Origin of the sequence: Maribacter algae (assembly GCF_047345745.1) — a bacterium.
In the GTDB taxonomy this organism is placed as follows: Bacteria; Bacteroidota; Bacteroidia; order Flavobacteriales; family Flavobacteriaceae; genus Maribacter.
In genome coordinates, this window is the sequence record NZ_JBLFES010000002.1 from 690934 (window position 1) to 747902 (window position 56969).

Annotated in this window: 59 protein-coding genes and 1 other RNA gene (1 of these 60 running past the window's edge); 19 read left to right on the forward strand and 41 right to left on the reverse strand. The window is 38.3% G+C overall.

Annotated elements, in window-relative coordinates; genetic code table 11:
* The 3 genes in view from ACKWBX_RS10185 to ACKWBX_RS10195 are tightly spaced (at most 13 nt apart) and all read right to left on the reverse strand, a layout consistent with a single transcriptional unit that may run on beyond the window.
* Window positions 1-635, reverse strand: partial view of a YggS family pyridoxal phosphate-dependent enzyme gene (locus tag ACKWBX_RS10185; protein ID WP_413968571.1) — the 5' portion only. It extends 25 nt beyond the left edge of the window; 635 of the gene's 660 nt are visible here — the first part of the coding sequence; it begins with the start codon at window positions 633-635; its stop codon lies beyond the left edge, outside the window.
* A 13-nt stretch (window positions 636-648) separates the two neighbouring features.
* Window positions 649-1539, reverse strand: a complete 891-nt coding sequence (locus ACKWBX_RS10190; RefSeq protein ID WP_413968572.1) for a 3-hydroxybutyryl-CoA dehydrogenase — start codon at window positions 1537-1539, stop codon at window positions 649-651.
* Window positions 1536-2510: a Gfo/Idh/MocA family protein gene (locus tag ACKWBX_RS10195; protein WP_413968573.1), complete on the reverse strand. Its 975-nt coding sequence runs from the start codon at window positions 2508-2510 to the stop codon at window positions 1536-1538. Before ACKWBX_RS10195 ends, ACKWBX_RS10190 begins: the two co-directional genes overlap by 4 nt.
* 142 nt (window positions 2511-2652) lie before the next feature.
* On the opposite strand from ACKWBX_RS10195, the gene ACKWBX_RS10200 reads away from it, so the two are divergent.
* Entirely contained in the window at window positions 2653-3294 is a 642-nt protein-coding gene (locus tag ACKWBX_RS10200; protein WP_413968574.1) for a protein-L-isoaspartate(D-aspartate) O-methyltransferase, read from the forward strand.
* A gap of 3 nt (window positions 3295-3297) precedes the next feature.
* On the opposite strand, the gene smpB is transcribed toward ACKWBX_RS10200, so the two are convergent.
* Window positions 3298-3759, reverse strand: a complete 462-nt coding sequence (smpB, locus tag ACKWBX_RS10205; protein WP_413968575.1) for an SsrA-binding protein SmpB — start codon at window positions 3757-3759, stop codon at window positions 3298-3300.
* Between the two features lie 111 nt (window positions 3760-3870).
* Between smpB and ACKWBX_RS10210 the strand changes: the two genes are divergently transcribed.
* Window positions 3871-4620, forward strand: a complete 750-nt coding sequence (locus ACKWBX_RS10210) for a DUF6503 family protein (RefSeq protein ID WP_413968576.1) — start codon at window positions 3871-3873, stop codon at window positions 4618-4620.
* On the opposite strand, the gene ACKWBX_RS10215 is transcribed toward ACKWBX_RS10210, so the two are convergent.
* Window positions 4601-5140 carry a SixA phosphatase family protein gene (locus ACKWBX_RS10215; RefSeq protein WP_413968577.1) on the reverse strand — a complete coding sequence of 180 codons (540 nt, stop codon included), beginning with the start codon at window positions 5138-5140 and terminating at the stop codon, window positions 4601-4603. The genes ACKWBX_RS10210 and ACKWBX_RS10215 overlap by 20 nt on opposite strands.
* An 81-nt stretch (window positions 5141-5221) precedes the next feature.
* Between ACKWBX_RS10215 and ACKWBX_RS10220 the strand changes: the two genes are divergently transcribed.
* A complete protein-coding gene (locus ACKWBX_RS10220) occupies window positions 5222-6868 on the forward strand; it encodes a PorP/SprF family type IX secretion system membrane protein (protein ID WP_413968578.1) in 1647 nt (548 codons plus the stop codon).
* A gap of 31 nt (window positions 6869-6899) precedes the next feature.
* Here ACKWBX_RS10220 and ACKWBX_RS10225 read toward each other — a convergent pair whose 3' ends face one another.
* Together ACKWBX_RS10225 and clpB are read right to left on the reverse strand one after the other, a co-directional pair.
* Window positions 6900-7496, reverse strand: coding sequence for a TetR family transcriptional regulator (locus tag ACKWBX_RS10225; RefSeq protein WP_413968579.1), 597 nt, complete (start codon window positions 7494-7496; stop codon window positions 6900-6902).
* A gap of 110 nt (window positions 7497-7606) precedes the next feature.
* Window positions 7607-10207, reverse strand: a complete 2601-nt coding sequence (gene clpB, locus ACKWBX_RS10230; RefSeq protein ID WP_413968580.1) for an ATP-dependent chaperone ClpB — start codon at window positions 10205-10207, stop codon at window positions 7607-7609.
* Window positions 10208-10371: 164 nt separating this feature from the next.
* Between clpB and ytxJ the strand changes: the two genes are divergently transcribed.
* Window positions 10372-10767, forward strand: a complete 396-nt coding sequence (gene ytxJ, locus ACKWBX_RS10235) for a bacillithiol system redox-active protein YtxJ (RefSeq protein WP_413968581.1) — start codon at window positions 10372-10374, stop codon at window positions 10765-10767.
* Window positions 10768-10793: 26 nt separating this feature from the next.
* Here ytxJ and ACKWBX_RS10240 read toward each other — a convergent pair whose 3' ends face one another.
* Entirely contained in the window at window positions 10794-11978 is a 1185-nt protein-coding gene (locus ACKWBX_RS10240) for a hypothetical protein (protein ID WP_413968582.1), read from the reverse strand.
* A gap of 260 nt (window positions 11979-12238) precedes the next feature.
* Here ACKWBX_RS10240 and glyA point away from each other — a divergent pair, with 260 nt between their 5' ends.
* Window positions 12239-13528, forward strand: a complete 1290-nt coding sequence (gene glyA / locus ACKWBX_RS10245) for a serine hydroxymethyltransferase (RefSeq protein ID WP_413968583.1) — start codon at window positions 12239-12241, stop codon at window positions 13526-13528.
* Here the strand turns inward: glyA and ACKWBX_RS10250 are convergent.
* From ACKWBX_RS10250 to ACKWBX_RS10285, 8 genes are all read right to left on the reverse strand, one after another.
* The gene (locus tag ACKWBX_RS10250; RefSeq protein WP_413968584.1) at window positions 13525-14190 is read right to left on the reverse strand and encodes a hypothetical protein; all 666 of its coding nucleotides are present in this window, start codon (window positions 14188-14190) and stop codon (window positions 13525-13527) included. The genes glyA and ACKWBX_RS10250 overlap by 4 nt on opposite strands.
* 169 nt (window positions 14191-14359) lie before the next feature.
* Window positions 14360-15028 carry a response regulator gene (locus ACKWBX_RS10255; protein WP_413968585.1) on the reverse strand — a complete coding sequence of 223 codons (669 nt, stop codon included), beginning with the start codon at window positions 15026-15028 and terminating at the stop codon, window positions 14360-14362.
* A gap of 25 nt (window positions 15029-15053) precedes the next feature.
* Window positions 15054-17162, reverse strand: a complete 2109-nt coding sequence (locus ACKWBX_RS10260) for a tetratricopeptide repeat-containing sensor histidine kinase (RefSeq protein ID WP_413968586.1) — start codon at window positions 17160-17162, stop codon at window positions 15054-15056.
* 66 nt (window positions 17163-17228) lie between these two features.
* Window positions 17229-17399: a hypothetical protein gene (locus ACKWBX_RS10265; protein WP_413968587.1), complete on the reverse strand. Its 171-nt coding sequence runs from the start codon at window positions 17397-17399 to the stop codon at window positions 17229-17231.
* Between the two features lie 136 nt (window positions 17400-17535).
* Window positions 17536-18267, reverse strand: coding sequence for a LytR/AlgR family response regulator transcription factor (locus ACKWBX_RS10270; RefSeq protein ID WP_413968588.1), 732 nt, complete (start codon window positions 18265-18267; stop codon window positions 17536-17538).
* A gap of 147 nt (window positions 18268-18414) precedes the next feature.
* The gene (locus ACKWBX_RS10275; protein WP_413968589.1) at window positions 18415-19962 is read right to left on the reverse strand and encodes a hypothetical protein; all 1548 of its coding nucleotides are present in this window, start codon (window positions 19960-19962) and stop codon (window positions 18415-18417) included.
* A 23-nt stretch (window positions 19963-19985) separates the two neighbouring features.
* Entirely contained in the window at window positions 19986-20375 is a 390-nt protein-coding gene (locus ACKWBX_RS10280) for an acyl-CoA thioesterase (RefSeq protein WP_413968590.1), read from the reverse strand.
* Window position 20376: 1 nt separating this feature from the next.
* The gene (locus tag ACKWBX_RS10285) at window positions 20377-21426 is read right to left on the reverse strand and encodes a glutaminyl-peptide cyclotransferase (RefSeq protein ID WP_413968591.1); all 1050 of its coding nucleotides are present in this window, start codon (window positions 21424-21426) and stop codon (window positions 20377-20379) included.
* A 122-nt stretch (window positions 21427-21548) separates the two neighbouring features.
* Between ACKWBX_RS10285 and ffs the strand changes: the two genes are divergently transcribed.
* Window positions 21549-21647: signal recognition particle sRNA small type (ffs, locus tag ACKWBX_RS10290), an RNA gene on the forward strand.
* Between the two features lie 92 nt (window positions 21648-21739).
* On the forward strand, window positions 21740-22546 hold the full coding sequence (locus ACKWBX_RS10295; protein WP_413968592.1) for an SDR family oxidoreductase: 807 nt from the start codon (window positions 21740-21742) through the stop codon (window positions 22544-22546).
* Between the two features lie 5 nt (window positions 22547-22551).
* On the opposite strand, the gene ACKWBX_RS10300 is transcribed toward ACKWBX_RS10295, so the two are convergent.
* Window positions 22552-23937: a transaldolase gene (locus ACKWBX_RS10300; protein ID WP_413968593.1), complete on the reverse strand. Its 1386-nt coding sequence runs from the start codon at window positions 23935-23937 to the stop codon at window positions 22552-22554.
* Between the two features lie 180 nt (window positions 23938-24117).
* Between ACKWBX_RS10300 and ACKWBX_RS10305 the strand changes: the two genes are divergently transcribed.
* Window positions 24118-25746 (forward strand): ABC-F family ATP-binding cassette domain-containing protein, encoded by a 1629-nt coding sequence (locus ACKWBX_RS10305; RefSeq protein ID WP_413968594.1) that lies wholly within the window; start codon window positions 24118-24120, stop codon window positions 25744-25746.
* A 73-nt stretch (window positions 25747-25819) separates the two neighbouring features.
* Here ACKWBX_RS10305 and ACKWBX_RS10310 read toward each other — a convergent pair whose 3' ends face one another.
* The gene (locus tag ACKWBX_RS10310) at window positions 25820-26542 is read right to left on the reverse strand and encodes a hypothetical protein (protein ID WP_413968595.1); all 723 of its coding nucleotides are present in this window, start codon (window positions 26540-26542) and stop codon (window positions 25820-25822) included.
* A 207-nt stretch (window positions 26543-26749) separates the two neighbouring features.
* Between ACKWBX_RS10310 and ACKWBX_RS10315 the strand changes: the two genes are divergently transcribed.
* Window positions 26750-27322 carry a fasciclin domain-containing protein gene (locus tag ACKWBX_RS10315; RefSeq protein ID WP_413968596.1) on the forward strand — a complete coding sequence of 191 codons (573 nt, stop codon included), beginning with the start codon at window positions 26750-26752 and terminating at the stop codon, window positions 27320-27322.
* A gap of 3 nt (window positions 27323-27325) precedes the next feature.
* On the opposite strand, the gene pheT is transcribed toward ACKWBX_RS10315, so the two are convergent.
* Entirely contained in the window at window positions 27326-29755 is a 2430-nt protein-coding gene (pheT, locus tag ACKWBX_RS10320) for a phenylalanine--tRNA ligase subunit beta (RefSeq protein WP_413968597.1), read from the reverse strand.
* A gap of 128 nt (window positions 29756-29883) precedes the next feature.
* Between pheT and ACKWBX_RS10325 the strand changes: the two genes are divergently transcribed.
* On the forward strand, window positions 29884-31110 hold the full coding sequence (locus tag ACKWBX_RS10325; protein ID WP_413968598.1) for a peroxiredoxin family protein: 1227 nt from the start codon (window positions 29884-29886) through the stop codon (window positions 31108-31110).
* A 9-nt stretch (window positions 31111-31119) separates the two neighbouring features.
* On the opposite strand, the gene leuB is transcribed toward ACKWBX_RS10325, so the two are convergent.
* Both leuB and ACKWBX_RS10335 read right to left on the reverse strand, forming a co-directional pair.
* Complete coding sequence (gene leuB / locus ACKWBX_RS10330; protein ID WP_413968599.1) at window positions 31120-32238, reverse strand: 3-isopropylmalate dehydrogenase; 1119 nt, start codon at window positions 32236-32238, stop codon at window positions 31120-31122.
* A gap of 3 nt (window positions 32239-32241) precedes the next feature.
* Window positions 32242-33414 carry a 2-isopropylmalate synthase gene (locus ACKWBX_RS10335; RefSeq protein WP_413968600.1) on the reverse strand — a complete coding sequence of 391 codons (1173 nt, stop codon included), beginning with the start codon at window positions 33412-33414 and terminating at the stop codon, window positions 32242-32244.
* A gap of 145 nt (window positions 33415-33559) precedes the next feature.
* Here ACKWBX_RS10335 and ACKWBX_RS10340 point away from each other — a divergent pair, with 145 nt between their 5' ends.
* Window positions 33560-35104, forward strand: coding sequence for a hypothetical protein (locus ACKWBX_RS10340; protein ID WP_413968601.1), 1545 nt, complete (start codon window positions 33560-33562; stop codon window positions 35102-35104).
* 64 nt (window positions 35105-35168) lie between these two features.
* On the forward strand, window positions 35169-35993 hold the full coding sequence (locus ACKWBX_RS10345; protein ID WP_413968602.1) for a DMT family transporter: 825 nt from the start codon (window positions 35169-35171) through the stop codon (window positions 35991-35993).
* Here the strand turns inward: ACKWBX_RS10345 and ACKWBX_RS10350 are convergent, their stop codons facing one another.
* From ACKWBX_RS10350 to panB, 5 genes are all read right to left on the reverse strand, one after another.
* Window positions 35994-36512, reverse strand: coding sequence for a DUF4252 domain-containing protein (locus ACKWBX_RS10350; RefSeq protein WP_413968603.1), 519 nt, complete (start codon window positions 36510-36512; stop codon window positions 35994-35996). It abuts the gene before it with no gap.
* A 33-nt stretch (window positions 36513-36545) separates the two neighbouring features.
* The gene (locus ACKWBX_RS10355; protein WP_413968604.1) at window positions 36546-37244 is read right to left on the reverse strand and encodes an RluA family pseudouridine synthase; all 699 of its coding nucleotides are present in this window, start codon (window positions 37242-37244) and stop codon (window positions 36546-36548) included.
* Between the two features lie 91 nt (window positions 37245-37335).
* The gene (locus ACKWBX_RS10360; protein ID WP_413968605.1) at window positions 37336-37659 is read right to left on the reverse strand and encodes a four helix bundle protein; all 324 of its coding nucleotides are present in this window, start codon (window positions 37657-37659) and stop codon (window positions 37336-37338) included.
* A 53-nt stretch (window positions 37660-37712) separates the two neighbouring features.
* Entirely contained in the window at window positions 37713-38210 is a 498-nt protein-coding gene (lspA, locus tag ACKWBX_RS10365; RefSeq protein ID WP_413968606.1) for a signal peptidase II, read from the reverse strand.
* Complete coding sequence (panB, locus tag ACKWBX_RS10370) at window positions 38211-39029, reverse strand: 3-methyl-2-oxobutanoate hydroxymethyltransferase (protein ID WP_413968607.1); 819 nt, start codon at window positions 39027-39029, stop codon at window positions 38211-38213.
* A gap of 123 nt (window positions 39030-39152) precedes the next feature.
* Between panB and ACKWBX_RS10375 the strand changes: the two genes are divergently transcribed.
* Window positions 39153-39620 (forward strand): nuclear transport factor 2 family protein, encoded by a 468-nt coding sequence (locus ACKWBX_RS10375; RefSeq protein ID WP_413968608.1) that lies wholly within the window; start codon window positions 39153-39155, stop codon window positions 39618-39620.
* Window positions 39621-39766: 146 nt separating this feature from the next.
* On the opposite strand, the gene ACKWBX_RS10380 is transcribed toward ACKWBX_RS10375, so the two are convergent.
* Window positions 39767-40810, reverse strand: a complete 1044-nt coding sequence (locus ACKWBX_RS10380) for a ThuA domain-containing protein (RefSeq protein WP_413968609.1) — start codon at window positions 40808-40810, stop codon at window positions 39767-39769.
* A gap of 133 nt (window positions 40811-40943) precedes the next feature.
* Between ACKWBX_RS10380 and ACKWBX_RS10385 the strand changes: the two genes are divergently transcribed.
* Entirely contained in the window at window positions 40944-41468 is a 525-nt protein-coding gene (locus tag ACKWBX_RS10385; RefSeq protein ID WP_413968610.1) for a hypothetical protein, read from the forward strand.
* 89 nt (window positions 41469-41557) lie between these two features.
* Here ACKWBX_RS10385 and ACKWBX_RS10390 read toward each other — a convergent pair whose 3' ends face one another.
* The 3 genes from ACKWBX_RS10390 to ACKWBX_RS10400 are packed head-to-tail and all read right to left on the reverse strand — an operon-like array spanning window position 41558 to window position 43138.
* On the reverse strand, window positions 41558-41902 hold the full coding sequence (locus ACKWBX_RS10390; RefSeq protein ID WP_413968611.1) for a DUF1801 domain-containing protein: 345 nt from the start codon (window positions 41900-41902) through the stop codon (window positions 41558-41560).
* 5 nt (window positions 41903-41907) lie between these two features.
* A complete protein-coding gene (locus ACKWBX_RS10395; protein ID WP_413968612.1) occupies window positions 41908-42366 on the reverse strand; it encodes a GyrI-like domain-containing protein in 459 nt (152 codons plus the stop codon).
* Window positions 42367-42409: 43 nt separating this feature from the next.
* Window positions 42410-43138: a helix-turn-helix transcriptional regulator gene (locus ACKWBX_RS10400; protein WP_413968613.1), complete on the reverse strand. Its 729-nt coding sequence runs from the start codon at window positions 43136-43138 to the stop codon at window positions 42410-42412.
* Window positions 43139-43196: 58 nt separating this feature from the next.
* On the opposite strand from ACKWBX_RS10400, the gene ACKWBX_RS10405 reads away from it, so the two are divergent.
* The gene (locus ACKWBX_RS10405) at window positions 43197-43526 is read left to right on the forward strand and encodes a hypothetical protein (RefSeq protein ID WP_413968614.1); all 330 of its coding nucleotides are present in this window, start codon (window positions 43197-43199) and stop codon (window positions 43524-43526) included.
* A 230-nt stretch (window positions 43527-43756) separates the two neighbouring features.
* Here ACKWBX_RS10405 and ACKWBX_RS10410 read toward each other — a convergent pair whose 3' ends face one another.
* The 3 genes from ACKWBX_RS10410 to ACKWBX_RS10420 all read right to left on the reverse strand — a co-directional run bounded on the left by ACKWBX_RS10410 (window position 43757) and on the right by ACKWBX_RS10420 (window position 46690).
* Window positions 43757-44227 (reverse strand): DinB family protein, encoded by a 471-nt coding sequence (locus ACKWBX_RS10410; protein ID WP_413968615.1) that lies wholly within the window; start codon window positions 44225-44227, stop codon window positions 43757-43759.
* Between the two features lie 229 nt (window positions 44228-44456).
* Complete coding sequence (locus tag ACKWBX_RS10415; RefSeq protein ID WP_413968616.1) at window positions 44457-45233, reverse strand: TIGR03915 family putative DNA repair protein; 777 nt, start codon at window positions 45231-45233, stop codon at window positions 44457-44459.
* 194 nt (window positions 45234-45427) lie between these two features.
* Window positions 45428-46690 carry a putative DNA modification/repair radical SAM protein gene (locus ACKWBX_RS10420; protein ID WP_413968617.1) on the reverse strand — a complete coding sequence of 421 codons (1263 nt, stop codon included), beginning with the start codon at window positions 46688-46690 and terminating at the stop codon, window positions 45428-45430.
* Window positions 46691-46886: 196 nt separating this feature from the next.
* Between ACKWBX_RS10420 and ACKWBX_RS10425 the strand changes: the two genes are divergently transcribed.
* Window positions 46887-47651, forward strand: coding sequence for an XRE family transcriptional regulator (locus ACKWBX_RS10425; RefSeq protein ID WP_413968618.1), 765 nt, complete (start codon window positions 46887-46889; stop codon window positions 47649-47651).
* 111 nt (window positions 47652-47762) lie between these two features.
* Here the strand turns inward: ACKWBX_RS10425 and ACKWBX_RS10430 are convergent, their stop codons facing one another.
* Window positions 47763-48191: a GNAT family N-acetyltransferase gene (locus tag ACKWBX_RS10430; RefSeq protein WP_413968619.1), complete on the reverse strand. Its 429-nt coding sequence runs from the start codon at window positions 48189-48191 to the stop codon at window positions 47763-47765.
* Between the two features lie 94 nt (window positions 48192-48285).
* On the opposite strand from ACKWBX_RS10430, the gene ACKWBX_RS10435 reads away from it, so the two are divergent.
* Complete coding sequence (locus ACKWBX_RS10435) at window positions 48286-49356, forward strand: transporter substrate-binding domain-containing protein (RefSeq protein ID WP_413968620.1); 1071 nt, start codon at window positions 48286-48288, stop codon at window positions 49354-49356.
* Here the strand turns inward: ACKWBX_RS10435 and ACKWBX_RS10440 are convergent.
* The 4 genes from ACKWBX_RS10440 to ACKWBX_RS10455 all read right to left on the reverse strand — a co-directional run bounded on the left by ACKWBX_RS10440 (window position 49353) and on the right by ACKWBX_RS10455 (window position 52888).
* Entirely contained in the window at window positions 49353-50057 is a 705-nt protein-coding gene (locus ACKWBX_RS10440) for a hypothetical protein (RefSeq protein ID WP_413968621.1), read from the reverse strand. The genes ACKWBX_RS10435 and ACKWBX_RS10440 overlap by 4 nt on opposite strands.
* Window positions 50058-50160: 103 nt before the next feature.
* Entirely contained in the window at window positions 50161-51846 is a 1686-nt protein-coding gene (gene ggt, locus ACKWBX_RS10445; protein ID WP_413968622.1) for a gamma-glutamyltransferase, read from the reverse strand.
* A gap of 35 nt (window positions 51847-51881) precedes the next feature.
* Complete coding sequence (locus ACKWBX_RS10450; protein WP_413968623.1) at window positions 51882-52466, reverse strand: acyl carrier protein phosphodiesterase; 585 nt, start codon at window positions 52464-52466, stop codon at window positions 51882-51884.
* Complete coding sequence (locus ACKWBX_RS10455; protein ID WP_413968624.1) at window positions 52463-52888, reverse strand: VOC family protein; 426 nt, start codon at window positions 52886-52888, stop codon at window positions 52463-52465. Before ACKWBX_RS10455 ends, ACKWBX_RS10450 begins: the two co-directional genes overlap by 4 nt.
* 127 nt (window positions 52889-53015) lie before the next feature.
* Between ACKWBX_RS10455 and glmM the strand changes: the two genes are divergently transcribed.
* Complete coding sequence (gene glmM / locus ACKWBX_RS10460; RefSeq protein WP_413968625.1) at window positions 53016-54404, forward strand: phosphoglucosamine mutase; 1389 nt, start codon at window positions 53016-53018, stop codon at window positions 54402-54404.
* Between the two features lie 279 nt (window positions 54405-54683).
* On the opposite strand, the gene ACKWBX_RS10465 is transcribed toward glmM, so the two are convergent.
* The 3 genes from ACKWBX_RS10465 to ACKWBX_RS10475 form a co-directional block, all read right to left on the reverse strand.
* Window positions 54684-54986, reverse strand: a complete 303-nt coding sequence (locus ACKWBX_RS10465; RefSeq protein ID WP_413968626.1) for a type II toxin-antitoxin system RelE/ParE family toxin — start codon at window positions 54984-54986, stop codon at window positions 54684-54686.
* Window positions 54973-55224 (reverse strand): type II toxin-antitoxin system ParD family antitoxin, encoded by a 252-nt coding sequence (locus tag ACKWBX_RS10470; protein WP_413968627.1) that lies wholly within the window; start codon window positions 55222-55224, stop codon window positions 54973-54975. Before ACKWBX_RS10470 ends, ACKWBX_RS10465 begins: the two co-directional genes overlap by 14 nt.
* A 95-nt stretch (window positions 55225-55319) precedes the next feature.
* Entirely contained in the window at window positions 55320-56228 is a 909-nt protein-coding gene (locus ACKWBX_RS10475) for a lysophospholipid acyltransferase family protein (RefSeq protein ID WP_413968628.1), read from the reverse strand.
* Between the two features lie 57 nt (window positions 56229-56285).
* Between ACKWBX_RS10475 and ACKWBX_RS10480 the strand changes: the two genes are divergently transcribed.
* Window positions 56286-56936 carry a rhomboid family intramembrane serine protease gene (locus ACKWBX_RS10480; RefSeq protein WP_413968629.1) on the forward strand — a complete coding sequence of 217 codons (651 nt, stop codon included), beginning with the start codon at window positions 56286-56288 and terminating at the stop codon, window positions 56934-56936.
* Window positions 56937-56969: the final 33 nt, after the last annotated feature.

The window sequence follows — 56969 nt, forward strand, 5'->3', positions numbered from 1 at the left end:
ATACTACTTCCAATGCGGACCATGGTACTGCCTTCCTCAATGGCTATTTTGTAATCCCCGCTCATTCCCATGGAAAGGATTTCTATCCCTTCCAACACTGTTTTTAGGCGGTCATACTGCTTTTTTAGGCTGATGAACTCTTTTCGTACTTGATTCATATCCTTTGTGAAAGTAGCCATGCCCATTAGTCCCTTTATTTGCACATTTTCCAATTGAAGAAACTCCGGATTTTTAATTAAATCGAAAAGCTCCGTCTCATCAAAACCGAACTTGCTTTCCTCTTCCGCAATGTGCACTTGTAATAAACAAGAAATGATGCGTTTCTTTTTTTTGGCTTGTTTGTTTATTTCTTTGAGCAGTTTAAGACTGTCGACCCCATGAATTAAGGAAACATATGCTGCCATATATTTCACCTTGTTTCTTTGTACGTGACCAATCATGTGCCATTGTATGTCCTTTGGCATTTCTTCCCATTTTTGGGTCATTTCCTGAATTTTATTCTCCCCAAAAACACGCTGCCCAGCATAGTAGGCCTCTTCTAGATCGCTAATCGGTTTTGTTTTTGAGACAGCGACCAAAGTTACATTTTCCGGAATGGTAGTTTGAATCGATTTGAGATTTGCCGTAATGGACATAGAAAAAAACTATTTATTTTTTGAATTGGAACGATATTTTTTCCGCTTTTCTGCTTTCTGAATAATCATAGAATCCTTCTCCAGATTTGACCCCAAATTTACCTGCGGTTACCATATTCACCAATAGAGGGGAAGGCGCATACTTTGGATTTTTGAATCCGTCGTACATCACGTTCAAAATTGAAAGGCAAACGTCCAACCCAATAAAATCGGCTAACTGCAAAGGTCCCATAGGATGGGCCATTCCCAATTTCATGACGGTATCTATTTCCATAACACCCGCTACGCCATGGTGAAGGGTTTCAATGGCTTCATTGATCATTGGCATTAAAATACGATTGGCGACAAAACCTGGGTAGTCGTTGACCTCGGTAGGTGTTTTTCCCAATTTTTCGGATAGGTCCATAATGGCTTCCGTTGTTTCATCGGAAGTGCTATAACCCCTAATGATTTCAACTAATTTCATGATCGGAACCGGATTCATAAAGTGCATTCCTATTACTTTTTCCGGCCTTTTGGTAACGGCAGCAATTTGTGTAATGGATATGGAGGAAGTATTGGTCGCTAAAATGGTTCTGGTATCGGAAAGGGTATCTAAATCCTTAAAAATTTTCAATTTTAAATCGATGTTCTCCGTAGCAGCTTCAACCACCAAATCCGAATTTTCAACTCCGGATTTTAAGTTGGTCAACGAAGTAATATTCCCAAGCGTTTCAGACTTTTCGGATTCCGTTATACGCTCTTTGGCAATCATCCGGTCCAAGTTTTTAGTGATGGTCGCTAACCCTTTTTCCAAAGCAGCCTCGGATACATCCACTAAGTCTACTTTAAAACCATTTTGGGCAAATACGTGCGCAATACCGTTTCCCATGGTGCCGGCACCAATTACTGTTATGTTTTTCATAGTGTTTTGTTTTTAAACGATGCAATGATTTGAAGCGCCACTTCCAATGCCTGTGTACCCTGTTTTAAACTTACAACGGGAACGGTATCATTATAAATGGCATCCGCAAAAGATTCCAGTTCATCCAATATAGCATTGTTCGCATTGATTGTAGGATTTTCAAAATAAATCTGTTTTTTCTCTCCCTCTGCATTCTGGAGCACCATATCAAATTCTCCGGGAGTCTTTGGAGCGTCCTTCATTTTGACCACTTCTACCTTTTTCTCCAAAAAATCGACCGAGATATAAGCATCTTTTTGAAAAAAACGGGATTTCCGCATATTCTTTAAAGAAATTCTACTGGCCGTAAGATTGGCTACACAACCGTTTTCAAATTCCAAACGTGCGTTTGCAATATCCGGTGATTGGCTGATTACGGAAACACCGCTCGCATTTATCTGTTTCACTTCAGAGTTCACCACGCTCAAGATAGCATCAATATCGTGTATCATTAAATCCAATACTACGGGAACATCCGTTCCACGCGGGTTGAATTCGGCCAATCGGTGTGTTTCAATGAACATGGGACTTTCAATTTTATCCTTTACAGCGGTAAATGCGGGATTAAAACGTTCCACATGACCCACCTGCCCCTTTACATTGTGTTTTTCTTCGAGTTCCAATAGGCTTTTGGCCTCTTCCAAGGTATTGGTTATGGGCTTTTCGATAAAAATATGCTTTCCTTTTTCTATTGCTTTTTTAGCACAATCAAAATGGGATAGGGTAGGTGTCACAATATCCACAACATCTACAGCCTCGATTAGATCATTGATATTTTCAAAATAGCGATACCCAAATTCTGCGGAGACCTTTTTACCGTTTATGGCATCGGCATCGTAAAAACCCACCAGTTCATATTTCTCGGATTCATTGAGTAGACGTAGGTGTATTTTCCCTAAATGGCCAGCACCTAAAACCCCAGCTTTGAGCATATTTTATGTTTTCCACAAAAATAAGCATACTTCGCAAGTTAAATGAACAGCATTTTGAATTTGAGATGTTCTTAACTTTTAAGATCCGGCTTCAAATAGTAATCAGAACTTCCCTAAATTTGAATATCAAAACCGACTACCATTGAAAGATACCTTTAAACATAGGGGAATGCGCAATAAATTGGCGCAAGTATTAATTGATAAAGGCATAGGGAACAAGACTGTTTTAGATGCCATTAGGGACATTCCACGCCATTTGTTCATGGACAGTAGTTTTGAGGGGCATGCCTATCAGGACAAAGCTTTTCCCATTGCTGCCAATCAAACAATTTCCCAACCTTACACGGTAGCTTTCCAAACCGAACTTTTAGCTTTGGAAGGAGGTATGAAGGTTCTTGAAATTGGTACTGGAAGTGGTTACCAGACGGCGGTACTGTTAAAATGCAAGGCAAAGGTGTACACCATAGAAAGGCAATTGGAGCTATTTAAAAAGACCAACCTATTTTTTAAGAAAATGGGATACAGACCCAAAAAAGCCATTTTTGGAGATGGTTATAAAGGGCTGCCCGACGAAGCCCCTTTTGATCGTATTATCGTTACTGCAGGCGCTCCAGAAGTCCCAAAAGCATTGCTTTCACAATTAAAAGTTGGTGGAAGGTTAGTTATTCCGGTAGGTTTTGAAGAACAGATAATGACCTTGTACGTTCGTACCTCCGAGAAAGAATTCGAGAAAACCGAGTATGGTTCCTTTAAATTCGTTCCCTTATTGGAAGACAAAAATTAAGGTCTAATTATTGAAATTCTTTTTGATACGGTCTAGGTTTCTCTTATTGTCCCTGTCCTTTATGGTCTCGCGCTTATCATAAAGTTTTTTTCCTTTTGCGAGGGAAATATTAAGCTTGGCGAGTCCTCTTTCATTTATGAACAAATTTAAGGGAACAATGGTGAGGCCGGAAGTCTTCACCTCTTTATGTAGTTTTTTCAATTCCCTTTTGTTCAAAAGAAGCTTTCGCTGCGCTTTGGGTTTATGATTGTAGTGGGATGCATGGGAGTACTCATCAATTTGCATATTAATTACAAAGAGTTCCCCTTGCTCATTGAACTCGCAGAAGCTTTCCGAAATGGAGGCACGCCCATTTCTAAGGGACTTTATTTCCGTTCCACCTAAAACGATGCCAGCCATGTATTTATCGAGCAATTCATACTCGAACTTGGCTTTTTTATTTTTTATGTTGATGTTATTCTGCATTCACTGCAAAAATAAGTACTATTACAGAATAAGAATTGTTTTATAAAAAGAATTAAAACGATTCCTTTGTAATGAAAGGTAATTACAACCGAATAATACAAAAAATATAAGATGCCCAAGTACCTCATTTTTGCAATTATCCTATTTTGTTTGTCTTGTAAACAGAAGCAAACCGTTCCAAGTGCCCAAGAAATAGTAGATAAGAGTATAGCGGTCTCAGGAGGTGAGCTTTATACCCAAAAAAACATTGCTTTCCGTTTTAGGGGGAAACAATATAGGGCCGAAATAAAAGGAAAAGGTAAAATCCTAAAGCGTAGTACTCAAAGCGACAGTTTGAATGTTCTTGATGTAAAATCACCTAACGGTTTTCAACGTTTCATCAACGACAGTCTCGTAGTATTGGCAGATACCACGGCGAATAAATACGCTAACGCTGTTAATTCGGTTCATTATTTTGCGCAACTCCCCTTTGGATTGAACGATCAAGCCGTGAACAAAAGATTTTTGGGAAAGACGACCATTGGGGCCAATGATTACTATAAAGTAGAAATCACTTTTGACCAAAATGGAGGTGGCGATGATTTTGATGATGTGTACGTATATTGGTTTAATACAACGACCTGGAAACCGGACTATCTGGCCTATGAATTTCATGTAAACGGTGGCGGTCAACGCTTTCGCGAGGCATATAACGAAAGACAAGTTGGCGGAATACGTTTCGTGGATTACAAGAACTATAAGTCCAACAACTTGGATAGTCCTATCTATGAAATAGACCGTTTGTTCGAACAGGGCAAGTTGGACCTGCTATCCGAGATTAAACTGGAGGATGTTCAAGTTACTACGGGCAATTACAATTAAAAATGAGTTTGTTGGACGTAGCTACACCGTTCACTATTTGAACAATAAATAAAGTTCCATTTTCACTTTCGTCAATTTGACCATACTTTTCTTGTCCTAACAATTTATTTACAAAATCTGGAGTACTATTGCTATGGCCTACAATGAGTACGTTCTTGTTTAGATTCGTAGCTTTAAATTCTTCAATATTTACAATTCTGGGGTCATAATATTGCACATCGATGTTTTTCTTGACAGAAGCCGGGGCGGCAGTCATTGAAGTTCTATTGTAATCCGTGGAATAAATAGCATCCAATTCTACCTCATCCAATATTTCTGCCCAGTGCATGGCTCTTCCCAATCCTTTTTGGGTAAGTTCCGGATCGGGATTTTCGGCATCGCTTTTATCTTTTTCCGCATGCCTGATCAAATAAAATGTAGAAATATCAACCGATTCTTCTTTGTTCTCGGCAGGTTTATCTTCCTTACAGGATAAGGAAATGAATAAAACGGAAAGGATTACATATTTAAAGTATTTCATAATGAAATGATATTAAATTTACATGAACTAAAAATAACTGAAAATAGAACGATAAATTACCTATTTTTCGTTTTTTTGCATATGAGAAAATTTTGTGGGACACTTCTTATTTTTTTTGCAGTTTTTAGGGCGAATGCTCAAGATGCGCCTTTACCAAATGATTTTAGGCAGCAAAATCTTACGGAATACAACTCAAATTTACTGAATCCGGCCTATGCGCTGGATAGGAACAATCCTTCCTCCATCGCTTTTTGGTCCAGATGGCAATGGCAAGTGTATGATGCCGATCCCACTTCCCTGTTTTTGAATTATACGTTGCGACTTAATGAATCATCGGCTGCCGGTGTAGGTTTTTTTCAGCATAATACCGGGATTTTCTTAAATACCGGAGGAGCTTTAAATTATGCTTATGATATTAAGTTCAACGATAAGACTTCATTGGGTATTGGATTAAATCTGTTTGGATATCAACAAAAATTAGCGGACGATCGTTTTTTCATCCCCAATCCTATACAAACTTCAATTACAAACGATTTTATAGTACAACTTGCCCCAGGTATAAATTTCAGGGTTGATAAATTCAGTCTGGGCATCACTTCGGAGAATTTATTCGATTATAATTTTAGTACGAGCCAGCGTAATACAGACCCCGGGGATATTATTGTCTTTGGGTTGGCCAGTTATGATATTCCGCTACAAGTGGGTTCTGATGGGAATTCGATGATACGGCCTGCACTTTATATAAAGTCTATCCCCGGTTTTGACACACAGTTCGGTTTCACAGGATTGTTTTCTACCAGTAAATTTTGGGTACAAGGTGGATATAACAGTTTTTATGGAGTTTCCGGAGGTGTTGGAGGACGATTTTTTAAGCGTTTCTCCATCGGTGCTTTGGTGGAATTGGGAATAGATTCCCAATTGGAGGGCAAAGACCCTTCTTTTGAACTGGTAACATCGTACAAGCTCGGAAATCTAGAGAAGCCAAGTGACACCATTGAAGAACAACTCATTGCGGAGGAAACGGAAAAGGAAGAAAAACTCAAAGCGGCATTGGAGAAAGAAGAGCGCTTAGCACTCAAAGAAGAGTCGAAAGAACAGGAAAAACTCGCGAAAGAAAATGCAAAACGTGTTAAAGATTCCATACAGGAATCAAACAAAGGCAAAGTTTTGGCCCAAAAAGAATCTCGGAGAGATTTGAAACGTAGAACAGATTCCATTAATAAGGCGAAAGCTGAAGCTGCACTCGCCGAAGCCCGATCCATGGCCCGGAAACGTAGAACCGATTCTATTAACGCAGTTCAAAACGCAAAAGAAGAAGCCCTTGCCTTGGCAATACAAAGAAAGAAAGATTCCGTTGCGGCAGCTACATTGGCAGCAGCCGAAGCAGCAGAGAAAAAAGCGGAACTGGAACGTTTAGCGCGACAAAAAGAAGTTGTAACCGTCCAAAAAGGGGAGAAGTATGAGGAAGTTACCAAAGAAGGTAAATTAAGACCTGGTTACTACCTCATTGCCAATGTGTTTGGCACTAAACGTTATTTTGAAGCTTTCTTGGCCGATTTGAAGAAAAAAGGATTGAATCCCGGTTCCTTTTATCGCGATTTGAACAAATACAACTACGTATATTTAGCGCGGTATGATTCCATTGACGAGGCTCGTAAAGCTAGGGATTCCAAATTTGGCGGAAAATATCCTGATAAAACATGGATATTCAGGGTAGTAGGGGAATAGTAAAATATTGGAATCTAAGTGTTTTCAAGTATTATTTACCAAGCTCTTTTTTAATAAGGACTTCCAAATAAGCCACCGTGTTCAGTAAATATTTCCGGTCTTGAGTGATGGTCGCCAAGGTAATGGCTCCCTGCAACATAGTAAACATTTGCTTTGCAAACTGGAGTGGCGTAACGGGTAATTTTATTTCTTCCTTATTCACACCGGTCTCAAAAACCAATGCTATTTTTCCTTCAATTTCCTTGATGGTCTCTTTTGCCGCTGCTGCCAACAAATTATTATTGTGCTGAGCATCTACACCTACGTTAAGCACGGGGCATCCGCCCATATCCAGCGTGAAAGCATCATAATTTTTGTAAAACTTGGTGAGGCTGAAAATTTTATCAAGAGACGTTCCTTCAACATCCAACTGTTCATCTATGGCTTTTAGATATAGTTTACTGTTAAATTCAAATGCGGAGAGTGCCAACGCTTCCTTATTTTCAAAATTGCCGTACAAAGCTCCTTTGGTAAGACCCGTAGCTTCGGTCAAGTCGCTCATACTAGTACCTACATACCCATGTTTATTAAAAACTGGAGCAACGGTTTCAATAATATAAGCGGTGGTTCTTTCAGCTTTGGTAGACATGCATGGCTATTTTATACGAATATAAAAAACTTATACTGTATGGTATATATTGTTGATAAAAAAAGCACATCCAATAGCATTGGATGTGCTCTATTTACTTTTTTTGAAAATTAAACTACTAAATCGTTTTGATTTCTAAAAACAAGCTTGTTGTCAAATGCGTCTAGAAGTACAATACTATCGGCTTTTAGCTCACCGCTCAACAAGGCTTTTGACATGTTGTTCAAAACTTCTTTTTGAATGGTCCGTTTTACGGGCCTAGCCCCGAACTGTGGGTCATAACCTTTCTCTGCAAGAAATGCTATTGCTTCTTCCGTAGCATCTAAGGTAATTTGTTGTTTGTTCAACATTTTCTTTAACCCTTCCAATTGTAATTTTACGATTTCCCGGATGTTCTCTTTATCAAGAGGAGTGAACATTACAATGTCGTCTATTCTATTCAGGAACTCGGGTCGAATCGTTTTTTTCAATAATCCAAGTACCTCTACTTTAGAAGCTTCCATAGCGCTGTAGGGATCGTTTGAATTTTCAAACTTTTCCTGAATGATTTGACTGCCCATGTTACTGGTCATTATAATTATGGTATTCTTAAAATCGGCAACACGTCCTTTGTTATCGGTCAACCTTCCTTCATCCAGTACTTGAAGTAGAATGTTAAAGGTATCTGGGTGTGCTTTTTCGATTTCATCCAAAAGTACCACGGAGTAGGGGCGTCTTCTGACTGCTTCCGTTAATTGCCCACCTTCATCGTACCCAACGTATCCTGGAGGTGCACCGACCAATCTACTAACCGAGTGGCGCTCTTGGTATTCGCTCATATCAATACGGGTCATTGCATTCTCATCATCGAACAGATACGCTGCCAAGGTCTTTGCCAATTCGGTTTTACCTACTCCCGTTGTTCCCAAGAACAAAAAGGACCCGATAGGTTTTTTGACATCTTGTAAACCGGCCCTACTTCTCCGAATGGCATCCGAAACTGCCTGTATGGCCTCTTCTTGACCTACCACTCTCTTATGCAGTACATCTTCTAGCTGTAACAATTTCTCACGTTCGCTCTGTAGCATTTTCGTTACTGGTATTCCCGTCCATTTCGCAACTACTTCGGCAATATCATCATTGGTGACCTCTTCTTTTATAAGCGTACCATCGTTTTGTTGCTTTTGTAATTCTTCTTGAAGTGTTGTCAATTTTTCTTGGGAATCTTTAATTTTTCCATAGCGCAATTCCGCAACTTTTCCGTAGTCCCCATTACGTTCTGCACGTTCTGCCTCGGCCTTGAAATTTTCAATGTCCGTTTTTGTTTTTTGAATTGCATCGACCACGGATTTTTCGCTCTCCCATTGGGCAAAGATTTCATTGCGCTCCTCTTTGATATTGGCTAGTTCCATATTTAAAATCTGAAGCTTGGTCTTATCATTTTCACGTTTAATGGCCTCGATTTCAATTTCAAGCTGCATAATTTTTCGGTCCAGAACATCCAATTCTTCAGGCTTGGAGTTAATTTCCATGCGCAACTTTGAAGCTGCTTCATCCATTAAATCAATGGCCTTATCCGGTAGGAATCTATTGGTGATGTAGCGTTGTGATAACTCCACGGCGGCAATCACTGCCTCATCTTTTATACGCACTTTATGATGTGCCTCGTATTTTTCTTTGATACCTCTAAGAATGGATATGGCACTTTCTGTATCTGGCTGATCAACGATTACTTTTTGGAAACGCCTTTCAAGGGCTTTGTCCTTCTCAAAATATTTTTGATATTCATCAAGCGTAGTCGCACCGATAGCTCTCAGTTCCCCCCTAGCCAAAGCAGGCTTTAGAATATTTGCGGCATCCATAGCGCCCTGACCACCACCTGCACCAACAAGTGTATGGATTTCGTCAATAAACAGCACAATATCACCATCGGAACTTGTGACTTCTTTGATGACCGCTTTTAGGCGTTCCTCAAACTCACCTTTATATTTTGCCCCAGCGATGAGCGCACCCATATCTAAGGAATAGATGATTTTATCCTTCAAATTTTCAGGAATATCCCCTTGAACGATACGATGGGCCAATCCCTCTGCGATTGCAGTTTTACCTACTCCCGGCTCGCCTACGAGCATAGGATTGTTCTTGGTTCTTCTGGACAAGATTTGAAGTATTCTCCTAATCTCTTCGTCCCTACCGATGACGGGGTCTAACTTTCCACTATCCGCCAAAGCATTTAGGTTTTTGGCATATTTTTCAAGCGAATTATACGTTTCTTCAGCACTTTGAGAAGTCACTTTGTTTCCTTTTCGAAGTTCTTCAATGGCCGCTTTCAAATCTTTTTCCGTAACACCTTGGTCTTTTAAGATTTGTGCAATCTTACTTTTGGATTTGAAAATTGCCAGAAATAAATGCTCTATCGAAACGTATTCGTCGCCCATCTTTTTTGCGATGACACTTGCTTCGGTGAGTGTTTTCCCCGCTTCTTTGGATAGCATAATATCTACACCCTCTACTTTAGGAAAGGAGTTCATTTCCTTATCCAGGATTTGTAGGATTAAATCTGAATTAAGGCCTAACTTTTTTAGAATAAAAGGTACTACGTTCTCTTCAACTTCCGTAATCGCCTTAAACAAATGTTCATTTTCTATTTGCTGATGCCCCAAAGATTGCGTGAGCACCTGAGCCTGTTGAATGGCTTCCTGTGATTTTATGGTAAAATTATTAAAGTTCATTTTCTGTATGTTTACGTTTTTGAGACTATTTTTGTTTGATTAATATCAACAATCCTACCAGTTCCAATCAAGCGACATATTGACGCTAAAATTACTGGACAGCAAGACAATACGTCAGTTGTGTAAGTTTTGCATTGTAAGTTGACCAATAGAAAAAACGAAATATGGGTTTATTTAATGGGCTGTTTGGCAATAACGATAAAAAGGAAAAGAAACCTTCCCCACAAGTGCCTTGGATTGCACTTGATCATGTGAGTCAATTGGAAAAAATTGCTGAAAATTCAAAAGGAAAACCTCAACTTATCTTTAAACATTCCACCACATGTGGCATTAGTAGGATGGTTCTGAATATGTTTACTTCTAAATATGCATTAGAAGCGGGCCAAATGGATCTCTATTTCCTGGACCTGCATGCACACAGGGATATATCCAACGAAGTTGCTGCTAAATTTCAGGTAATGCATCAATCTCCACAGTTATTGATCATTAAGAATGGAGTAGTGGTGCAACATGATTCCCACGGTGCTATAGCTGAGATAGCGCTTGAAAATCACATATAAAAAAGCCCCTATAAATGGGGCTTTTTTTAATTGAAACGTTGTCGTCTCAATATATTTTTAAGATTATTTTTTAAATCTTCCCCGGCATCATAAACCATTTGTTCATTGCTTGGAAAAGGAACTCTTGCCAATTGTAACAAGGAGAGCAATTCATTGTCCAAAGCCCTTTTATCACCATCATAATTAGCGTAGTTATGCTCAAAGATAAACTCACTTGCCAATGGATATTGATTTATCTGTTGGTTCTTTTGTAAGTCCGTAAAGCTGACAATACCGGTCACCTGTGTGCTTTTGAACTGCGTGAATTGATAAAAATCACATTTTACGGTTCTGAACTTATCAATTTTTATTCTATTTCCAAGACTGTCCCTTACCACATTCCCGTCATTATCCAATGCATAGGTAAAACCATCCTTGATTTGCTTCTCTTTGATAATCTGTTTTTCCCTGATTTGTTCAGGTGAGATATTTATATCTTGGAAAGAGACTTCCATTTTATAGTCATACTTCAAGTTTTTGATTCTATTGGTATGATATTCTGTCCAAAGGCTATTTAATCCGTATGTATTTAGATTTAAGAGTTCTTCTTCCAATCTTTCAGGAATGACCTTGTCCGTATTGTTGGTCATTTCTACAACTACAAAATCCAGTCCCCTTTGATAAGCTTCTTCCATTTTTTGTAGGGCATCCTTGTAATTGGGATTTATTTCTTCCAAGTACTTTAAATCGTCATAGGCCGCCCTAAAATCTGCCTTGTAATTTGCCTGTTCCAGTTTGGACAAGGCGTTATTGTATAAAAAGTCCGAAAGATTATTTTTTGAGCTTATGATAGCCTCATCATAATCCTTAAAATTGAATTGGGCCAATCTATTTTCATCTGTAATGGTAAGCGGTAGCAAAGGCCTAATTTGTTGCTGAATTGCTTTCAGCCTCTCGTAGGTTTGATAGATTTGCTCATAGTTGGCCGGATTCCCATCTTTCTTTAGGAATTTGATATGTTGTAATTCCCTTGCCGTATTCTTTTTAAAAGCTTCCTCTAGTAAAACAATGTAAGGTTGGTTACTTTTTTTAGTTTTATTGCCAGCAATATTATCTATGGATTTTTGAATCGCGGTATCGTAATTTCCCGTGTTGATCGCTTCTTGGGTTTTTTTGACCCCGCTACAGGAGAAAGCGATAGCTATAAAACTGAAAAGTAGAACTTTCTTCATGATGATATTGTTTTATGGTTTCATAACTACTTTCCAATAGCTATGCCATAATATATTTTCATATAACGCGAAAGGAATCAAAATAGTGTAAGACCCTATAAACATTGGAGATGAAAAATGGACGCTTTTTTTGCGTTCTAAGTGTCTAGCCCTAAAATTGTTGATTTTTATTTGATAAAAAATGATGGTAAAACCTTTGATTTTTGAATAATATCTTCTCGTATTCGTATTTTTGTAATTCACGAAATAACAATTATATAATGCAAAGGGACCATAGTATTTTTGATTTAATCGAAGAAGAAAGACAACGTCAAATCAACGGAATTGAGTTGATAGCTTCCGAAAACTTTACAAGCCCGCAGGTGATGGAAGCTGCAGGTTCTGTTTTGACCAATAAATATGCAGAAGGATACCCGGGAAAGCGTTATTATGGAGGGTGCGAAGTAGTAGATAAGGTAGAGCAGTTGGCCATTGACAGGGCTAAAGAACTGTTCGGAGCAGCATATGCCAACGTACAACCACACTCCGGTTCACAGGCAAACGCCGCAGTATATCACGCTTGTTTGAAGCCCGGGGATACCATTCTCGGTTTTGATCTATCACATGGAGGTCACTTGACGCATGGTTCACCGGTCAATTTTTCGGGCAGACTGTATAATCCCGTTTTTTACGGTGTTGATAAAGCTACTGGCAGATTAAATTATGATGCGATACAGGAAATTGCCGTCAAGGAGAAACCTAAAATGATTATAGCGGGTGCTTCGGCTTACTCCAGGGACATGGATTTTGAACGATTTCGTGAAATTGCCGATAGCGTAGATGCTTTGTTATTGGCCGATATTTCCCATCCGGCGGGACTAATTGCAAAAGGTATTTTAAGTGATCCTATTCCACATTGCCATATTGTTACTACAACAACCCATAAAACGTTGAGAGGGCCACGTGGCGGATTGATCCTTATGGGGAAGGATTTTGAGAATCCTTTTGGAATACGATTAAAGAATGGAAATTTAAGGAAGATGTCCGCTTTATTGGATTTAGCGGTATTTCCAGGGAATCAAGGAGGGCCGTTAGAGCATATTATTGCGGCAAAAGCAGTTGCTTTTGGAGAGGCACTTACTGATGAGTTTAAAGAATATATAGTTCAAGTCAAGAAAAATGCAGATGCGATGGCCAATGCATTCGTGGCCAAGGATTATCATATCATTTCGGGAGGAACGGACAATCATATGATGTTGATCGACCTTCGAAACAAAAATATATCCGGGAAAGATGCTGAAAAGGCATTGGTACTTGCTGATATTACCGCCAATAAGAATATGGTGCCTTTTGATGATAAATCTCCATTTGTTACTTCTGGAATCCGTTTTGGAACGGCAGCGATTACTACTAGAGGTTTGAACGAAACTGATATGGAGAAGATAGTTTCCTTAATAGACGAGGTCATCAAAAACCCCCAAGATGAAGCAATTATAAACAGTGTTAGAAAAAGAGTGAACGCAATGATGGGCGAACGACCAATTTTTAATGAATTGGTAGGAGAAGTTTAGTCATCGTCCAGCATACATAAATCCAGGTTGGCGGAGATATAGATATTCTTTTTAACGTCATATATCAAAGCGTCATCCTGCGATTCCAAATAAATGCCCCAATAATTAAAGTAACTACATTTTGAGTGGTTGGTTGTCGCTTGTTTTGGGTAAATCGAATCATTCTCCTTGATGATACGATTTTCAAAAACTGGCAGAAAAATTTCAAAAGGCCGCTCCGTTAATCCTTTGGTAACGAATATATAATGATTTGCAATCTCGACAAGAATATTGTTCAATTGTTTAACAATGCTACTTTTGTATATTCTTTTTATAACGATGCTAGTATCGTTTAGAAGAAGTGTCAATTCCTCAATGTCAAAAAATATATCGTTTTGATTCGTGAGTTCGTTTAAGGCATATTCAAGTGGTGAGATCGACTCGCCATTGTGTCCCCACCGCTCCTTATTAAAATGGGCCAACATTTCCACTAAATCTATTGGGCATTTAATATCTATGGCAAGATCAATACTTTCTTTTTTTTCAACATAATCATTGATATAGGCCTCTGAAAAGTAATATTGTTCCAAATATCTTAGGAAACCGGTTATACCATGAATATTGGAATTCTCTTTTACTTTGAGATGGGTATATCGTCTGAAGTTGTCTGAGTTGGTTTTCATAAGCAATGGAAATTTTAAAATTCCATACTTAAAGATATAATTAAAGCAGATTAGTCGGACTTAGGAAAACCTTTGAATTTATGAGGACATTCTATTATTTTTCAATTAAAAAACATAAAATATTGTTTTTCAGGAAGTTGCAAAAATTAAAAAATGTTAAATTTAGCGTTTAAAGGAAGCCTCTGCGCTTTGCTTCTTCAATTAATGCTAGGTCATTGCCATTTTTTATACCAAAAATAGACTTTAAATGTCTCTTTCTGGTTTCTACAGTGGTATTGGCGGCAGCTACTAAAGGAGCGATATCCCTTGTGTGAGTGCCCTTTGAAAGCAGGTATAGAATTTTTTCATCCTGTTCGTCAATAGCTACATCGTTTGCCATTTTTCGTCGTATCGCTGCTAACGCTCCGGCAGTGTAATAGGGTGGTCTGGCGATAACTGTTTCGACCATCGCTTTTAAGGAGAGTTCGTCGATTTCAGATTTGACCATATATCCATCAGGATTTACCTTTTTGAATATATTATTGATTCTATAGTTATCATTATACGAAGACATAAAAACTACTTTGGAATCAGGCACAACTTTTCTTGCCAAAATACCTAAATCTATACCAGATCTAGGGTCTTTTGCCTCTGACGGAAACAATTGTATGTCTAACAGAATGATATTAAAAGGTAAGGCCTTGGCGGAAAGCTCTATTTTCTCCTTTCCCATATCAAAGCTTTTGGCAATCTCAACTTTAACGTTAAACCCATCAAAATCAGAGCCTTCTAGGATATATTTATAACCTAGGGTTGTCATTTCGTGGTCGTCCACTGCCAAAATACGCACTGTATTCATAATAATATACTATAAGTAGTGACTATTAAACGTCTTGTAATTGCTGTTTAGTATCATCCTCAACAATTGTGCTTAACTGTATGGGTATCTTTAATACCGTTTTTGTACCTTTTCCTGGAGCACCATCAATAGACCAAGTTCCATTTAATTTTGTTACACGGGAACTAATATTTCGCATTCCGATTCCTTTTTTGCCCCGTTCCGTCTTAAAACCTTTACCATCATCACTCATAGTAACATGGATTGTAGTTTCATCTCTTTCAAAGTTAATAAAGAAATTATCACAGTCGGCATGCTTTATGGCATTTTGTAATGTTTCTTGAATAATTCTATAGACGTTAATTTTTAAATCGCCTCTTAGGGCATCCCAATCTTCCTCTTGGTCATAGGAAAAATGGGTCTTTATGTTCACGTTTTGTTGGGCATTTTTCAGTAATGTCTCAATTGAATTTACAAAGTTGCCAATTTTTTGATAGGCGCTATGGCTGAGTTCATGCGAGATGGAACGGACTTCATTTTCTACATTCTTTAATGCGGATATGGCTTCTGAGCGTTCTTTGATGGATTCTTCATCAGCTCTTTTGTTCAATCCGGTCAGGACCATTCGCGCCCCTAACATTTTGCCTAGCACACCATCATGAAGCTCTTCCGAAATTCTTTTCTGCTCCATACGTTTTCCTTCGTCCACTTTTTGTTTTTGGGCTAGCATTAGATCAAATATCTCCTGATTGCTCGTCTGCTGCTTTTGTAAGAAAATCAACTTTTGATTTCGCGCTCTTTGATTGATAATGACGTAAACGGCAGTTCCCAACAGCAAAAAAATGAGCGCAATGGCAATCCACATTTTTTTCTCTTTGGATAACGTGGCCTTTTGCTCTTCCAGCTGTACATTTTCTGCTATAAATTCATCCGTTTCAAAACGAATACGCGCAAATTTATTTCGGATTTTGCGTTCCGCATTTTGAAGGCTATCGTTCAATCGTATATAGTTTTGCGCATATTTGGATGCGTTTGCTTTGTCAATTTTAATTAAGAAATCAAGTGTTTTAAGTTGCCTTTCATAATTACTACTTCTTTTTGACAATAAAATAGCTTTGTTCGCAGCTTTTTTACTAGAATTGGTATCTGATTTAATCAAATAATATTCTGCCAAACCAAAATAAGACGCTGCTAAACTTCCAATTTCATTTAGGCTATCTTTAATTTTAATAGATTCTTCTAATAAACTATTTACTCCTACAGAATCTAGTGTTCTTATCTTACAGAGCGCTAAACTACTTAATGCTTTTGCATATAGGCGCGGATATTTTAGCTTAATACTATCTGTATTTGTAACTTCTTCAAATTTGGCGATCGCTTTTTGGTATTCTCCTCTGTCCCTATAGACGATACCTACGTTATTAATATTTTGAAGAACCAATAATTTGGGATTTCCAATTTTTTCCAAATAGTACATGGCTTCATTGTAATATCCAAGGGCCCTTTCATGTTCTCCCAATGAATTTGACGTTATGCCTAAACTGTTATAAGAGTCGTAAAGTTTTTTATTTTTATTTAAGAGTTTAAATTTTTCAATGGCACGTATGGTTGTCGTTTCACTCCCTACATAGTCTTTAATCTCAGCTTGGGTCCTGGCCATATTATAGAGCATTCTTCCAGAAGAAAAAGTATCTTTTTTAGCTTCAAAAATTTTTTGCGCCTCAGAATAACTGTAGTAGGTACTATCCTTTATTGCGTATTTTCCAAAAAAAGTTGCTAAATCCCAATAAGCTTCTGCCAATACAATAGAGTCTCTTTCTTTTTTGGCCAAAGGGATTATCTCTTGATTTATTTTTCTGAATAAAAGAGAATCTTTTGTCTGTAACACGGAAAGAGACAACCTTCCCAGATATTTTGTTTTTAGCGAGTCGTTATGAAGCTTTAAAGTGTTTTCAAAGGCTTTTTCTAAAAGGGAAAGTCTTTGAGCAGAAGATATCTTTTTGTCCGTGCTGCTGTCCAACAGGTATAGAACACTATCTGTTTCAATTGAGATGGTTTTCTCTTGCGCCTTAAGATTTGGTGAGAAGAAGGAAAAACAAATCAATACTATCAATCGTATACCATGGACTCTTATATTGGATTTAACACTTCTCATCCACTACAAGATATAAAAAAGCCTTGAATCGTGTTCAAGGCTTTAATATAAATTGTGTTTTATTGCTTAAATGATACCGCCTCCTCTATTATCCTTTGGTCCTTCACATTCATCACAGGCAGGAATGTTGTTCAATTCGGTTAGACCCTCAAACTCGCTACTGCTATTTTCATTTACATAAGTTGTTAAACCTAAAGTCATTAATGCTACTGCGAAGATACTTGCTACTTTTTTCATTTTTATATTGATTTATGATTAAAAAATTATTACACTACCAAAGTAATATTGTTCCTACATAAAATGAAGAAATTACATTAGTTGTTAGTGAAGTGCTGGCTTCTAAGAGTAATCGACTTATTTTTAAGAGAATTCGTCAATTAGTAGCAGATACTGAAGTTTTGGAAAGGACTTTTTTGAGATTGTCCATATTGTCACGGTAAGACTTTGAAAAGGGGAGTGGTTTTTTGACTTCTTTTAATGCGCAGATGGATTTTCCAAAATTTATTCTGGAAACATAATCCGTATTTACAATATAACTTTGATGAATGCGAACAAAGTTTTCCGGTAACTGATTTTCAAATGTTTTTAATGTTTTATAGGCATTGGTTACCGAACCATCTTTTAAATAGAATTCGGTAGTATTGTTATCAGCTTGTAAGTAGAGAATGTCTTTTGTGTTTATATAATGAAAATCTTTATAGGATTTTAAACAAATGGTCTGTGGAACATCTATTTTTGGTGCTCTTAGCTTTAATTTTAAGAGTGACTTCCTAATATCAAATTCGTTGAAGGGTTGTAGCCAATAATCGAAAAAATTATTTTTTATGGCTTCATAAGCATGTTTCTTCGTTTTGGATATACCTATTAGAATGGGAATTTTAGGTAAGTATTGGTGCATTTCCACTACCATCTGGAACAATGACAGTGCTTTTTCATTTAAATTGATAAAAACAATATCAGGGGAGAATTTCAGAACGGTATTGAGTCCGTCCGATGCATTTTTAGAAATGTCAATGCAGTTGAATTCCCCATACTCTTCCAAAAATGTACGAAGTTGCAAATTGGAAACAGCATCAGCATCTATGATGGTGTAAGAATATTCCAAAATTATAGTGTTCTCCTAGCAAGTTACTAATAGCGTATCAAAAAACGACTTAGGAAAACCTCATAAAAAGTGAGGACATTATTATAAAATACTCAAAATCAGTTAATTTGAAAGAAAAATCCTTCATATGCGAAAACGAATAAAGGCTTAATTTTTGTCTGCGGCTTGGAAAGCACCTAAATCCGTCTGTGTTGTTCTATCCATACCTATGATGTCAACAGGAACTTCAATAGCAAAATCGGGATTCCCCACATTCGTTGCATCCGAGCTTAAAGCGATTCGAAAATCGTTCTGATTTACGTTAAAAAATTCAGTATTTCCGTTTAACAGAATAGCTTCGTATGGTGGGTTGGTATCGAAGTCGTATAATGCATCGTCCGAAAATGAATCTTGTATGTCATCAAATTGTATCATACAGTTGCGAAATTCATAATTAAAGCTATTGGTCCCATTCGTTTTCAATAATAATTCTAACTGATTATTGCCAGCGATAATACAATTCTTAAATTCAGCGTTGATCAGATCACTGGATACTTCATTCCCATTTGATAACTTTTGAAAGTTATCAATTTGCAATGCCGGTACAGTTCTAAAATCCGTATTCCAGTAATTGGCGATCGTGCAATGCACAAAAGAGTAATTGCCACCAAGATTACAATATAACGAAGAACTGCCTGAGTTCCCCAGTACTAGGTTTTTCGCTTCTACAAAAGCATTTCTCGCCCACAGGTTATGATTGGTACTGTTGTAAATTTGGCTGTTCTCAATAGTAAGGGTTGGTGTGGTCAAATCTTCATCACCTTCAACTAAAATGCCAATATTCGCATTTTTCAGGGTTAAATAGGAAATTTGATTACCAACACTACCGCGTTGAATGTAAACAGCGGTCCATTGTCCTGGAATAGTTGCAAATGTGGATTCTAACCGGTCTCCTTCAAAAATCACCTCATTCTCTAAAGTTTCTTGATTTTCGCTCAAAGCTCCGTTTATGGTTATTTTCGCTCCGTTCCTAATCAAAAGACCGGAATCCTTATGAAAATGGACTCTTGCACCAGGTTCTATCACTAATTCCTGGCCATCGGGGACTACCGCAAAACCATAAATTACATAAGGCTTTTCATTGGTAAAACTTAGTTGGTCTTCAGTAAGTACAAAGCCCTGAACCCGGATTTGATTTCCACCATCGTCCGAATCCAAAAGAATGGTTTCTTTGGTCCCATCCTGATTTGTAGCAGGAAATAAAAAAACCGCATCCTGCACTAGTGTTACCAGTTCAACATTCTGCTCATCAGTACCGGAATCAAACTGTACCGCATCGGTATACAACAAAGAAACAGTATCGGTAGCATCTAGATTTACGGTTGTTTCCACAAATACAAAGAGGCTGTCTTCGGCATTTATTGAAATATTACTGAATTCTTTTCCCGCGGCGCCATCTACATTTAATCTGTAGGAACTACTGTTCCCATTCCTCAGCCGGATAGAAGGAATCAGCACATCATCTTTGGTATTATTGTAGACCTTAAAGGAATAAGTGCTGCTGCCAATGTTGCTAAAAATGGTATCCAAAAAAACAGTGTCCTGTGAGAAGGAAAGATTTCCGGCACTCGGGGCGTACTCAAAATTTTTTCGGCAAGAACTTCCCCAGAAGATTACCACGGAAAAAAGAAAAAGAATAGGAACTTTTAATTTCAAAACTAGATTTTTGATGCCATTTATTAAGCGAATATTTCTTGAATATTTTCCGAAATACGCATGGGTTTTAAAGTGACTTTATTCAAAAGACACCATTCAGTACTTGAACGTAAAATCAGGGTATTTGTTTTGGAATGAAACATTTCTACGATTCTAATCGATTTGGCCCCTTTTGAACTTTCAATATGCGTTTTAATATGGATTGTATCATGTAAAACGGCGGCAGATTTATATTCGATGTGATGCGTTAATACCACCCAAACTACTTCATCCTGAATACTCTCGGGAGCTTTTGCCTTCCAATGTTCTTTTGAAATATCTTGAATCCATTGTACATAGCGCACATTATTTACATGGTTTAAATCATCCAGATCATCTAATGTTACAGTAATTTCTTTTTCGTAGTGGGGCATCTTATTTTTTATAGATTTCCACTTCGAAAAGTTTGTCCCAATCTTTTCCGGTAACAAAAAAAGTTTTCCTTGTTGGGTGATAGGCTATACCGTTCAAGACATTATCGCTCGCTACCCATTTATCCGTTTTGGTCACCTTATCACTTAGTCCCCCAAAATTGACTACTCCTTCAATAGCGCCACTTTCCGCATTAATAATGAGAATACTGGCCACTTTTTGATACGTGTTGGCATAAATTTCCCCGTCTACATATTCAAGCTCATTGGCCCTTTCTATTATCCTGCTATTGGTAACGGTCTGGATATAATCTTCCTCAACAAGTGTTTCTGGATTTAAGGTCCATATTTTTTCGGTTCCATCACTCTTCAATAAATTTTTACCGTCGTTAGTCAATCCCCATCCTTCCTTACTTTTACCATACTGAAAATTATCCAATTTCTTAAAGCTTGCTAAATCATAAACAAAACCAATACCACTTTGCCAAGTGAGCTGGTAAATTTTATCGTTTAAAATAGTAATTCCCTCTCCAAAATAGGTTTTGTCCAAGTCAACTTGTTCAAAGACTTCACCGGTTTTGAAGTCCAATTTTCTCAAATAGGAACGCCCTTTTTTTCCGGTTCCTTCATATAAGGTATCATTATAAAATTCCAGGCCTTGCGTATATGAATTTGTATCGTGTGGATATTCGTTCAGGATTTTATAAGTATAGATTTCTGGGGCTTTTTCCGAAAAAATTTTAATTTTCTTCTCTATTTCTACAGTATTGTCATCATAAGAAATGCTGGCCTTCAGTATTTTTTCTCCTAACTTGGTTGATCTAAGGCTTAATTTGTCATTTTCGTATACAATAGGGTCGCCGTCAATACTAAAACGAATAGCATCTATCACTTTATCCTTTTTATTTTGGATGGAGACGTTTACTAAATCATTATTTTTGAATTGATTTTTATTGTCTTCCAAAAGAATATCAAATAAGGCCGATGGGTTTTGATTTCCACTTCCGCAGGAAACAAGGAATACCAGTAGCAAACCAGAAACCAGTAATTTCATACTATTCATTTTTTCAATAAAAAGTTGGGCGAGATTTTTCCGCAATATTGAAGGCAATTTAAACCTAAAATTAGGAAGTAGAAAAGGATTGTGAAATTTTTAAAAGGTTGTATATTTGCATCCGGCAAGTCCTACACGACCAGCTCCTGTAGAATCCCCCAGGGTGGGAACGCAGCAAGGGTATATGGTTGTAGCGGTGCGATGTAGGTAGCTTGCCTTTTTTTGTACCCTAAAATCAAGTAAAAAGCGTTTTTCTTTTTAAATTTCTCAAAACAAAAGGCATATCTCCCTAATTTGTTATTTTGTATAGTCAATGAAAAGTAAAGTTGTTCTCATTACGGGCGGTTCTTCTGGTTTAGGGAAAGCCATTGGTATTTATCTAACCGATAAGGGATATATTGTTTACGGGACTACTCGTGACAAGCTCAAATATCCTGACTTTGATGCTTTTCCTTTGTTGGAAATGGATGTTTGTAAACCGGATACCATCACTTTAGCGATTAACGAGCTACTAAGAACCGAAAATCGATTGGATGTATTAATAAACAATGCCGGAGTAGGTATTACTGGACCTTTGGAAGAAACTCCCCATTTAGAGATTTTAAAGGCTTTTGACACTAATTTCAACGGGCCTTTGCATGTCATAAAGGCGGTTTTGCCCCAAATGCGGCGACAAAAAAGTGGATTGGTCATAAATATAACTTCCATTGCAGGCTATATGGGACTTCCCTACAGAGGCATTTACTCCGCTACAAAAGGGGCACTGGGAACCATCACGGAAACCTTGCGTTTAGAAACGAAAACGTTCGGCATACATTTCACGACTTTAGCTCCGGGCGATTTTGCTACAAATATTGCAGCCGGGCGCTATCATGCACCTTTAGAAAAAGTTTCGGTTTACAAGGATAATTATGCAAAAACGCTTAAATCTATTGATACTGATGTCGATAATGGGGGAGACCCTATTGAAGTCGCAAAGAAGATTCATTATATAGTAAAGCAAAAAAGTCCTAAAGTACATTATACAGTAGGCTCAACATTACAACGATTTTCTATATTCTTAAAGGGTGTTTTGCCGGGGAAATGGTTTGAAAAGTTATTGGACAACCACACCCGTTGACAATTTTACAGCGTATCATAAATGTTGGAAAATGCATCCACTATCAAAGTATCTTTGGCAATAATACATTTGTTCATGGGATAAAGCACTAATTTTTCAGAAAGCTCTTCAAAATTGGTAGCGCGGAATTGTTTATTGGGATCCAATCCATAGGTTTGCACCAAACCTTTCCAGTTCTTGGGTTCTGTTCTAATATTAATGCCTATCAACTCGTAATCGGTCTTTCCACTTTGTAGCTCGGCGGCACGCTTAAAAATATTTTTATAATGATTTTTGTCAGTAGCTGACCAAAAGTAAAAAATTACATTTTTGTTTTTTGCTATCTCGGCCAAAGAAAGATTTTGTCCATCCAGGGATATGACTTTTACATTGGGCAAAGGTTTTTTGGGCTGTATGTTGCGTATGCCGTTATAAAGGTTCTCTATCTCTTCAATATGCATGTTGTTCTCCGAGACTTTTTGAAAGTTTTCAATAAACATTTTGTTATTTTCCGGAGCATCATGTTCTTTTAACAAATAATTAAAAGCTACATTTCTGAACAAATTGTCCCGGAGCTCTTTTTCCACGACCAAACTATCTATTACCTGTAGTTTATGCTGATTAAAATGCAATTGATTTTTAACTACCTTTCCTTTGATACCACAATTTTCAGAACACGTCATATAAGAAAGATTTCCCAAGTGGGATTTCATAAAATCATAATAAGGCCTAAGGTAGTTCAAGGATTTATTGTCATAGCTGATGTTCTTGCGATACCCATAAAAATCCTTGGGCAATTCATGTAATACCGTTTCCCGTAACTTTCTTTTGTGCTCAAAAGGATATACTTCAGAATACCTATAATATGTATAATTAATACTGGCTTTTGCCATGTTATAGGCCTCTTCAGAAAAATCCGACTCCAATTTAAGATTGTCAAGGTCTTTCAGTTTTGAAATACGCAATAAATTTATCTGGTCTGAAAACGCTTCCGCTTCCAAATTATAATAGGTGCGGTACATGTCTAGTTCTTCCTCTTCGTTTGCGAGAAAAAGTTCCAACAAGAAATTGTTTATTTCCTCATTGGTGCCTGAAAAAACAAGTGATTCATCAAAATCGGAAGTATTTAAGCGCAATAGAAGGCTATCTCCTTTTTCAAGGTATACATATTGATATTCAGGAGCATGATTAAAATGATAGAGTCCGTTCTCCAAATTGTCCAATTTGAATGAAAAACGGTTATTTCCGTCTAGTTGAGCGGAATCAACTACTTTGTTTCCTTTGAAAAGAAGTACATTTTCACTGGTAGGATTAACAATTTCTCCTGCAAAATAGATTGTGTCGGTCTTTTCGGAAGAAGGACTACAGCCAGTAAAAATTATTAAAAGTACAAAAGGTAAAATTTTATTCATACACCAATTGGGCAACATTTTGTACTCAAAAATAAATAACACAAAGGGGCGATGCTGTTAATAGGGCGTTAAATAATAGGATGTTACGCTATACGGTCTGTTAAAGTCGGTAAGGGGCAAGGTTAGTTTGTAGAAGGTGTTATTTTCAGTACTTTTGCAGCGATTTTAAACAAAATTCAAATGCTTTCAGTATCTAATTTATCCGTACAGTTTGGAAAACGAGTTCTTTTTGATGAAGTCAATGTTTCCTTTACACAGGGTAATTGTTATGGAATTATAGGGGCCAACGGTGCGGGAAAATCTACATTTCTAAAAATTCTTTCCGGCCAAATAGACCCAACTTCAGGTCATGTTCATTTGGAACCGGGAAAGCGTATGTCCATCCTAGAGCAAAATCACAATGCTTCCGATGATTTTACCGTTTTGGAGGCCGTTGTTATGGGAAACAAACCGCTTTACGAGATAAAGAAAGAAATAGATGCGTTATACGCCGATTACAGCGATGAAAATGCGGACAGGATAGGGGAGTTACAAGTACAGTTCGAAGAAATGAACGGTTGGAACGCGGATAGCAACGCAGCTGCATTACTATCCAACTTAGGAATCAATGAAGATTTGCACTACACCTTAATGTCCGAAATGGATTCTAAACTTAAGGTCCGGGTACTTTTGGCCCAAGCATTGTTCGGAAATCCCGACGTTCTGATTATGGATGAGCCTACGAACGATTTGGATTACGAAACCATAAGTTGGCTGGAAAATTTCTTGGCAGATTATGAAAACACCGTAATCGTAGTCTCACATGATAGACATTTCTTGGACACCGTTTGTACCCATATAGGCGATATAGATTTTGGTAAATTAAATCTGTATTCCGGTAATTATACGTTTTGGTACGAAAGTAGCCAGCTAGCGGCAAGGCAAAGGGCACAACAGAATAAAAAGGCAGAGGAAAAAGCAAAGGAGCTACAAGAGTTTATTATGCGCTTTAGTGCAAACGTAGCGAAGAGTAAACAGGCAACTTCAAGGAAAAAAATGCTTTCCAAGCTAAAAATAGATGATATAAAACCTTCCAGTAGAAGATATCCCGCAATCATATTCGATAGGGAACGGGAAGCTGGCGATCAAATTCTGAACGTAGAGGGGCTTTCCGCTTCAACGGAAGATAATGAGTTGCTTTTTGACAACATCAATATCAATTTAGCAAAAGGGGATAAAATAGCTGTAATATCAAGGGATTCCAGGGCTACTTCTGCTTTTTACGAGATTATCAATGGAAATAAAAAGGCCGATAAAGGTAAATTTCAATGGGGAGTGACGACCACAGAGTCCTACTTGCCGGCAGATAATTCAGAGTATTTTACCCAAAATATTAATTTGGTAGATTGGTTGCGCCAATGGGCCAAAACCGAAGAAGAGCGAGAAGAAGTTTACATCAGAGGATTTCTGGGTAAAATGTTGTTCAGCGGCGAGGAAGCCTTAAAAAAATGTACTGTGCTTTCCGGTGGTGAAAAAGTAAGGTGTATGCTCAGTAGAATGATGATGATGCGTGCCAACGTACTCATGCTGGATGAACCGACCAATCATTTGGATTTGGAGAGTATCACAGCTTTTAATAATTCCCTTAAAAACTTTAAAGGAACGGTACTGTTCACTACGCATGATCATGAATTTGCACAAACAGTAGCCAATAGAATTATAGAACTCACACCTAATGGCAATATAGACCGCTATGCCACATTTGATGAATACATGTCGGACAAGAGTTTAAAGGAACAACGCAATAAAATGTACGCTGTCACTGCTTAAGTGACTTAATAATTCCATTCAGGAAACGTTTTTGTTGGATTCTATGCTATCTATTTTAAACCGACAGAAAATTCTAGGCGTTAAAATATTTACTGTTCCATATGGCCGGGTTGAAATTTTTGCCCAACGCGAAACCATAAAAGATAACTACTGAGGCCAAACATTTAAACATAAAAAAATAGATAATCCAAAATTCCGTAGCGGAACTGGATTTGGAGAACAACCCTTCAGGGACCAAAAGAGTAAGTAAAAAACTTATCAGTAGTACGACCAACCCCAAATTGACCACATTTTTAAAGGGCCACATTAATATTTTACGCAACGGATGTAAATCGTTGCCCCATTGATGTATCAAATAAAAATATCCGTTACCGATTGGCGCAAATAATAGGGGATCATCTTTGTCCTCCAATTTGAACAATTTAGAGGGAGCTATTATTTTGAAGCCTTTTAATTGTGTATTATGCGATTTTTCAAGTGATTTTATTTTTGAGATGACCTCTGTTGGTATCTCACCTTTAAAGTATTTTGAATTTAAAAAGCGGAGACGATAATCTATACAGATGTTTTTGATATCGTTAATATGAAAGATTTTGGAGGAGTCCAATAAGTCAAAGATAAAATCGTTTTCTGGCATTTCCTTGGAGGCAAGTATCTCATTACCAATTCGCGCTCTATGAAATTCATCCTTTTCGAGGATTTTAAATACTTGTGCAAGCGTTTCCGATTCTAGATTCTTGTTTTTGGACCTTTCTAAATCCAGTTTATCCTGAATATTAGTTTTGGGTAGCAACATTTTTTTTCTTTTTTAGCAATTATTTCAAAGTTACTTAATAATTGATTTGAATTGAAATTCTGTTTAACCTTTAAAAATGTTAATTTATTGTTAAATTTAGTTAAATGCTTAATATAATTTAGTCTGATTCACACTTTGATTGTATATTGACGATGAAAGTGAACCTTTCATCGATTATTAAATTTTACCCAAAAAGCCTACTTTGTAATGAATAAATGGACATCCCCCGTGTCTTTTTGCTTGGCGTTCTTCACATTAGTTTGCGCCGCTCAAGAAAATGCAACAGCTCTTAAACTAGAAAAAGTTTCTACGTACGTTATGGATCCTGAGAAATCCATATTGACGAATGCCGAACGATCGCCAAGGCATCATACGCTTTTGGCCGCCTTGAAAGCGTCTGATTTGGACGAGGTTTTGGAGTATGATGGTGAATTCACTGTTTTCGCCCCCTCAGATGTTGCTTTTTCCAAACTCTCTAAGATTACCATTAAACATTTATTAGACCCAAAAAATAAGAAAAAGTTAAAGGCGATAATGTCTTATCACATTGTTGCCGGAAAACTATCCGCATCCACAATATTAAGGAATATGTGCAGGGGTAATGGTAAAACTACATTTACTACTGTGCATGGCGAAACGCTTACCGCTACAATGAACGGTATAGATATTATTTTGACCGATAGTAAAGGGAACAAAGCAAGAATAACTACTGCGGATTCAAATCAAAGTAATGGAGTTATCCATGAAATTGATAAGGTCTTCTTTCCCACAAGTATTTAGTGGTCAGCGTAGTTCAGCATTTAAATCGCGCTTAAAGCTGTTTTCAAGTTTGGACATGATTTTATCTATCTGCTTATCCGTTAATGTATTTTTTACATCTTGTAGTGTAAAGCTAACCGCATAAGATTTTTTGCCTTTTGGAAGATTTTTTCCTTGATAAACATCGAAAAGATTAACTTGGTTCAGTAGTTTTCTTTCTGTTCTGAAGGCTAAATCATAAACTTCCTTAAAATCTGTTTGCTCATCGAGCAACAATGCAAAATCCCTCTTTACCTCAGGATACTTGGGTATTTCTTCAAAAATGATACTTTTCTTTGGGAGTTGAGCCAATATGATATCCCAATTAAAATTTGCGAACAGTACCTCCTGTTTGATGTCAAAATGTTTTAAGATAGATTTTTTAACAACTCCAAGGCTTACAAGTTCATCCTTATTGGCGACTAGTGTTAACCCTTCAGAGAAAATAGAATTATTACTTGGAATATTGTTCAACGAGGAAAATCCTAATCTTTGAAGCACGGTCTCCACACTGGATTTTAATTGAAAGAAATTCGTTTTCCCTGATGGATTCGTCCAATTTGGCTCCGAAGTATTTCCACTTAATAGTAGACTTAAATATTTTTGTTCACTTCTATTCCCTTGGATTTGACTATAGGTCTTTCCAAATTCAAAAAGTTTTAAATTTTGCCTTTTTCTATTGATGTTGTGTGCAGCTGTTTGTAATGCTGAAAACACGGAATTTTTCCGCAATACAGATAAATCACCACTCAATGGATTCAACATTTGGACCAAGTTTTCTCCATCGTTTGCGTCATCTAATAACTTTTCATACTCTGGTGAAGTAAGGCTGTTGGTCAAGATTTCGTAATATCCTTTGGCGGCCAGTAGGTCCCCGATGATAGATTGAACTTTGTGATCTTCAAAACGGCTGGTAGAAGCAGTTGAGGCATTCAGTTTTTCGCCAAATAGAATATTGTTGTACCCGTATACCCTCAAAATTTCCTCGATAACATCAACTGGTCTTTGAACGTCCACACGATAGGAAGGTACTTCCAACCCCATTCCGGATTCCGTGACATTTTTCACCTTTATGTCCAAAGAAGCAAGAATGGACTTTATGGTATCTTGTGGAATATCTTGGCCAATGAGTTTATGGATTTTTTCAAAAGGGAGGAAGACTTCAAAATTTGCTTTTTTATTGGAATATAGGTCCACAATATCCGAAGTGATATCGCCTCCTGCAATTTCCTTGATCAATAAAGCCGCTCGTTTCAATGCATATTCAACATTCTCAATGTCTATACCACGCTCAAATCGGAAAGAGGCATCGGTATTCAATCCATGCCTTTTCGCACTTTTACGTATGGAAACAGAATCAAAATAAGCACTTTCCAAGAAGATAGCGGTAGTGTGTTCCGTCACTCCAGAGTGAAGCCCACCAAAAACACCGGCAATACACATTGGTTTTTCGGAATCGCAAATCATTAGATCTTCTTCGTGAAGCTCTCGTTCCACTTCGTCCAAAGTGATAAATTTGGTTCCTTTGGGCATTGTTTTAACAATGACCTTACCGCCCTTTATTTTATTTGCATCAAAAGCGTGCAATGGTTGCCCTAACTCGTGCAATACATAGTTTGTGGCATCCACAACATTATTTTTTGGAGTTATTCCAATAGCGTTCAACCTGTTTTTAAGCCAATCCGGTGAAGGTTGCACGATGAGATTACTCAACGTAACCCCACAATATCTAGGGGCCAATTTATTATCCAACACATCTACATCAATCTTCAAAGACCTATTGTCTACATTAAAATGGCTTGTAGAAGGTGTAATGAGTTCTTTGGTTATCTCTTTTTGGTTGAGTCCGGCCTTGAGGTCCCGTGCCACCCCAAAATGGCTCATGGCATCAGCCCTGTTGGGCGTTAATCCTATTTCAAAAACCTCGTCGTTTTCTACCTTAAAAACCTCAGCGCAGGGAGTACCGGGTTCCAGTTGGTCATCCAAGACCATAATCCCATCATGACTTTTACCAAGACCTAATTCATCTTCGGCACAGATCATTCCATGGCTTTCCTCTCCACGTATCTTTCCTTTTTTTATAGTCCAGGCTTCTCCTTTTTCGGTATACAGCGTGGTCCCAATGGTGGCTACGGGAACTTTCTGTCCTTTCTGTACATTGGGAGCACCGCACACGATTTGCACCGGTTCGGTTTGTCCGATATCGACCTTCGTGAGCTTTAGTCTATCTGCGTTGGGATGCTGCCCACATTCTAGGACATGCCCTACCACTACGCCTTCCAACCCACCTTTGATAGATTGAAAGGGGGTAATGCCCTCAACTTCAAGTCCTAAATCGGTAAGTAATTCTCCGGTTTTTTGGGAATCCCAATCAATGTTTATAAACTGTTTGAGCCAGTTGAAAGAAATATTCATTAGTCGGTTTTAAAGCTGGTAAAGATAAAACAATGCCGTAAGACATGCTATAAGGTGCACTTCCTTTTGTATTAATTTTTTAATCTGACATATTAATTGTTATTTCGACATTCATAAATTTTTATAGTATGAAAAATCTTCTTCTTTTTATTGGTTTGATTTTGATATTTTTCTCCTGTAAGCAGGAAGATAAATCACCTCAACTTAAAGAAGGTATATGGCAGGCTAGGTTATTGGCCATGGATAATGCAATACTCCCATTTAACTTTAAGGTTGATCAAAACGAAGAAGGGAGCTATCTATTGGAAATTTATAATGCGGAGGAAATCATCAAAGTGGATGAGATTTCGATATTGGGGGACTCAATTATTATTAAAACTCCTGTTTTCGAGGGGTATATCGCTGGAACTTTCACATCGGAAAATATTAAAGGAGAATTCATAAAGGAAAGCCTTGATAGAGTAGTGCCGTTCGAAGCGGAATTTGGCATAACCGAGAGATTTAATGATACAAAGCCCAGCAACACCAATATTTCCGGGGTCTGGGAAACGGAGTTTAATCCCAGTACTCCCGATAGCTACATGGGAAAGGGAATTTTTATTCAGAACGAAGATAAGGTAACAGGAACGTTTAGAACCACGACTGGCGATTACAGATATTTGGAAGGGGTTGTTGATGAAGATTCCTTGAAAATTTCCGCGTTTGATGGGGCTCATGCTTTTGTGTTCACCGCTAAGGCTACGGATTCCATATTGAACGGTAATTTCTATTCGGGCAACCATTCCAAGGAACCTTTTGTTGGAAAACGGAACGAAACCTATGAATTGCCCAGTCCAGACTCATTGACTTTTATCAAAGAAGGCTATAAAAAATTGGAATTTACTTTCCCTGATTCGCCATCAACAACCATTACCCTTTCGGATGAGCAGTTTAAGGACAAAGTGGTCATTGTACAGATTATGGGCACTTGGTGTCCAAATTGTCTTGATGAAACCAAGTTTTTATCAACGTACCTTAATGAGAACCAGAATGAAGATTTAAAAGTGATTGGATTGGCTTTTGAATATGCAAAAACCAGCGCGTTGGCCTTTAAAAGTATTAACAGGTTAAAAGAAAGCGTTGGAGTTAAATATCCTATTTTATTGGCGCAATACGGTACGTCCGATAAAAAAATGGCGCAACAAAAATTACCTATGTTAAACCATATCCTTTCTTATCCTACTACTATTTTTATCGATAAAAAAGGAACCATTAGAAAAATACATACGGGTTTTAATGGTCCTGCCACGGGGGACAAGTACACTGAGTTTAAAGGAGAATTTGATGATTTTGTAAAGCAGTTATTGGCAGAATAAATCTATAGTTCAAATAATGGTGGACTTGCCTAACCCGATGTTTTCATCATTTATATTAAAACTACCATCCAACTCCATAATATTGTCCGCAATAAAATCGCCCACATAATCGGTTCCATATTTACTGCTTCCCATGATATCCGGAGTAACGATTTTTTTGGAAAACGATTTTAGTACGGCCGCTACAACAGCATCCGATTCTTCTTTCATCTTAAAATGTTCCAACAACATGGCCACACTCAGGATAGAGGCCACGGGATTCGCAATATTTTTCCCTTTCGCTTCTGAAAAGGAACCGTGAATAGGTTCAAACATGGCATTCTCTACACCAATGGAAGCGGAAGGTAAAAGCCCAATAGACCCTGCAATTACGCTACCCTGGTCGGAAAGAATGTCACCAAACATATTATCGGTCAAGATGACATCAAATTGTTTGGGCGCAAGAATCATTTGAACGGCCGCATTATCAACGAACATACAGTTCAATGTTACCTCAGGATAACTTTGTGCAATGGTTTGGACCACTCTACGCCACAACCTTGAGGTTTCCAGTACGTTGGCCTTATCTACCAACGTTACTTTTTTTCTTCGCCCTTTAGCCGCCTTAAAGGCCAAATGTGTTATTCTGCTGATTTCTTTCTCAGAATAAGTGCAAATATCGGTTGCCGAATTGGTTTCTTCGTTTCTGAATTTTTCGCCATAGTAGATTCCGGCGGAGAGTTCCCTATAAATTACCAGGTCTGTGCCTTGAACAGTTGCTTTTGGAATAGGGGATTGCTTTACGAGAGATGGAAAAACTTTTACCGGTCTAATATTGGCGAACAGCTCTAATTCTTGTCGCAACTTTAATAGTCCTTGCTCGGGCCAAACTTCCGTTTTTGGATTTTGGTCAAATTCGGGAGCGCCCAGCGCACCAAAAAGGATGGCATCCGATGCTTTGCAAATTTCCAATGTTTTTTTGGGTAATGGGGTTCCGGTCTTTTTTAAGGCATCGGCCCCCAACGGGGCCTTTTTAAATGTAAAGCTATGACCGAATGTTTCCTCTACCGAACGTAAACATTTTATGGATTGTTCAACGACCTCTGGTCCTATACCGTCTCCACCTAAAATGGCAATGGTTAATTGCATATGTTATCCTACGCTTTGCAAGTCTGCCTTGCTGGTTTCCACAATTTGATGGATGTCTGCATCCAATACTTCTTTTCGGGTATCCGCAAATTTCAAGAACTCGTCATACACATCGTCCAATTGAGTCTTTGTCAACTCATATCCAACAATTTTTGCACGGTAAGCCAATGCCGCTCTTCCACTTCTTGCGGTAAGCACAATAGAGGATTCGTTTACCCCAACATCTGCGGGGTCAATAATTTCATATGTTTCCCTGTTCTTTATAACACCATCTTGATGTATCCCTGAGCTGTGGGCAAAGGCATTGGCCCCTACAATAGCTTTATTGGGTTGCACGACTACCCCCATTTTTTGGGAAACCATTCGGCTCGTATCAAAAAGTAACCGACTATTGACCGTTGTATCAATGTTCAAGGTAGGATGTTGGCGCATTACCATCACGACTTCCTCCAAAGAAGTGTTTCCGGCTCTTTCCCCGATTCCGTTAATGGTGCATTCTATCTGTCTGGCACCATTCACTGCCCCGGCAATCGAATTTGCCGTAGCCAATCCAAGGTCATTGTGACAATGGCAGGATAAAACGGCCTTATCTATTCCCGTAACATTTTCCTTCAAGTATTTTATCTTGGAACCGTATTCTTCAGGAAGACAATACCCCGTTGTGTCCGGTATGTTCAGTACCGTTGCGCCCGCTTTAATAACTGCCTCGCAAATACGCGCTAAAAATTCGTTCTCGGTCCTCCCGGCATCTTCCGCAAAAAATTCAACATCTTCAACAAAGCTTTTGGCGTAGGAAACGGCCTTGACCGCACGTTCTATGATAGCATCTTGATTGGAATTGAACTTAAATTTTATATGTGACTCAGAAGTGCCCAGACCCGTATGTATTCTAGGCCTTTTAGCATGCTGCAATGCTTCTGCAGCCACTTTAATATCTTTTTCAACTGCTCTGGTGAGTCCACAGACGGTTGTTTTTTTTATTAATTTGGAAATACTATCGACAGATTTAAAATCTCCTGGGCTAGATATGGGAAAACCTGCCTCTATTATATTCACGCCAAGTTCCTCCAGACGTTCCGCGATTACCAATTTCTGTTCCATGTCCAGTTTACAGCCAGGAACTTGTTCGCCATCTCTTAGGGTGGTGTCAAAAATTTGTACTATATCTTTACTCATGATATTTCCTTAGTTTAGCTCTATTAACGAATATAAAATCAATAACACAAAACACTGAAATTTTGTTACGAAAATTACAATGGTAAGTCACTTTTTTTAGTATTTAAAATATTGATAAACAATTACTTAAACTCTTTTTTTTACGATGACAAATGCCCATAAAGACGCTTTGTTCGTTTTGGTGAAATCACTTTCAAAATCAGAAAAACGACAATTCAAATTGTACGTGGGTCGATTAGGGGTAAATACCGATGCGAAATTTTTAGCGCTTTTCAATCTTTTGGATAAAATAAAAAGATATGATGAAAAGGTTATTTTGGAGAGTGGCATCGTTAAAAAAGCCCAGCTTTCGAACCTCAAGGCACACCTGTACAAGCAGATATTGGTAAGCCTTAGATTGAATCCGGTAAACCAGAACATTCGTGTGCAAATACGGGAGCAATTGGATTTTGCTACCATATTATATCAAAAAGGGCTTTATAAACAAAGCCTTAAAATCTTGGATAAAGCGAAGTCTACCGCGATTGAAAATGAGGAGAAAAATATTGCTTACGAAATTGTAGAATTGGAGAAAATTATTGAAACCCAATATATAACGCGAAGCATTCCAGATCGGGCCGATGAACTGGCCGTCCAGGCCAAAGAACTTTCTGGGCATAATGTCATGACCAGCAAGCTTTCCAATCTTTCCTTGCAACTTTACGGAATTATGCTCAAAGTGGGCTATGCACGGAACGATGCCGACTACCAAAAGATTAAACAATACTTTGATGCACACTTGCCCAAGTACAAAATCGAAGATTTGGGTTTCAGGGAAAAATTATGGCTTTATAAAGCCCATTTATGGTATAGTTTCTTGACACAGGATTTCCTGTCGGCTTATAAATATTCAAGCAAATGGGTAGATCTATTCTATGATAACAAAGAGATGATTTACTTGAATCCCGTATTCTTTTTAAAAGGAAATCATTATTTGCTAGAATCCTTATTCTATGTTAAATATAGCTCTCAATTCAAAGAAACACTTGAAAAACTTGAAACAGTTTTAAAGGATAAAAACTTCCCAAGTAATGATAATATAAACTCATTGGCATTCATTTATGTAAATGCGAATAAACTAAACCTTCACTTTTTGGAAGGGACTTTTGAAAAGGGACTTTATTTAGTGCGGATTATCGAGTATGGAATCAATAAACACAAGGACCGTATAGATGAGCATCACGTAATGGTCCTGTATTATAAAATTGCCTGTTTGTATTTTGGAATAGGAGATAACAAAACCTGTATTGCTTACCTCAAAAAAATTATCGATAATAAGAATTTAAAAATGCGGGAGGATTTAATGTGTTTTGCGAGGGTCCTCAGCTTGGTAGCCCATTATGAGGCCGGTATGGACTATCATTTGGAAGTCCAGCTTAAAAGTACCTACAAATTCCTATTGAAGATGAACGATATGCACGAGGTGCAGAAAGAAATGATAAAATTCCTTCGCAATTTAGGCAACATCTATCCTAATCAGTTGAATGCCGAGTTTCAAAAGCTTTATAATGAATTAAAGAAGTATGAGGACCACCCATATGAAAAAAGGGCTTTCCTGTATTTGGATATTATTTCTTGGTTGGAAAGTCATTTGCAAAACAAACCGGTTTCCCAGATTATTCGTAAAAAAGCAATGGCCTTGACCCGTTAGGCATACCACCGAAACATCCATGAAGAGCAACCATCTATCTCATTTGCTAGAGTTAAATCTAGCAATGATTTTTATTAGTACCTCAGGTGCATTGGGACGTTATGTAGACCTCCCTGTACCGGTAACCATTGGTGCTAGGGCATTCATAGCTTTTTTAATCCTGTTCCTGTACTGTAAATGGAAAGGAATTTCCTTGAACGTTGCCCGCAATGATGCCCCCATGGTGATTTTGAGCGGTTTTTTAATGGGATTACATTGGGTCACCTATTTCTATGCCCTAAAATGGTCCAACGTAGCTATTGGTATGTTGTCTTTGTTTACCTATCCTGTACTGACGGCATTTTTGGAGCCATTGCTCTTAAAAACGAAACTTCAGAAAATCCATTTGCTTTTAGGAGGTTTGGTTTTGGCCGGTATATATCTTTTAAGCCCGGAACTGGATTTTTCCAACTCGTATACACTCGCTATAGCTATCGGTATTTTTTCGGCTCTTTGTTACGCACTTCGCAATTTAATCTTAAAAGTAAGAGCAGTTTACTATCATGGCTCTATGCTAATGGTATATCAAACAGGCATCATCACACTTATACTGTTACCTTCTTTTTTTACGATTGAAATCGATTTGGTTTTACATCAATGGAAAGGCATTCTCGCTTTGGCCATTTTGACAACTGCAATAGGACATACGCTCTTTTTGATGACTTTTAAACATTTTAGTATCACCACCGTAAGTATTTTGAGCAGTGTACAACCCGTTTACGGTATCGTTATCGGGGCACTCTTTTTATCGGAAATACCGGAATTGACCACTATTTTAGGAGGAACGCTTATTTTGGCATCTGTTGTTATCGAAAGTATTCGTTCAAAAAAGAAAAGTGGCAAAGCTTGACTATTGCATTGGAGCAATGCCGGGTGTATATTGATTGAGAAAATCGGTTCCCAAATTTTCAAATTGATTGTTTTTTGCCAATTCCCGCACCTTTACGGGGTCAAAGTTGCCATTGAAATAGAGAAAAGAACCCGTTTCGGCATTGTTGTTATAGATAAGGATTTCCTTTACTACATCGCGTTTTTCCCTGATGGAGACTATGTTTCGCTTTAATTCATCATTCTTACGATATACCTCAATAAAGGAATTGCCCGTGATCCCGTTCATCTGTTTGTTCAAAAATTGAGTTCTTGTAGGTGTGGCACTAGGAAATTGCATATACCTTAAATCTTTCGTATTCCCGATCAAGGATTGCATTTCCGGAGAAACACCGCTAATTAAGGTGAGCATGAATTGCGGTACGCGTACTGCCGTAACCTGATTATCGTTCTTGTGCGCGTTGTAAAAAGTATCTATGGAATTATAACTTCCACAAGAAGTCAATAACAGTGTCAAAAAGGCTAATGGCAGATATTTCATGGTGCTATATTTTTATTTCTGAAAATACAAAAATTAATAACAAGCGTTCCATATAGGGTCATTTGGTGGAGAAGCGATGATTTGTATAGGTTCCTTTTTTACAGGATGGATAAAACTGAGTTTTCGGGCATGTAAGTGAATACTGCCATCTTTATTGCTTCGGTCAAAACCATATTTTAAATCGCCCTTTATGGTACAACCAATAGCTGACAACTGCGAACGAATTTGATGGTGCCTTCCCGTTTTTAAATCTATTTCCAACAAAAAATAACGGTCAAGCTTTTTTAAAATACGATAGTCCAAAATTGCTTTTTTACTATCGAGAACCTCATTTTTGTGTGCGTAGGACTTGTTTTGTTTTGGGTTTCGTTTCAGCCAATGCGTAAGCGTTCCATAATCGGTGTCGGGCTTGTTCTTTACTACGGCCCAATACGTTTTTTGAGCTTCTTTCGCTGCAAATAATTTATTTAATCTAGGTAAAGCTTTTGAGGTCTTCGCAAATAAAACTATACCCGAAGTGGGCCTATCCAACCGATGTACAACCCCTAAATACACATTTCCCGGTTTATTGTATTTTTTTTTCAGGTATGCTTTGGTCACTTCGCTTAACGGCTTGTCTCCCGTTTTATCGCCCTGCACGATATCGCCTGGACGTTTATTCACAACAATAATATGATTGTCCTCGTACAGGACTTCAAGATTATTGGCATTGGAATGTTGGTTTTTAGGCAAAAGGTCTCGATTAATTGGAATATTAGATCATTGGATTCTTGGATTGGCCGGATTATTGATTTTTAGTTTAAGGTTGATTTGAATTTAAAGGTCATTCTAACAATAGATTGAAGTTTGTCCAATAAGATTTCAAGTTCTTTCTCATTGACGAAGCCAAATCATTTGAGATAAGTAATTGCGTCTCAATTTCATACATAGAACCAATAGCTATTTGAAGAAATCTGCTAAAATCCTTATTTGATTTTCTTGAAGAACCTTCCGCAATATTTGATGGAACAGAAACTGAAGCTCTTCTCAACTGATTTGAAATCACAAATTTTTCTGAATCAGGAAAACAGGAAGTCATTGTATAAATAATAGAACAAAATTCCCTGCTTTGTTTCCAAATTTCCAAATCTTTAAATCTATGCGCCATAAATGATTCTCTAATAATCCAATTATCAAAAGGTCCGACAATCATATATCCCCTCAAAAAGCAAACTTCTTTTTTCTAAGACTCAATCCCAAAATCAGCAAAACCCCAACCGTGACCGCAACATCGGCCATATTGAAGATGCCAGTTTTAAAAAAACCGATACGTATCTGAAAAAAATCGGTTACCGAGCCATAAACAATACGGTCGATTAAATTTCCTAGCCCTCCACCAATAACAAAAGCAAAGGCCAACGCCAAAAATGAATCAAGATTAGTTTTTGTTAGAAGTCTATAGAGCAAGATGAGCAGCACAAGTAGCGGTAAACCTTGTAATAATAGCATTTTCAGGATAGGAGGGAAGTCTTGGCCAAAGCCAAGCATGGCCCCTGTATTTTCTATATTGGTCAGAATAAAGTGATTATCAATGATTTGAATAAAATCTCTTTCCGCCACATGTTTCCGTACCACATCTTTTGAAATTTGGTCGCACCCCACATTGAGAAATACCAACGCTAGAATATAAAAACGATACCCTACCAAATTTTTCTTCATTTAGTATTGTTCTTCGTCATTAGGAAAATCTTGACTTTTTACATCTTTTACATAGCTGGAAATAGCATTTCCCATCTCTTCGTACAAATTCATGTATCTGCGTAAAAATCGAGGATTGAACTCATGGGTCATCCCTAAAAGGTCATGTATTACCAGAACTTGACCATCTGCATATTTACCGCCACCAATACCAATGGTCGGGATGGTAAGACTTTCCGATACTTTTTTGGTGAGCTGTGCCGGGATTTTCTCTAGTACTACCCCAAAACAGCCTAATTTTTCAAGTAGCAAAGCATCTTCCATTAGTTTATCCGCTTCCGCTTCTTCCTTGGCCCTGACCGTATAAGTGCCAAATTTGTAAATGGATTGTGGTGTTAAGCCCAAATGTCCCATCACGGGAATTCCGGCCGCCAATATGCGTTTTACGGATTCCTTTATTTCAGCACCGCCTTCAACCTTTACGGCATGCGCCCCACTTTCTTTCATGATTCTTATGGCTGAACGCAATGCTTCTTTAGGATCGCTCTGATAGCTTCCAAAAGGAATATCTACCACCACCAAAGCCCTGTCAATGGCCCTGATAACGGAAGTTGCATGATATATCATTTGATCCAACGTTATGGGCAGTGTTGTTTCATGACCGGCCATGACGTTACTGGCAGAATCGCCTACAAGTATCACGTCCACATTGGCCGCGTCCACAATTTTGGCCATGGAATAATCATATGCCGTGAGCATGGAAATTTTCTCGCCCTGCCTTTTCATGTCCACCAAGGACTTTACGGTAATTCTTTTATACTCTTTTTTCGCGGTAGACATATGTTTGTTTTAATGAGGCTAAAGTAAGGAGTTTTAATGAGATTTATAGCTCGGTTTAGAGATGTGGGGTTAGGAACAAACTAAAGAATATTTTACTTTTAAGGGAAATCAAAAAACAGATCTATGAGAATGCTACATACTATTTGTTTGCTAATATTCATAAACATTACCTCGGCTCAAACCGCAGAACAGTCCAAGATTCAGAAAACTATTGAAACGTTTTTTGATGCTTTTCACGCTCAGGATGCAGAGGCCATGAAAGATATAGTGGATAAAGACGTGATTTTACAGACAATTGGAAAAAACCGGGAAGGAAAACAAAACATCCGTACTGAAAACTTTGAAGATTTAATCAAGTCGATCACCAGTATTCCTGATTCCGTTGCTTTTCAAGAACGCATTCTGGATTATTCCATACAGGTAGATGGTGCCATGGCCAATGCTTGGACGCCCTATGAATTTTGGCTAAATGAAACTTTCCATCATTGCGGCGTGAATTCCTTTCAATTGTTCAAAGAAGAAAACGATTGGAAAATCATTTATCTAATCGATACACGTAGGAGGGAAGGATGCGAACCTAAAACAGAATAACGGAGTAGAAACTATTGTTTAAATAACCAAAGAAGGCTTCTTAAAAATAGCGTCTTCAATATTTTGCTATATCGTACGGAGTCGAGATGATTCCATAATGGTTTGATAAGATTCTCGACTCCACCCGAATTGAGAACAATATTTATTTACTTACTCCAAGCCCTGGAAGAAGTCTTGTCAGCAGTCGGGAAATCTGTTGGAATTTCTTGCGTAACCGCTCCCGTGGCGGCCCATTCCGCCCCGCGCTGCAAAGTGGTAATAAAACCGACACATTCTTGCGAATAGTCAAAATGGCCTAGAGTAGTGTGAAAAACCTTTCCTTTTCCATATTCAATTGCCATGAGCATCGGTACGTGTTGCCCTGTTCCTTTCACATCGGTATCCCATGGTGGTCCGTTTACATCTACCGCAGCAAAGGCCGTAGCCAAAATAATGGCATTCTCAAAAGGGCCTCGCATACGCTCGTACATTTCGTCCTGTGTGTGTAACCATTTTTCAGGAATACCCTTCATGATAGGATGTTCTGGCGCTCTTGTAGTAATCTCAAACTCATATTCCTTTCCGTGTGAACCGCACATGCCTTCGGAATCGTCTACGACCAGTTCCCCTTTATCATTATAATAGGCATAGGGTCCGGATTCAGCATTCCGTCCGCCCCAAGCTCCTAAACCGATCATTTTATTGTATTCTTCCCATTGGCCGAAAGAATTGTTGGCAGCATGTACGACTACAAGTCCTCCGCCTTTTTTCATATAGTTCTCAAAACTCTTTTGTGTTTCTTCTGGCCAGTTCGCCGCTTGTTCGCCCAAATTGGATACGACCAGATTATATGGACTAAAATCCATCGAGAAGTCAGAACTTTTTACGGGCTCTTTCGTGTAGACATCATTACCGTTTTTCAAAGAATATTTTTCCAGATACCCTTCGTGCGGCATGGGTCTCGCCTTATTGTACTTAAAGCCTAACCAGATAGAATCCATCCGGTGAACATCCACCTCGAACATTCCGGTCTGTTCTAGATAGTCCTTCATCATCTGTGTGGTTTTTGGCCATATGTAGTGATTGTTCTGACCGTCCAAAAGAAGAACTTTCATCTTGGCTACCGGTTCCATTTTTGCTATTTCCTTCTTTTTCTCCCCGCAAGCCAATACCAATAAACAAAAGGCAAGCGCTAAAATTGATTTCTTCATGCTAAATCGTAATTTCTATAGTGATAAGGTATAAAATATATCGGTAGTTTTTTCAATTTGCAAATTGATACCCAACTCTTGCAGATACCCGATACAGATTATATTTTAGCAATGTAAACTTATATTTTGAAATATGAAACTATTAGGTATTGGCTCCAGAATAAATCATGTCGAATACGGAAAGGGAGTTGTGACCAATGTATCTTCAAAACACTATTGGGTCACGTTCATTGATGGCGGATTGGAAACCATTGCCATTGATGCCGATTTTGAGGTGATTGAAGGTTTAGAGAACGATGTGGATACCGTTAGCTTCTTTGATGTGGAAAGTTCATTGGTGAAGATTTTGGAGAAATGGAGCGATACCCATGAAAAAGTAGCGATTGCCGATAAGTGGCGCGGTGGAAAACTGATTTTAGAACCGGCCGATGCCCTTGCGAATAAAGAAATGCCTATTGATACTTTCTTTCATAAAATAGTCATGGTGCGCGATCGCATTCGGGTAATGGAACAGAAAATAAACAGTAGCAAAAATTTGGAAGACCAGGAAAAGATAGATTTACAGCAATATATTACACGCATTTACGGCTCTCTGACCAGTTTTAATGTACTCTTTAAAAATAAAAACGATCAAATGGTGGGGGAGCGAAGCAAGTGAAACCAAAGTTATCCCTCATTTAATGATTTTAATCCTCGCCTACTGTTAGAAGTGTTTTGAAAGCTTAAGAGTTAAAAAATACTTTTTTATCAATTGTACAGTTTCATAGCCATGTCAAATATGATATGGATTTTTTCAATCGGGATGTCCTCGTTGGGATCTATCATCAGTAATTTTGTAAATGTTCTTTTCCCTTGAATTAAATCTGGATGCTCAATTTCAACTCCTTTTCCAATGGCGATATATGGAGACTGTGTTTTCTTGTCTATCCATAAATAACAGAAAATCTGATTTTTATACATAAAACAGGGCAGACGATAATACCATTTTGGCGTAAATGCCGAATCGTAATTCATGATAATAGCTTTTAAAGCCAAAAGACAACCTTTGATAGGTTCTTCTTTGTTGAAATAAAAGTTGTCTATTGGCTTCATGCAGCTTATTGTATTCCAACAAAAATTTCTACTTCCGCATGGGTCGGGTCTTGGGCTTTTTCCCCATAAACTTCAAAATCAGCGGTAAATGTTCTATTCAAATCAGCACTCCAGATTTCCGTCCATGCATTATAGACCAACCCTTCTTTAAGATTTCCTTTGGCTACATATTTTTTATAGTTCCCTGCGGTAAATTCGGCACCGATCATGCCATGGGGAATGTCATCCAACGTGCTTACTTGACAACCAAGTATGGTATCATAAGGTTTGGTGTGGTCATTTTCATAATTGGTATAAATAGAAAATATTGAAAAATCTGTTTTATTGGGAATTTTAGCTATAATATTTTCTGACATAAATTTCTCCCATAATTTTCCAATATCGTTTGCCGATTGTCCATTTTCATTAGTTGTTCTTACTTTAAGGCCTATAACCTTAAAGGCTTCTTTTCTGATTGTTTCCATAATATCATGTTTTTTTAAATTCTAAAGCGAAAATAAAATGGTGTTATGACAAAGGTGTGTCAGGGGTGTTTTGATATTTTTCTTGGCATTTCAAAAAATATTCTTCCAATGTCATGTCATGGGGTTCAAAAGTTTCATTTTGGAGGATGAGCTTTTGTATTAAATCTACTCGGAACACTCTAAATGCTTTTCGTAATCTGCAAAATGCGATTAGAAGCCAATTTCCTTTTGTATTGTAAATGGCAAAGGGTTCAACTATTCGTCTGGTAAGATTATTATCCAATGAACAATATTTAATTTCAAGTAATTGAAAATCGGTAATGGCACCTTGAATGGTCATTAAAGAATTACTGGATGCTTCTTTTTCGGGATTTTCTCTAAAATGTATGCGTTCCGCCAAGAAATCCACTTTTTCTTTTTGCGATACTCTTAAAACCGATTTTATTTTTACGATAGCGTTGCTATAATTTTCTATAAAGGATTTATCCTTATTCTTTAGAATAATCTGTTCGGCCGTAATTAAGGCATTGGCCTCTTTCTCAGTGAACATCACCGGTGGCAGTTGGTAACCTTCCATGAGAGAATAGCCTTTTCCTTCTTCGGTGATTACAGGTATCCCCGATTTTTCCAGTGTACGAATATCCCGATAGATAGTCCGAATACTAACACCGTATTTTTCAGCCAAGGATTTAGCGGTAACAATCTTTTTGGACTGTAGTTGGGTGATGATGGCAGTTAACCTAGAAAGCCTTGGTTTTTCTTTTTCTTCCATTGCTGTTTTTAAGATTGATGACAATACTAAGAAAAGAAAATTTTAGTTTCACCAACTAATGGCCAAAGAAGGTTTAAAGAAGGCGATAAAAAATAGTGGTATTTTGACTTTCGTTATCGCCGCGCTATGTGCAGTCCGGCGAATTTTAAGGAAATATAGCAAAATCCTTTCAACCATGACAGGAGAAGTCGGACATCCGCTTTATCTTCTGTCATGGTTCTCGGTCAGGCCTGCCGTGCAGGCCGTGAAGCCTTGGGATTTTGCGTTATTGGGAATAAAATTCGCCGACCGGATTGCATTTAGTGTCCTGATATGTCGAGTGGTTAAGCCGTTGCGGCGATTATGGCAAGAAGGTCCCTTATCCTACGGATTTGGCGATCCGGCATAGCGCGGCGATGATGTCGACCCGCTTTTGGTGCGGTAGCTGCGTTAGCAGTGCAACAAAAGTACGCCGCAGGCGTATTCGACATCATCGGTTTTGTATAAGATTAGTTGCGTGGTTTAGCAACGAATTTAGCAAATACAAACCGAATAGAAAATCCGTGAGAATTTTTGTAATTAGGCTCGTACCAAGCAATTAATTTTATACGTTGTTGGCAACTGGCTTTTTATTTTCAGTTAGTCCCATATTTGCGGTCGTTCAATTCCAATTGTTCTCAAATAACTCAACATTTGTCCTGTATGAACAGATTCGTGATATGCGATTCGGTTTAGATAATCTCCAAGTTTTTTACTTTGTCCGACTTCTTTTCTCTCAATTCTCACATTCTCCAAGTCAGATTCTTCCAGTCCGTTTATCATACTTAAAAATTCCGTTCGATATTTTTCGGAAAAATCCAACTCATTTTTTAAGTCCGAATATTTTAGTTCTTTCCAAGGCGATTTGTAATTTCCTAAATTCCCAGGATTTTCTATAATTTTATGGAAAAGATGTTCGCCTTCTAAAACGTGTCTTATCATTTCGATAATTGTGAATGCATTTTCGTCAGGTTTCCAATTCAGGTATTTATTAGGAATTCCACTCCATAATTTTATACTCCTTCTTCTAATTTCGGAAAAGTTTAATAAAATAATTTCAGTTGAATTCATTGTTTAGATTTTGTTTTTGAGTTCGGTTTTCAGCTTGTTGCCAACGATTTGCTAGAAGAAGTTTTAATTTCATTTAGCGACTGATAACGAATTTCGCCGTTTTCAATAAGAATTTCAGTGCCTTCCAGAGATTTTTGCAAGAGAGTTTTGAACATTATTAGATTTCTCAATTACGGTAAACATCTCATTTCGAAAATGACTCCTTGCCTTTATTTACTGTAAGGAAAGTTTAAACCGCCTCTTTCTTCTCGCTTAAATACTTCCAGTAACGTTTTGGTACATGTTGTGTGTGCAATTTTTTATTGATACGGGATTTGATGTTGGTACTCTGAAAATAATTATTCCACAGTTCTTGATACTCGTATTCGCCTTTGGTAAAAAGTCTGCTTTTTCGGGTGCGGTTAAAATGAATCTCGTTCAAATCCAAAGAAACAATTTTTACCCGTTCGAGATTATAAAAGATACCATACTTCCGTTTTACATCGTAAATAAGCCATTGTTGGTCCGCATAACGGCTTCTAAAATGTTTGGAAATTAATGGGAGTACATCAAAATCCGGCTCAATATTGGCAAAGTAGATTTCATCCTTGGTCAATTGAAACCGGACAAAAGCTTCCATTCTGTGTTTTTCACGGCCTACTTTTTTAGCCAGTTGGGAGATGTATAATACCGTGCCATCGGAGAAATCCATATGTTTTTTATCACGAACGGCCATTAACTTCCGGATGTATGTATAAAGCATAGGCTCAATACCTTCCGTTTCGCTTAAAAATGCAAAGTAAATATTGTTGATGGCATTTCTACTTTTATTTCTGATACCGTTCCAGACACGTTTTGCCTTATCTATATTGGTGAAAATGATTTCTGACTCGGAAAAGAGTCCGTTTTGACCCTCACTGTTCTTCTGTATATCGGCGACTTGAATTTTTTCGTCAAAAGCAACAAAAACAGCAGTAAGAAAACCGTTGAAACTGCCATCGTAAATCAATGTTTTTGCGTTGTTCATGATTTCTATGATTTGGTGTAAAACAAAATGAATTTCTTTTTGAGCGTTTGGAAGTATTTCCTCGCCCTACTCTTAAAAATAATATAGCGATACCCCGTATTTAGAATCGTGTTTCTGCTACGTTCTAAAAGGCTACTTTCTTTTTGATAGTGACTGGAATTTCCCCATGTGTTCTCTAAATAGTTCATTTTGGTTTAATTAAACAATGATAGTTGACTGCTATACTGATTCCTAAACTTCCCGGAGGAGTTCTGTAGAATCATTCCCTTTATCCGTTCCGCATCCAAATCACGTTGTTCCCAATGTCGGGAATCACAAACGATGAAATACTTGGCTCGGTTGAGGGCCACACCAATTTTTTTAAGGTGGTCCCAGTTCAACTTTCTAAATTTACGGGCATTCAGAATCTTGCCTACAGATTGCATTCCCAGACCAGGAATACGGGCCAACATACGTTTATCGGCCTTATTGATATCCACCGGAAAATAGTGTAAGTTTCGCAACGCCCATGAAAGCTTTGGGTCAATGTCTGTATCTAGGTTCGGGTGGCTATCATTTACGATCTCATTCACGGCAAAACCATAAAAGCGCAACAACCAATCGGTCTGGTACAATCTGTTTTCGCGCAGCATAGGCACTTGAGAACCAATGGAAGGCAAGCGTTTGTCATTGGCTACAGGCACATAACCGGAATAATAGACCCGTTTCATATTGTAGTTTTTGTAAAAATGGGTAGCGGAATACATAATATCCTTGTCCGTTTCTCCCGTAGCGCCCACTATCATTTGCGTACTTTGCCCTGCCGGTGCATATTTGGGAGTGCTTTTAATAATTTTTCGTTCGTTTTTATAACGAATGAGCTCGTTTTTGACCTTGAGCATGGGTTTTGTAAAATCCTCGTGTTTTTTATCGGGAGCCAATAGCTTAAGACCGGATATTGTGGGAATCTCTATATTGACCGACAAACGATCCGCGTACAACCCGGCTTCATACATGAGTTCGTCACTGGCCCCGGGAATGGATTTTAAGTGAATATATCCGTTAAAATTTTCCTCCTCGCGCAGTTTTTTGGCCACCGCTACCAAACGTTCCATAGTATAATCCGGACTTTTAAAAATTCCCGAACTTAGGAAAAGCCCCTCAATATAATTCCTACGATAGAAGTTTATGGTCAAATCTACCACTTCCTGGATTTTAAAAGCGGTACGCTTAACATCATTACTTTTTCGGGTAACGCAATATGCGCAATCAAAAATGCAGTGATTGGTCAAAAGAATTTTTAAGAGTGATACACATCTGCCATCTTCGGTATAGCTATGACAGATTCCCATTCCGGAACTATCTCCCAATCCCTTATTAGTATTGGTACGCTTGCTTCCGCTGCTGGAACAGGAAACATCATATTTGGCGGCATCGGCCAAAATATTCAATTTTTCTTTGATACGCTCAAAATTCATAACTTGGATATATTCCAATCAAAAATATGGATATATTCCTAATTATGGAAATATTCCAAAAAAATATTATGGATATAATCCATAATGCGTATATTTGAAAGAATTAATTCAATATTTTGTCCCCTCGGGCGCAGCCGAGAGGTTCAAGAAAAGATTATTGGGTCTCGACTGCGCTCGGCCTGACAGTAGATAGCATATGGAAAATGAACTCACCTTAAAACGTTTTATAGAAATCCGAAGAGAATTAGGATACACACAGGCCGATTTTGCAGCGTTATTGGGCGTTTCCAATACCACGGCCGATATAGAGCGGGGCAGGACCAAACTATCCGGAAAAGTGGTTTCCGAGCTTTTAAGGCAGTTTAAGATAAATCCTTTATGGTTGTTCGGGGAGAGCGAGCAACAATATTTGGAGACTTCCCATACGAGCGTCATTCCAAAAGTAGTTACGGTAGATGCTTCCAATCATGACAATATGGTGCTGGTAAATGCCAAAGCTGCTGCAGGGTATCCGCAGAATATTGCGGATACCAGTTGGTACGAGCAACTGCCCGCATTTGATTTGCCCATTCCGGAATTTAGAAATGCCACATACAGGGGCTTTCAGGTAGAGGGCGATAGTATGCTGCCCAATTTGCATCCCGGCGAATGGGTGCTGGCCCGTGCCATAGAGCATATAGACCATGTGAACGCCAACCGAATGTATGTGGTTGTTTTACAGGATTCCGTTATGGTGAAAAAGATTGAAAAGCGGCCCAATTCCAATAATATAACATTGGTTTCCTTAAACGAAAACTATCCACCGTACGACATAAAACCCTTTCAGGTACAGGAAATCTGGGAGGTAAGCAGTAAGATTACGTTTAATGTTGATGCTACTACGGATAGTGGTTTGCTACGGCAATTGCAAGAATCAATGCAGGAACTCAAAAATCAATTAAAACACGTCAAAAAAGTATAGTTGACGTGAGTTCTACTTAAGCTAATCAATATTGAATCGATTTTCAGTTATTTATGATTGAGGTTCGGTCGAGCCTTTCGACTTCGCTCAAGATAAACCAAAGTTGAGACCTTATTTCATCTTTTTAACGTACAGCCCGCTGTTCTTCAAGGCGAAACCCAAGCTTTTATAAAGGTTGATGGCCGGTTTTCGATGATGCCCACTGAACAAGAGCACATCGTCCAATTTACATTTTTTGGCACGTTTTAATAAAAGTTCCATAAGTTGGCGTCCTATTCCTTTTCCCCTATGGTGGCTCGAAACCACAACATCCTCAATCATTCCTTTGTGACCAGAGATTACGGTGTATTTCGCCATCATGGCAATGCCCACTAATTGGTTATTGTCCATACAACAAGCAATTTCAATGGTGTCGGGGGATTCCAAGATTCGCTTTAAGGGTATTTGGTTTATTTCAGCGTTCAATTCCTGATACAGCGTCGTAAGTTGCTCTTGTAATTCCACGGTCACTTCGGCCGGGCTTAATAATTTCACTTTCATAGTACTGCATTGTATCTTACAAATAACCTTTTTTATCATGATCTTTCAAAAACAATACGGATGTAAAGTTTTATATTTAGCGTAGCGCAATTACATGAATACAAAACTTTTACTTATTTTTCTGTGGTTTTTTGCAACTACATTATATGCCCAGCTACCTGATACATTGTTAGTGGGTTACACCCGTGCAGCTCCATTTATTGTTCAAGATAAAAATAAGTTAGACGGACTTAATATCTGGCTTTGGAAAAAAGTAGCGCAAGATTTGGAATTGCCCTATAAAATGGCACCCATGAATTTTTCGGATATGTTGGATTCGCTACGTACCGGAGGAATAGATGTAAGCGTAAACCCATTGACCATTACCAGTAAACGAAGCAAACATATGGAATTCACCCATTCGTTTTTCGCTTCCAACGCGACAGTGGTGGTGGCGAAAGTTTCTTCTTTTGAAAAACTGTCCACATTTTTAAAAGGATTTTTCAATCTGAATTTTTTGAGAGGATTGTTGGTGCTGCTTTTGATCATTCTCGTTTTCGGCCTTTTGGGCTGGTTTTTTGAGCGAAAACAAAATCCGGAAAAATTTCGGTTTGGACCAAGAGGAATATGGGACGGTGTTTGGTGGTCCGCAGTTACCCTGACTACCGTGGGTTACGGAGACAAAGCGCCAAAAACGAAATCAGGTAAGATTACCGCTTTGGTCTTAATGTTCGGCGGCCTATTGTTTATTTCCGGTCTAACGGCAAGTATTGCCTCCAGTCTTACCGTAAATCAATTGACCAATAACCCCGAAGGTTTTAATGAATTCAAGGAACGAAAAGTGGGAACTATTGCAAATACTGGTACACGTACTTTTCTAGCTGAACATTTCTTTAAAAACGTAAAAGAATATCCAAATGTCGTTGAAGGTTTAACAGAAGTCAAAAATGGTGAAATTGAAGCTTTTTTATATGACGAACCTATTTTGAAATACCGCATTCAAAAGGATTCTTCCTTACAAAAGCTACAACTATTACCTATTAAGTTTGATGTGCAATTTTATGCCTTTGGACTTCCCAAGAAAAATACGGAATTGGAACAACGCATCTCCCAAAAAATATTGGAAATCATGGAAACCAAGGAATGGGAAGTGGTTCTTAACGAATATGGATTGGCAGAGCTTTAGCGATTGTAGCCTCTTACATTCCCCATGGATAATTCCAAAGGACCAAATACGTGCGATTTGGGCAGAAAACAACCACTTTCCATCACCGCCCAATCGTCCCAAGTGGCTTCCAATCCGCCCACGGGAATAATGCTCACCCACATTTTAAAGCTTTTGGGAAAACCATTGGGCTGTAATAGCCAAAGATAGGAATCTCCGGGAGTGCTGCCCCCTTCCATATACGTGACCAATAATGCTTCCGAACCATCCTCTAAAATGACAATACTGAGTTTCGTGCCCTTGTCCATGACTTTGTACGGCGCAACCAACCAAAAAGAATCGTTATAAAAACTTTTCAAAGCTTTTCCGATAACGGATTCATTTTCACTTCCGGTCAATCGCTCCTCGTTTTCAAAAGACTTGCTAGATTCAATATTGATTAAATCCAATGATACGAAATAGTTATCCCATCTTATCTCAACTGTTTGGTTATGCTTGTCCCATTTGTAATCGTTAGCGCCTCCACGGTAAGACCATTCTAAAAACTGCGTGTTTCTATACGTCTCGTAGTTCAGGGATTTCATCATTTTTTCGGCTAAAGCATCCGCCTTGGGGCCAAATTTTCCTTCCGGCAACGGTTCATGAAGGTATATGCCAAGACCAATTAGAAATAATAGAAGCAGCCCAAGAATTACGCCAAGAATTTTAAGAAGTTTTTTCATATCGTAAAATATCAGGATTCAATTTTATAATACCTAAAGTGCTAAAATTGACCTAATATCAAATTGACGTTTTTGAATTTGTGTTTGACAATCGTATTTAATTTCAAAACCCAACCGCCATATCATCACCCCGTTTATCGGCACCGCCCTCCAATGTGCCATCGGGAAGCACGCGAATGGCATCCACTTTTCCAATAATAGGGGTACGGTCCTCGTTGATGATGTATCCTTTAGACTTCATTTCATTCTTCAATTCAGTTGAAAAGCCTTCCGGTTCAAAAATGACCGTATCGGGCAACCATTGGTGATGAAAGCGCGGAGCGTTTACGGCTTCTTGCATGCTCATATCAAACTCATACGTATTTAAAATGGTCTGCACCACGGCGGTAATAATGGTCGAACCGCCCGGTGTACCCACGACCATCCACAGTTTTCCGTCTTTTTCTACAATAGTAGGAGTCATACTGCTTAACATCCTTTTTTCCGCTGCAATACTATTGGCCTCCGCACCAATAAGCCCGAACATATTGGGAATACCGGGTTTGGCGCTAAAATCGTCCATCTCATTGTTCAAAAAGAAGCCCAATTCATCGGAATATAGCTTGGAACCATAGGCTCCATTTAGTGTCGTCGTGACCGAAACCGCATTTCCTTCGGCATCTACAATAGAGTAGTGGGTAGTTTCCATGCTTTCCACGATTTCTACGTTTCCACGCTCCACTTCAGCCGATTTGGTAGCCTTGTCAAAAGAAAAATTAGCCATTCGCTCTTGTAGGTATCCTTTGCTTAGCAATACATCCAACGGAATATCAACAAAATCAGGATCGCCCAAATAGTAATTACGGTCGGCATAGGCCCTTCGCGAAGCTTCCGTAAACAATTGCACAGTTTTGACGGAATTATGTCCAAATTCCGAAATATTATAGGGTTCCATCATCTTCAATATTTGATTGATAGTAACTCCGCCGCTGCTCGGTGGACTCATGGAGACGATTCGTAAATCCTTGTATTTAAAAACAATGGGCTGACGCCAGACCGCTTCGTATTTCTCCAAATCTTCTTCAGTGATATATCCGCCATTTTCTTGTACAAAAGCAGCTAGTTTTTGAGCGGTTTCCCCTTTATAAAAACCATCTCGACCATTTTTAGCTATTTTGCGCATGGTATTGGCCAGTGCAGGATAGTTGATGATGTCCCCTTCTTTAAATTCCGTTGCGAACTTGGTGCTGTCCCCATTGACTTCAATAAACTTGTCGCGCTGGCTTGCCAATCTTTTTTCTTGATTTGCGGTGACCATAACACCCTTTTCGGCCAAAGCGATAACGGGTTCAAAAATTTTGGCCAAAGGTAAAGAACCAAATTTTTCATGCACGGCAATGATTCCCGCAACAGTTCCCGGAACGCCCACAGCAGTGGCACCTAGAGTGCTTTTGCCGGGAACAACGTTGCCCAAGGAATCCAAATACATGTCCTTGTGCGCGGACAAAGGTGCTTTTTCACGATAATCGATACTGCCTATATCACCATCCGCTTTTCGGTAGACCATGAACCCTCCGCCACCTAAATTCCCTGCGAAAGGATAAGCGACCACCAAGGCCATTTCCGTGGCTACCATGGCGTCAAAGGCATTACCTCCTTTTTTCATAATTTCAACCCCAATTTTTGAAGCCTCTTCACGAGCGGAAACCACCATGGCTTTTTCCGTTACCAGTCCGGTGGGTGCCGCGGTTTGTTTTTTACATTGGATAAATACAAAGAAAAGGAGCAATGAAAAGACAATTTTTTTCATATTGAAAAACGAAATTGATTAATGTGTTGAATTAGCTAAAGCGAATTGAATTTTTGTTTGGAAAAGATAATCAATTCCTCAAAAAAAGCGGTAAACTCTTTTTCAAAAGCAGAATAATGTTCTTCCAGTTCCAAAATGGCGAAATTCATCTTGGATTTGTTCTTTGTCCTTCGGTTCATTCCGTTCAGCACCTTGGCTATTCCCTCCATTTTGGAGTAGTTATAAATCCAGTTATCCGTAATCATATAGGGCATCATGCGTTTTACGCCATCGGGAAGAAGGGTATAGTTGTCTTCGAGCAAATCGTAGAAATTTTCAACAAAAGTATCCAAAGGTTCATTTGAGTAGGCAGACCAATTTTTCGCCAAGAAGTGGTCATAAAAAATGTCCACGATGACCCTGCTGTAATGCCCATAGTTTTTGTGAAGTTTTTTACTGCTCTTTTTTGGGATTTTATGGGAATCGGTATACGTGTCTATGTGCCGGTGCAACGTTATGCCCTGCTGAATTCTAGGAGGTAGGTGTTTGAATTTATTGCCACGGATGCTATCCGCAATAAAATTTCCGATGGTAATTTCTTCATCGCCAAAAGAAAGATAGATATGTGCCAAAAAATTCATGGATGATCCGTTTTTAATACTCCCTTATTGTTTTCGTTTGGCTCCAATAAATCCCATAGGTTTCCATATAAATCTTCAAACACGGCAACCATTCCGTAGGTTTCTTTTTTGGGAGGCCGCACAAATTTTATTTCTCGCCGTACCATTTTGTCGTAATCGCGCCAAAAATTATCCGTAAAAAGAAAAAGAAATACTCTTCCGCCCGTTTGATTACCAATGCTAGCGCCTTGGTTTTCATTGGCAGCCTTGGCCAATAATAAAGAACTTTCTTTTGCTCCGGGAGGAGCGATTACGACCCATCTTTTAAGGTCATCGATTTTGGTGTCTTCAATCACTGTAAAATCCAGTTTATGGGTATAAAAATCAATAGCTTCATCGTAATCTTTGACCACTAACGCTATATGGGCTATTCTTTGGTGCATTGACAAATGAGGTTCTTTTAAACGTTGATTTATAGGTCGGATTATTTTCTAATATAATCGAATTTACGAATTGCAAAACTCCCATTTGACCATAGACCTTTATATTTGCAAAAACTTTAGACAACCTATGACACTTATCAAATCTATTTCTGGAATTAGAGGAACTATCGGCGGAAAACCGGGTGATAATTTAACCCCTATTGATGCTGTAAAATTTGCCGCATCCTATGGCATTTGGCTGAAAGCATATTCCAAAAAAGAAAAATTGAAGGTGGTCATTGGTCGTGATGCACGGCTTTCAGGTGAAATGATCCAGAATTTAGTGGTCTCTACTTTGGTGGGTTTGGGCATTGATGTAATAGATTTGGATTTATCCACAACACCTACGGTTGAAATTGCCGTTCCTTTGGAAAAAGCGGATGGCGGTATTATCTTAACGGCGAGCCATAATCCAAAACAATGGAATGCCCTAAAGCTTTTGAACGAAAAAGGGGAGTTTTTGGATGCCGCCCAAGGTGGTAAAATTCTGGAAATAGCGGAGAAGGAAGATTTTGATTTTTCCGAAGTGGACGATTTGGGGGAAATCGTTAAGAACGATAGCTATATCGATATTCATATCGATGAAGTCCTTAAACTACCTTTGGTAGATGCGGAGACTATTAGAAAGGCCAAATTCAAAGTAGTGGTAGATGGAGTAAATTCCACGGGAGGAATCGCTATTCCTAAATTGTTGAAAGAATTGGGGGTGGAAGTAGTAGAATTATATTGCGACCCGACCGGACATTTTCCACATAATCCAGAACCGCTAAAAGAACATTTAAAAGACATCTGTGAGTTGGTCGTGAAAGAAAAGGCCCATTTTGGGATTGTAGTAGATCCAGATGTTGACCGTTTGGCATTTATCAGCAATGATGGGGAAATGTTCGGGGAAGAATATACCTTGGTCGCCTGTGCGGATTATGTTTTGGGCAAAACGAAAGGCAATACCGTTTCTAACCTTTCTTCTTCGAGAGCCTTACGGGATATTACCCAAAAACATGGTGGAACGTATGAAGCGGCTGCAGTAGGAGAGGTGAACGTAGTGACTAAAATGAAGGCCAATAAAGCCATCATTGGCGGCGAGGGTAACGGAGGTATCATTTATCCTGAAAGCCATTATGGGCGTGATTCTTTAGTTGGAACTGCATTATTTCTTATGTTGATGGCCGAAAAAGGCGGTACCGTCGCGGAGCTGAGAGCCAGTTACCCTTCCTATTTTATGAGTAAAAAGAAAATTCAGTTGACTCCGGGATTGGATGTGGACGGTATTTTAAAAGCGATGGCCAAGAAATATGAGAACGAAGAAATTTCTACCATTGATGGTGTTAAAATCGATTTTGCAGAAAACTGGGTACACTTAAGAAAATCTAACACAGAACCTATTATCCGTATTTATACAGAAGCAAAAAGCCAATCCGAAGCCGATACATTAGCGGATAAAATTATTGGTGAGATCAAGGAAGTGGCTGGTTTGTAATTTTATTTTGCAAATCAAGTTTTAGATATAACATAATTTATATTGTTTTTATTCCTAACTACAAAATATTGTAGCCTAAATACCTAGAAACGAACAAGTATAGTAAGGCTAAGGTTTAAATAGAGATTAGATTTTGTCCAAACGCATATTCAACAATATGTCCAAATTTATCTTATATAGACACATTTTACTATTTTAGTAGTAAATCCTGTTAGATATGAATATTTACTTTTTTTTATTGGTTTTTCAATTTATCAGAAAATTCAATAAAACGATTCTTTATTTTAAATGCTGTGGAAAGTCCATCTTACCTCCAAGGATTCTAACGACAAAAATGGTTTCGCCATCAATATAATAGAAGATAAAATGGGATTTGTAGCGGTATCGTAACAACATTTGATTTTTAACAGCTACGTATCTTCTGCCTAGTTCGGGATTGTTTGTCAATTCCGATAAAATTTTCTTCAGGCCTTTCGCGTATCTCAAAGATTGAATTTCTCCAAATTCATTTAAAGTATATTTGGCAATGGATTTGATATCGCTCCTTGCCTTGACACTTATTACATAACTATTCTTGGGCATTGAACTCGTTTATAGCTTCTTCCCAAATGCTATCTATAGTGGTATTGGACGGTCCACTTTCTATTCCATCGATTAGGGCCTCGTTCAAATCTACAATACGTTTTCTTCGCTCTTGGTCCTTCCTAATGATATCTCGAACGTATTCGCTGTCATTCGTGTAAAAGCCCTGTTCGATAAGGCTTTTTACATAGGCATCTTGTTGCTTTGTAAATGTGATAGATTTTCTAATAACTGCCATTTTGAACCAAAATTAATATTATTGATGCAAATTAAGTATTATTTATAAATAGTACAATTATTGAAGTATCCCTTACTTGAGCTTTTTAACAATTACTATTTCAACTTCTTCGCCAACACTTTCGCCCTAATTTCTTCTTTCCCGCGATGCTTCCAACGTTTATGGGTCCACAGATAGTGTTCCGGTTTCTCACGAATCTGCTCTTCGGCCATTTTCAGGAACTGATCGGTGATTTCTCCCTTTTCCGTGGTGGGAGCATTGGTGCTTATTGGGGTGAACTCCGCCTTGTAATACCCTCTTTTCACTTTGGAAACTTTTAAGAAAACCACAGCTAAATCCATCTTGCGCGCCAAGGTTTCCGCCCCGTTGATGACCGGTACCCGAATACCCATAAACTCCTTCCAATATTGTGTTCGGCTCATTTGAGGGGATTGGTCGCTCACCATACCAAAAATACCGATTACGTTATTCCTTTTGTTGAGCAGAATGGTCTTTACGGTTTCTTGCTGTGTAATAAGCGTTGTGTTCCATCGCGCACGAACTCTGCGGCTCCACGCATCAAAATACTTGTTGTTGATTTTTGTGTACACGGCATAACCCTTGGAGGTTACATAATTATTTAAGCTCACGTTCCACTCCCAGTTAGCATAATGGGAACAAACGATGAGAATGCTCTTTTCTTTCTCCAACTCTTGGATAAGCTCAACATTTTTGATGTCATATTTTTTGGCCACGGCCGCTTTGGAAAGGTGCATGGTTTTGACCATTTCCAGAAAAGAATCGCAGAGGTGCTTGTAAAACTCTTTTTCAATACGCTTGCGCTCTTCCAATGATTTTTTGGGAAAAACAAGTTGTAAGTTAGATTGGACTACTTTCCTGCGGTACCCAATAACATAAAAAACAAGCAAAAATACCCCATCGGAGAATCCGTATAAAAGTCGGTCGGGCAAGATGGAAATCAACCATAAAAATGGATACGCCAACAGGAAAATCAGAAGTTGCATGCACGTGTTTATAATGGGCAAATATAGCTATATTTGAAACCATACTTATTGGTTGTTATGAATGACATTGATATTGCCACCATCGCGATAATCGGAGCTAACATATTGGTTTCCCTAAAAGGATTCAATGATTCTTATTTCTTTGACCGTTATAAATTTGCCATAGGTGCTATCAGGGCAGGGCAGAAGGAGCGCATGTTTACTTCGGGTTTTTTACATGTAGATATTCCCCATCTGTTCTTTAATATGTTTACGCTATATTTTTTTGCAGATGTGGTCATTGGTTGGTTTGGTCAAATGAAGTTTTTGATCATTTATGCCATTAGCCTGCTCGCCGGGAGTTTACTGGCCCTTTTCTTTCACAAGGATGAACCTTATTATAGTGCTGTGGGTGCCAGTGGGGCGGTTACTGGAATTTTGTATTCCGCAATTTTATTACAGCCCAATGATTCGCTCTATATCATGTTTATACCCGTTCCCATTCCCGCCTATGTTCTAGGTATAGGATATTTGTTGTATTCCATATACGGAATGAAAAGTAGACTTGGCAATATAGGACACACGGCACATTTTGGTGGGGCTATCGGAGGGTATGCTACCACGCTTTTGTTTCTGCCAAGCTTGCTTCAAACGGATACGCTCATGGTACTTCTTTTGGCTATTCCTATAATTCTGCTTTTTATTCTAGAGAAATTAGGAAAAATATAATTAACTTGAAAAATACTACATTTTAAGTAGTTT

Coding starts and splice junctions, on each gene's coding strand:
- ACKWBX_RS10440 (WP_413968621.1), bottom strand. CDS start 50,057: ATGAAAAAACTTCTTAAAATTCTTGGCGTAATTCTTGGGCTGCTTCTA.
- ACKWBX_RS10335 (WP_413968600.1), bottom strand. CDS start 33,414: ATGAGTAAAGATATAGTACAAATTTTTGACACCACCCTAAGAGATGGC.
- glyA (WP_413968583.1), top strand. CDS start 12,239: ATGCAAAGGGACCATAGTATTTTTGATTTAATCGAAGAAGAAAGACAA.
- ACKWBX_RS10215 (WP_413968577.1), bottom strand. CDS start 5,140: ATGAAATACTTTAAATATGTAATCCTTTCCGTTTTATTCATTTCCTTA.
- ACKWBX_RS10405 (WP_413968614.1), top strand. CDS start 43,197: ATGGCCAAAGAAGGTTTAAAGAAGGCGATAAAAAATAGTGGTATTTTG.
- ACKWBX_RS10470 (WP_413968627.1), bottom strand. CDS start 55,224: ATGGCAGTTATTAGAAAATCTATCACATTTACAAAGCAACAAGATGCC.
- ACKWBX_RS10430 (WP_413968619.1), bottom strand. CDS start 48,191: ATGAAAGTGAAATTATTAAGCCCGGCCGAAGTGACCGTGGAATTACAA.
- smpB (WP_413968575.1), bottom strand. CDS start 3,759: ATGCAGAATAACATCAACATAAAAAATAAAAAAGCCAAGTTCGAGTAT.
- ACKWBX_RS10340 (WP_413968601.1), top strand. CDS start 33,560: ATGACAAATGCCCATAAAGACGCTTTGTTCGTTTTGGTGAAATCACTT.
- ACKWBX_RS10375 (WP_413968608.1), top strand. CDS start 39,153: ATGAGAATGCTACATACTATTTGTTTGCTAATATTCATAAACATTACC.
- ACKWBX_RS10260 (WP_413968586.1), bottom strand. CDS start 17,162: ATGAGAAGTGTTAAATCCAATATAAGAGTCCATGGTATACGATTGATA.
- ACKWBX_RS10220 (WP_413968578.1), top strand. CDS start 5,222: ATGAGAAAATTTTGTGGGACACTTCTTATTTTTTTTGCAGTTTTTAGG.
- glmM (WP_413968625.1), top strand. CDS start 53,016: ATGACACTTATCAAATCTATTTCTGGAATTAGAGGAACTATCGGCGGA.
- ACKWBX_RS10395 (WP_413968612.1), bottom strand. CDS start 42,366: ATGGAAACAATCAGAAAAGAAGCCTTTAAGGTTATAGGCCTTAAAGTA.
- ACKWBX_RS10465 (WP_413968626.1), bottom strand. CDS start 54,986: ATGCCCAAGAATAGTTATGTAATAAGTGTCAAGGCAAGGAGCGATATC.
- ACKWBX_RS10265 (WP_413968587.1), bottom strand. CDS start 17,399: ATGAAAAAAGTAGCAAGTATCTTCGCAGTAGCATTAATGACTTTAGGT.
- ACKWBX_RS10450 (WP_413968623.1), bottom strand. CDS start 52,466: ATGAATTTTTTGGCACATATCTATCTTTCTTTTGGCGATGAAGAAATT.
- ACKWBX_RS10415 (WP_413968616.1), bottom strand. CDS start 45,233: ATGAACAACGCAAAAACATTGATTTACGATGGCAGTTTCAACGGTTTT.
- ACKWBX_RS10420 (WP_413968617.1), bottom strand. CDS start 46,690: ATGAATTTTGAGCGTATCAAAGAAAAATTGAATATTTTGGCCGATGCC.
- ACKWBX_RS10305 (WP_413968594.1), top strand. CDS start 24,118: ATGCTTTCAGTATCTAATTTATCCGTACAGTTTGGAAAACGAGTTCTT.
- ACKWBX_RS10345 (WP_413968602.1), top strand. CDS start 35,169: ATGATTTTTATTAGTACCTCAGGTGCATTGGGACGTTATGTAGACCTC.
- ACKWBX_RS10455 (WP_413968624.1), bottom strand. CDS start 52,888: ATGCACCAAAGAATAGCCCATATAGCGTTAGTGGTCAAAGATTACGAT.
- ACKWBX_RS10195 (WP_413968573.1), bottom strand. CDS start 2,510: ATGCTCAAAGCTGGGGTTTTAGGTGCTGGCCATTTAGGGAAAATACAC.
- ACKWBX_RS10295 (WP_413968592.1), top strand. CDS start 21,740: ATGAAAAGTAAAGTTGTTCTCATTACGGGCGGTTCTTCTGGTTTAGGG.
- ACKWBX_RS10475 (WP_413968628.1), bottom strand. CDS start 56,228: ATGCAACTTCTGATTTTCCTGTTGGCGTATCCATTTTTATGGTTGATT.
- ACKWBX_RS10190 (WP_413968572.1), bottom strand. CDS start 1,539: ATGAAAAACATAACAGTAATTGGTGCCGGCACCATGGGAAACGGTATT.
- ACKWBX_RS10390 (WP_413968611.1), bottom strand. CDS start 41,902: ATGAAGCCAATAGACAACTTTTATTTCAACAAAGAAGAACCTATCAAA.
- ACKWBX_RS10425 (WP_413968618.1), top strand. CDS start 46,887: ATGGAAAATGAACTCACCTTAAAACGTTTTATAGAAATCCGAAGAGAA.
- lspA (WP_413968606.1), bottom strand. CDS start 38,210: ATGAAGAAAAATTTGGTAGGGTATCGTTTTTATATTCTAGCGTTGGTA.
- panB (WP_413968607.1), bottom strand. CDS start 39,029: ATGTCTACCGCGAAAAAAGAGTATAAAAGAATTACCGTAAAGTCCTTG.
- leuB (WP_413968599.1), bottom strand. CDS start 32,238: ATGCAATTAACCATTGCCATTTTAGGTGGAGACGGTATAGGACCAGAG.
- ACKWBX_RS10210 (WP_413968576.1), top strand. CDS start 3,871: ATGCCCAAGTACCTCATTTTTGCAATTATCCTATTTTGTTTGTCTTGT.
- ACKWBX_RS10315 (WP_413968596.1), top strand. CDS start 26,750: ATGAATAAATGGACATCCCCCGTGTCTTTTTGCTTGGCGTTCTTCACA.
- ACKWBX_RS10410 (WP_413968615.1), bottom strand. CDS start 44,227: ATGAATTCAACTGAAATTATTTTATTAAACTTTTCCGAAATTAGAAGA.
- pheT (WP_413968597.1), bottom strand. CDS start 29,755: ATGAATATTTCTTTCAACTGGCTCAAACAGTTTATAAACATTGATTGG.
- ACKWBX_RS10400 (WP_413968613.1), bottom strand. CDS start 43,138: ATGGAAGAAAAAGAAAAACCAAGGCTTTCTAGGTTAACTGCCATCATC.
- ACKWBX_RS10360 (WP_413968605.1), bottom strand. CDS start 37,659: ATGGCGCATAGATTTAAAGATTTGGAAATTTGGAAACAAAGCAGGGAA.
- ACKWBX_RS10225 (WP_413968579.1), bottom strand. CDS start 7,496: ATGTCTACCAAAGCTGAAAGAACCACCGCTTATATTATTGAAACCGTT.
- clpB (WP_413968580.1), bottom strand. CDS start 10,207: ATGAACTTTAATAATTTTACCATAAAATCACAGGAAGCCATTCAACAG.
- ACKWBX_RS10385 (WP_413968610.1), top strand. CDS start 40,944: ATGAAACTATTAGGTATTGGCTCCAGAATAAATCATGTCGAATACGGA.
- ACKWBX_RS10480 (WP_413968629.1), top strand. CDS start 56,286: ATGAATGACATTGATATTGCCACCATCGCGATAATCGGAGCTAACATA.
- ACKWBX_RS10255 (WP_413968585.1), bottom strand. CDS start 15,028: ATGAATACAGTGCGTATTTTGGCAGTGGACGACCACGAAATGACAACC.
- ACKWBX_RS10250 (WP_413968584.1), bottom strand. CDS start 14,190: ATGAAAACCAACTCAGACAACTTCAGACGATATACCCATCTCAAAGTA.
- ytxJ (WP_413968581.1), top strand. CDS start 10,372: ATGGGTTTATTTAATGGGCTGTTTGGCAATAACGATAAAAAGGAAAAG.
- ACKWBX_RS10300 (WP_413968593.1), bottom strand. CDS start 23,937: ATGAATAAAATTTTACCTTTTGTACTTTTAATAATTTTTACTGGCTGT.
- ACKWBX_RS10285 (WP_413968591.1), bottom strand. CDS start 21,426: ATGAAATTACTGGTTTCTGGTTTGCTACTGGTATTCCTTGTTTCCTGC.
- ACKWBX_RS10240 (WP_413968582.1), bottom strand. CDS start 11,978: ATGAAGAAAGTTCTACTTTTCAGTTTTATAGCTATCGCTTTCTCCTGT.
- ACKWBX_RS10310 (WP_413968595.1), bottom strand. CDS start 26,542: ATGTTGCTACCCAAAACTAATATTCAGGATAAACTGGATTTAGAAAGG.
- ACKWBX_RS10350 (WP_413968603.1), bottom strand. CDS start 36,512: ATGAAATATCTGCCATTAGCCTTTTTGACACTGTTATTGACTTCTTGT.
- ACKWBX_RS10280 (WP_413968590.1), bottom strand. CDS start 20,375: ATGCCCCACTACGAAAAAGAAATTACTGTAACATTAGATGATCTGGAT.
- ACKWBX_RS10435 (WP_413968620.1), top strand. CDS start 48,286: ATGAATACAAAACTTTTACTTATTTTTCTGTGGTTTTTTGCAACTACA.
- ggt (WP_413968622.1), bottom strand. CDS start 51,846: ATGAAAAAAATTGTCTTTTCATTGCTCCTTTTCTTTGTATTTATCCAA.
- ACKWBX_RS10380 (WP_413968609.1), bottom strand. CDS start 40,810: ATGAAGAAATCAATTTTAGCGCTTGCCTTTTGTTTATTGGTATTGGCT.
- ACKWBX_RS10325 (WP_413968598.1), top strand. CDS start 29,884: ATGAAAAATCTTCTTCTTTTTATTGGTTTGATTTTGATATTTTTCTCC.